The 42875-nt window shown below is 44.6% G+C and carries 45 protein-coding genes (1 of these 45 only partly in view); 25 read left to right on the top strand and 20 right to left on the bottom strand.

What is annotated here, in order from left to right; translation table 11 throughout:
* Window positions 1-36: 36 nt before the first annotated feature.
* Window positions 37-240, bottom strand: coding sequence for a hypothetical protein (locus J8M00_RS23605; protein ID WP_211012887.1), 204 nt, complete (start codon window positions 238-240; stop codon window positions 37-39).
* 250 nt (window positions 241-490) lie between these two features.
* Here J8M00_RS23605 and J8M00_RS23600 point away from each other — a divergent pair, with 250 nt between their 5' ends.
* From J8M00_RS23600 to J8M00_RS23555, 10 genes are all read left to right on the top strand, one after another.
* Window positions 491-1123: a glycoside hydrolase family 19 protein gene (locus J8M00_RS23600; protein ID WP_211012886.1), complete on the top strand. Its 633-nt coding sequence runs from the start codon at window positions 491-493 to the stop codon at window positions 1121-1123.
* A 10-nt stretch (window positions 1124-1133) separates the two neighbouring features.
* Window positions 1134-1958 carry a lamin tail domain-containing protein gene (locus J8M00_RS23595; protein WP_211012885.1) on the top strand — a complete coding sequence of 275 codons (825 nt, stop codon included), beginning with the start codon at window positions 1134-1136 and terminating at the stop codon, window positions 1956-1958.
* Between the two features lie 12 nt (window positions 1959-1970).
* Entirely contained in the window at window positions 1971-3092 is a 1122-nt protein-coding gene (locus J8M00_RS23590; RefSeq protein WP_211012884.1) for a hypothetical protein, read from the top strand.
* Between the two features lie 123 nt (window positions 3093-3215).
* Window positions 3216-4199, top strand: a complete 984-nt coding sequence (locus J8M00_RS23585) for a hypothetical protein (RefSeq protein WP_211012883.1) — start codon at window positions 3216-3218, stop codon at window positions 4197-4199.
* Between the two features lies 1 nt (window position 4200).
* Entirely contained in the window at window positions 4201-4641 is a 441-nt protein-coding gene (locus J8M00_RS23580) for a hypothetical protein (RefSeq protein ID WP_211012882.1), read from the top strand.
* Window positions 4642-4651: 10 nt separating this feature from the next.
* Window positions 4652-4966, top strand: a complete 315-nt coding sequence (locus tag J8M00_RS23575) for a hypothetical protein (protein ID WP_211012881.1) — start codon at window positions 4652-4654, stop codon at window positions 4964-4966.
* 134 nt (window positions 4967-5100) lie between these two features.
* Window positions 5101-6375 carry a hypothetical protein gene (locus tag J8M00_RS23570; RefSeq protein WP_211012880.1) on the top strand — a complete coding sequence of 425 codons (1275 nt, stop codon included), beginning with the start codon at window positions 5101-5103 and terminating at the stop codon, window positions 6373-6375.
* 71 nt (window positions 6376-6446) lie between these two features.
* Window positions 6447-7157, top strand: coding sequence for a hypothetical protein (locus J8M00_RS23565; RefSeq protein WP_211012879.1), 711 nt, complete (start codon window positions 6447-6449; stop codon window positions 7155-7157).
* Between the two features lie 80 nt (window positions 7158-7237).
* Window positions 7238-8428, top strand: coding sequence for a hypothetical protein (locus J8M00_RS23560; RefSeq protein WP_211012878.1), 1191 nt, complete (start codon window positions 7238-7240; stop codon window positions 8426-8428).
* Between the two features lie 131 nt (window positions 8429-8559).
* Complete coding sequence (locus tag J8M00_RS23555; protein WP_211012877.1) at window positions 8560-9123, top strand: GNAT family N-acetyltransferase; 564 nt, start codon at window positions 8560-8562, stop codon at window positions 9121-9123.
* A 10-nt stretch (window positions 9124-9133) separates the two neighbouring features.
* Here the strand turns inward: J8M00_RS23555 and J8M00_RS23550 are convergent, their stop codons facing one another.
* Together J8M00_RS23550 and J8M00_RS23545 are read right to left on the bottom strand one after the other, a co-directional pair.
* Window positions 9134-9787, bottom strand: a complete 654-nt coding sequence (locus J8M00_RS23550) for an XRE family transcriptional regulator (protein WP_211012876.1) — start codon at window positions 9785-9787, stop codon at window positions 9134-9136.
* 186 nt (window positions 9788-9973) lie between these two features.
* Window positions 9974-10120 carry a hypothetical protein gene (locus tag J8M00_RS23545; RefSeq protein ID WP_023401206.1) on the bottom strand — a complete coding sequence of 49 codons (147 nt, stop codon included), beginning with the start codon at window positions 10118-10120 and terminating at the stop codon, window positions 9974-9976.
* 248 nt (window positions 10121-10368) lie between these two features.
* On the opposite strand from J8M00_RS23545, the gene J8M00_RS23540 reads away from it, so the two are divergent.
* From J8M00_RS23540 to J8M00_RS23520, 5 genes are all read left to right on the top strand, one after another.
* Window positions 10369-11301, top strand: a complete 933-nt coding sequence (locus tag J8M00_RS23540) for a class I SAM-dependent methyltransferase (protein WP_247687532.1) — start codon at window positions 10369-10371, stop codon at window positions 11299-11301.
* Window positions 11302-11387: 86 nt separating this feature from the next.
* Window positions 11388-12179, top strand: a complete 792-nt coding sequence (locus tag J8M00_RS23535; RefSeq protein ID WP_211012875.1) for a substrate-binding periplasmic protein — start codon at window positions 11388-11390, stop codon at window positions 12177-12179.
* A 312-nt stretch (window positions 12180-12491) separates the two neighbouring features.
* Complete coding sequence (locus J8M00_RS23530; protein WP_211012874.1) at window positions 12492-12803, top strand: hypothetical protein; 312 nt, start codon at window positions 12492-12494, stop codon at window positions 12801-12803.
* Window positions 12804-12831: 28 nt separating this feature from the next.
* Entirely contained in the window at window positions 12832-13467 is a 636-nt protein-coding gene (locus J8M00_RS23525; RefSeq protein WP_211012873.1) for a hypothetical protein, read from the top strand.
* Window positions 13468-13614: 147 nt separating this feature from the next.
* Window positions 13615-15234 (top strand): glycosyl hydrolase family 18 protein, encoded by a 1620-nt coding sequence (locus J8M00_RS23520; protein WP_211012872.1) that lies wholly within the window; start codon window positions 13615-13617, stop codon window positions 15232-15234.
* Between the two features lie 66 nt (window positions 15235-15300).
* On the opposite strand, the gene J8M00_RS23515 is transcribed toward J8M00_RS23520, so the two are convergent.
* The gene (locus tag J8M00_RS23515) at window positions 15301-16617 is read right to left on the bottom strand and encodes a trypsin-like serine protease (RefSeq protein WP_211012871.1); all 1317 of its coding nucleotides are present in this window, start codon (window positions 16615-16617) and stop codon (window positions 15301-15303) included.
* Between the two features lie 424 nt (window positions 16618-17041).
* Between J8M00_RS23515 and J8M00_RS23510 the strand changes: the two genes are divergently transcribed.
* Window positions 17042-18007: a GlxA family transcriptional regulator gene (locus J8M00_RS23510; protein WP_211012870.1), complete on the top strand. Its 966-nt coding sequence runs from the start codon at window positions 17042-17044 to the stop codon at window positions 18005-18007.
* Window positions 18007-18978 carry a DJ-1/PfpI family protein gene (locus J8M00_RS23505; RefSeq protein ID WP_211012869.1) on the top strand — a complete coding sequence of 324 codons (972 nt, stop codon included), beginning with the start codon at window positions 18007-18009 and terminating at the stop codon, window positions 18976-18978. The genes J8M00_RS23510 and J8M00_RS23505 overlap by 1 nt, the downstream gene beginning before the upstream one ends.
* Here J8M00_RS23505 and J8M00_RS23500 read toward each other — a convergent pair.
* Window positions 18975-21353 carry a family 20 glycosylhydrolase gene (locus J8M00_RS23500; protein WP_211012868.1) on the bottom strand — a complete coding sequence of 793 codons (2379 nt, stop codon included), beginning with the start codon at window positions 21351-21353 and terminating at the stop codon, window positions 18975-18977. The genes J8M00_RS23505 and J8M00_RS23500 overlap by 4 nt on opposite strands.
* A gap of 211 nt (window positions 21354-21564) precedes the next feature.
* On the opposite strand from J8M00_RS23500, the gene J8M00_RS23495 reads away from it, so the two are divergent.
* Window positions 21565-22701 carry a hypothetical protein gene (locus tag J8M00_RS23495; protein ID WP_211012867.1) on the top strand — a complete coding sequence of 379 codons (1137 nt, stop codon included), beginning with the start codon at window positions 21565-21567 and terminating at the stop codon, window positions 22699-22701.
* 9 nt (window positions 22702-22710) lie between these two features.
* On the opposite strand, the gene J8M00_RS23490 is transcribed toward J8M00_RS23495, so the two are convergent.
* The gene (locus tag J8M00_RS23490; RefSeq protein WP_247687531.1) at window positions 22711-23550 is read right to left on the bottom strand and encodes an AraC family transcriptional regulator; all 840 of its coding nucleotides are present in this window, start codon (window positions 23548-23550) and stop codon (window positions 22711-22713) included.
* A gap of 41 nt (window positions 23551-23591) precedes the next feature.
* On the opposite strand from J8M00_RS23490, the gene J8M00_RS23485 reads away from it, so the two are divergent.
* Both J8M00_RS23485 and J8M00_RS23480 read left to right on the top strand, forming a co-directional pair.
* Window positions 23592-24770: an MFS transporter gene (locus J8M00_RS23485; protein WP_247687530.1), complete on the top strand. Its 1179-nt coding sequence runs from the start codon at window positions 23592-23594 to the stop codon at window positions 24768-24770.
* 87 nt (window positions 24771-24857) lie between these two features.
* A complete protein-coding gene (locus J8M00_RS23480; protein ID WP_211012866.1) occupies window positions 24858-25295 on the top strand; it encodes a hypothetical protein in 438 nt (145 codons plus the stop codon).
* Here the strand turns inward: J8M00_RS23480 and J8M00_RS23475 are convergent.
* The 12 genes from J8M00_RS23475 to J8M00_RS23420 form a co-directional block, all read right to left on the bottom strand.
* Window positions 25275-25547, bottom strand: a complete 273-nt coding sequence (locus J8M00_RS23475) for a RebB family R body protein (protein ID WP_023401220.1) — start codon at window positions 25545-25547, stop codon at window positions 25275-25277. The two genes, J8M00_RS23480 and J8M00_RS23475, sit on opposite strands and share 21 nt — an antisense overlap.
* Window positions 25548-25553: 6 nt before the next feature.
* Window positions 25554-25733, bottom strand: a complete 180-nt coding sequence (locus tag J8M00_RS23470; RefSeq protein WP_023401221.1) for a RebB family R body protein — start codon at window positions 25731-25733, stop codon at window positions 25554-25556.
* A 94-nt stretch (window positions 25734-25827) separates the two neighbouring features.
* Window positions 25828-26112 (bottom strand): RebB family R body protein, encoded by a 285-nt coding sequence (locus J8M00_RS23465; RefSeq protein ID WP_211012865.1) that lies wholly within the window; start codon window positions 26110-26112, stop codon window positions 25828-25830.
* A gap of 37 nt (window positions 26113-26149) precedes the next feature.
* Window positions 26150-26392, bottom strand: a complete 243-nt coding sequence (locus J8M00_RS23460; RefSeq protein ID WP_023401223.1) for a hypothetical protein — start codon at window positions 26390-26392, stop codon at window positions 26150-26152.
* 5 nt (window positions 26393-26397) lie between these two features.
* Entirely contained in the window at window positions 26398-26778 is a 381-nt protein-coding gene (locus J8M00_RS23455; protein WP_211012864.1) for a RebB family R body protein, read from the bottom strand.
* Window positions 26779-26932: 154 nt separating this feature from the next.
* A complete protein-coding gene (locus J8M00_RS23450; protein WP_023401225.1) occupies window positions 26933-27226 on the bottom strand; it encodes a hypothetical protein in 294 nt (97 codons plus the stop codon).
* A 103-nt stretch (window positions 27227-27329) separates the two neighbouring features.
* Entirely contained in the window at window positions 27330-27599 is a 270-nt protein-coding gene (locus J8M00_RS23445) for a RebB family R body protein (RefSeq protein ID WP_023401226.1), read from the bottom strand.
* A 53-nt stretch (window positions 27600-27652) separates the two neighbouring features.
* Window positions 27653-27919, bottom strand: a complete 267-nt coding sequence (locus tag J8M00_RS23440; RefSeq protein ID WP_023401227.1) for a RebB family R body protein — start codon at window positions 27917-27919, stop codon at window positions 27653-27655.
* A 38-nt stretch (window positions 27920-27957) separates the two neighbouring features.
* Complete coding sequence (locus J8M00_RS23435) at window positions 27958-28242, bottom strand: RebB family R body protein (protein ID WP_023401228.1); 285 nt, start codon at window positions 28240-28242, stop codon at window positions 27958-27960.
* A gap of 74 nt (window positions 28243-28316) precedes the next feature.
* The gene (locus J8M00_RS23430; RefSeq protein ID WP_023401229.1) at window positions 28317-28574 is read right to left on the bottom strand and encodes a RebB family R body protein; all 258 of its coding nucleotides are present in this window, start codon (window positions 28572-28574) and stop codon (window positions 28317-28319) included.
* Window positions 28575-28629: 55 nt separating this feature from the next.
* Window positions 28630-30117 carry an AraC family transcriptional regulator gene (locus J8M00_RS23425; RefSeq protein WP_211012863.1) on the bottom strand — a complete coding sequence of 496 codons (1488 nt, stop codon included), beginning with the start codon at window positions 30115-30117 and terminating at the stop codon, window positions 28630-28632.
* Window positions 30118-30434: 317 nt separating this feature from the next.
* On the bottom strand, window positions 30435-32495 hold the full coding sequence (locus tag J8M00_RS23420; protein ID WP_211012862.1) for a glycoside hydrolase family 97 protein: 2061 nt from the start codon (window positions 32493-32495) through the stop codon (window positions 30435-30437).
* A 162-nt stretch (window positions 32496-32657) separates the two neighbouring features.
* On the opposite strand from J8M00_RS23420, the gene J8M00_RS23415 reads away from it, so the two are divergent.
* Both J8M00_RS23415 and J8M00_RS23410 read left to right on the top strand, forming a co-directional pair.
* A complete protein-coding gene (locus J8M00_RS23415; RefSeq protein ID WP_247687529.1) occupies window positions 32658-33350 on the top strand; it encodes a methylamine utilization protein in 693 nt (230 codons plus the stop codon).
* The gene (locus J8M00_RS23410) at window positions 33343-34602 is read left to right on the top strand and encodes a hypothetical protein (protein ID WP_247687528.1); all 1260 of its coding nucleotides are present in this window, start codon (window positions 33343-33345) and stop codon (window positions 34600-34602) included. The genes J8M00_RS23415 and J8M00_RS23410 overlap by 8 nt, the downstream gene beginning before the upstream one ends.
* Window positions 34603-34639: 37 nt before the next feature.
* On the opposite strand, the gene sthA is transcribed toward J8M00_RS23410, so the two are convergent.
* Window positions 34640-36076, bottom strand: coding sequence for a Si-specific NAD(P)(+) transhydrogenase (sthA, locus tag J8M00_RS23405; RefSeq protein WP_211012860.1), 1437 nt, complete (start codon window positions 36074-36076; stop codon window positions 34640-34642).
* 45 nt (window positions 36077-36121) lie between these two features.
* On the bottom strand, window positions 36122-37255 hold the full coding sequence (locus J8M00_RS23400; protein ID WP_211012890.1) for an acyl-CoA desaturase: 1134 nt from the start codon (window positions 37253-37255) through the stop codon (window positions 36122-36124).
* A gap of 110 nt (window positions 37256-37365) precedes the next feature.
* On the opposite strand from J8M00_RS23400, the gene fabR reads away from it, so the two are divergent.
* The 3 genes from fabR to J8M00_RS23385 form a co-directional block, all read left to right on the top strand.
* Window positions 37366-37977 carry an HTH-type transcriptional repressor FabR gene (fabR, locus tag J8M00_RS23395; protein WP_211012859.1) on the top strand — a complete coding sequence of 204 codons (612 nt, stop codon included), beginning with the start codon at window positions 37366-37368 and terminating at the stop codon, window positions 37975-37977.
* Window positions 37978-38432: 455 nt separating this feature from the next.
* The gene (locus J8M00_RS23390) at window positions 38433-41759 is read left to right on the top strand and encodes a M4 family metallopeptidase (RefSeq protein WP_211012858.1); all 3327 of its coding nucleotides are present in this window, start codon (window positions 38433-38435) and stop codon (window positions 41757-41759) included.
* A gap of 85 nt (window positions 41760-41844) precedes the next feature.
* Window positions 41845-42875, top strand: the 5' portion of a protein-coding gene (locus tag J8M00_RS23385; protein ID WP_211012857.1) for a Hint domain-containing protein. It continues 994 nt past the right edge of the window; 1031 of the gene's 2025 nt are visible here — the first part of the coding sequence; the start codon lies at window positions 41845-41847; the stop codon falls past the right edge of the window.

The following is a 42875-nucleotide window of genomic DNA, read 5'->3' as shown; positions in this document are numbered from 1 at the left end:
TGTTTAAGTCCCTCAGCAGTGGTTAAAACGGCTCATTTAACCTTGCGCAAAAAGAGCGCTCTCACTTCGTTCGCTGTCGCTAGCCTTTTGCACGATAAGCGCAAGGTGAAGGGAGCAATCTTCACAGCTTTCACCCTTTACCCCTTTTAAATATAGTCCCTCATCAGCGGTCAAAACGGCTCGTTTCACCTTGCGCAAATTGAACGTACTCGCTTCGCTCACTGTCGTTACATTTTGCACGTTATTCACCTTGTGTGAAAAGAATGTCAGCGCTTCGCGCTGTGTAATTATCCTTTCGCACGATATTCACCTTGCGCAAAAGAACCGCACTTACTTTGTTCGCAGGCGGTAACCTTTTGCACCTTATCGCCTTCTTATCCTACAGGCACAAATATAACGATATTGCCTGTGTTAACCATAACTTTCACACAGTTGGTGGATAAGAGATTTGTCATGATATTGCTACTTCATATAACAAAGAGCAAAACACATGGCATTCTCAATTACCCATGATCAACTTGTCGGTATCGTACCTAACGCTAAGGCTGAGGATATTGAAAAATATATTGAGGCATTGAATGAAGTACTGCCGCAATTTGAAGTTAATACTCCTTTACGTGCAGCCCACTTTATTGCCCAAATAGCCCATGAAAGCGGTAGCTTTCGTTATGAAAGTGAAAACCTTAACTATAGCGATAAGGCGTTACAAGCAATATTTGGAAAGTATTTTCCCACCGAAGAAGAAGCGCAAGCCTATGCGCGTAAACCGGAAAAAATAGCTAATCGTGTTTATGCCAACCGCATGGGCAATGGTAATGAAGCATCAGGGGACGGCTGGAAGTATCGTGGTCGAGGACTGATCCAGCTTACAGGAAAGGACAATTATCATCGCTGTGGTGATGCACTTGCAATTGATTTGGTCAATGATCCTGAGCTCGTGGTTGCAGATCCATCGCTGACAGTGAAAACAGCTTGTTATTACTGGGATAGTCGAAAACTCAACCAATACGCTGATCAAGATGACTTACTGATCATTACTAAGCGCATCAATGGTGGGACCCATGGCCTTGACGACAGAGCTGCTTTTTTAAATCGCGCGAAACAGTTTTTAAATATTGCTTAAGGAAAAGAAAATGGACGCAATTAGTAAAATGTCACTTATAGAACTCAGTAGCCACTTTAGTGCTCTTAAAGGTGAGGAAGTATGTTGGCCACGTATTGAAAAGATGGTTAGTGACACAGCAAAGAGTTGGAAGCAAAGTGGTAAGGCGCCTAACGAATTATCTGTTATGCATATTTGGTGGCATACATGCTACGAGCTGCTGGCACCACATCAAATACAAATAAGTGCACTGAACTACCGCGATGAATATATAGAAATTAAAAATATTGGCCCCGCAATCATTGATTTAAGTGGGTGGAGCTTAAATGCGGGGGACAAAGGTCAGGATTTCACTTTCGCTAAAGACACCTTGATATATCCAAAAGAGATACTTCGCATTGAAACTCATCCAGGCAGTGCGCTCAGTTTTGAAAGCAAGGCACCTATTTGGAATAACCAAGGGGACAAAGCGGAATTAAAAGACAAAGATGGCGCGGTGATTTCTACCTGGCTATATGGCGATGCAGCGCATGAAGATGTGCAAATAAGCCAAGTCAATTTTGATGGCCTAGAGGCAAAAAAAGAAGGAGATGAGTTTGTAGAGGTTGCAAATAACGGCAGTGCAACTATCGATTTAACTGGGTGGCAGTTGGTCGGAGACAAGGGGCAGCTATTTGCTTTTCACGACGGTGCCCTACTCAAACCCGCAGGTATTATTCGCATATATACAAATCAATATCATCCAAGCACGGGCGGTCATAACTTTGAAAGTGCTAAAGCATTATGGTCTAACCGAGGTGGCCACGCTGCGATAAATGACTATCGTCAGCAGTGCGTCAGTGAATACCACTGGTGAAATAAAGGGGGCATGGCCCCCCAAATAATCATGCTAAATAAAAAACAAACGAACACGATTGAAGTTTCTTCGGACATTGCCCAAGTGATTCAAGATGGCCAGCAGCTGGTTGCATATATGGCCAAAGATGGCGAGGTCAGCCTAGATCCTGAATTAGCGCAAGTAATGATCGATGCAAAATACAAACTGCAAAAAAAGCAGTGGAATGCGCAAGATGAAGCTAACTTTTTGCACAGTTATGATCAGTTGGCCAAAGCAGTCGCTCCCGTATCAATGGAAAGCATTCGAGCTATCTCCCGCAGTGACAATGACAAACCGAGTCAGGCCGAAAAAGCGGTTGCTTGGTATCGTCGCTATACATTGGTGGCATTAATTTGCTTACTGTTAGTCCAAGTTTATTACCTATTCGGCCATGCCTTGGCACATGACTTAAAAGACTTGTACGAATCTCGAAATGAATGGCAGCTCAGGTTAGATAGCGAAGAGCCAGATAGTAAAGAGTTTAAGCAAATACAAAATAAATACGAAGAAATCGGGCAGCGACTAGATGCAAATTACAACTTATTGAAAGTATGGAACCGTATCTGGTTGATGGGATTTAGTTTTGATAGTGACATTCCGCCGTATAGTCAGGAAAAACTTAATGTAGAGCTGCGCAGATTGGAGCGAGCACAGGCCGATGCGAACGCACTAGACAATTTAAATCTGGCACAAACACGTCTAACAGCACGACTGCAGTTATTTGAAAATATGCTGTTTGCACAATCCGTTTTAGAAGTATTACAAGGGTATGTTTTACCTTTGTTATACGGGTTATTAGGTGCCTTTATTTTTGTCCTACGAGATTTGCTGCGGGAGATCCGTGCGATCACATTTACTTCCGATAGTGAGATCCGTTACCGCTTACGTCTTACCTTGGGAGCGCTAGGCGGAATGATTATTGGCTGGTTCTTAAACCCTCAAGAACTCTCTGGATTGGCCTCTTTATCGCCAATGGCAATGGCATTTTTGATGGGCTACAACGTTGACGTGCTATTTGCAATCATGGACCAAATTATCGACAAGTTACGCGGTGCAATGGCTGCCAATGACGGCTCAAAAGGTAAATCAACTCAGGGCAGTGGCAATGGCTAACTTCTCGAACATGGAAGAGTGTAAGAAAACTTCGTGCTTTCGTCACTGTTTGTCATGACTTAACCCGATTATCGCTGAGGTTCTTTGTGTACTGTTTGGTGGACTTAGATACAGGAGAAAAAAATGGAATCGGAGTTTCAAGAACATCCGCAAGTACAGGCGAGCAAGCATGGGTTTAGTACTGTGCTGTCACAGTGTCAGGCAATGGCAGAGTTTTCTTTTCACAAAGGTATTAAGGTACCTGAGTCCATTATGGTTAAGTTGGAGCAGATGCATGCCCAGGATGAAAGTAAGATAGAAGCCAAAGTGTTAACTCAGGTACATAATCGCCTTACTGACTTGGTTGCCCCCGCTAAACCGGAAACCATTTGGTTAATGTCTGAAGAAACAAAAAAAGGAAGCTGGTTGTTGTTTTTGGGCCGAGTGCCGCTGATCAGAAAAATGATGCTGGTAGCGATAATATCTTTGGTCGCTTTAATTGCGTTGAGTCTGTCTAGTTATATCAACAATGAAAATATGGTCGCGAGCATGTTTGATATGGAGGGCACTCGATTATTGTATGTGCAAGCCATCTTGTTGGCGTCAGCCGCGATAGGGGCGTCATTTGCTGCCTTATTTAAAGCGAATAGCTATGTAACGGCTGGGGTTTATGATCCCAAATATGAAAGTTCGTATTGGGTCAGGTTTGTGGTCGGGTTGATCGCTGGGATTATTTTAACTCAGTTGATCCCTGTCAATTTGGATGCGGTAGCAAGTGCGGCATCGAGTGAGACAGGCGGTGCGCCTGTTAGTCATGCGGCGCTTAGGATAACTATGGCCTTGGTTGGTGGGTTTTCTGCAAACTTAGTCTATAAAATTCTCGATCGCATTGTTGAAACCGTACAGTCTTTTATTTCTCCCACCGTGCCAGATGATCCTCAGGTACTTAAACAAAATTTAGAAAATCAATTTAGAAAGCAAGAATTGGAGCAGTTGGCGTTGTGGAGCCAAGGCATAGTAGCTATTCAAAGCCGGCTGGCATTGGAGCCAAATATGCCCAATAGCAAGGTGCAGCAAATGTTGGCTGATTACCTAAATGAAATTATGAATGCGCATGAGGAGAGGTGAGATGCTTAAAGCCACCATCAAGATAATTTGCGGGATTGCAATGATACTGGCCCTCAGCCTGGCTTCGGGCTGCTCGTTGAACTTGGTATCCGATTACGACCGCGCTTCTCAACAGCAAATGATGAAACTCATGCAAAAAATAGATGGGTTTTACTTACATATGCAACATGTTGACGTGCCAAAGAGGCAGTATTCACACTATGCAAGTAGCTATCTCAATATTGAAGTAGATGTGAATGCATTGCTTCAGCGTCAAAAGGTACGTTCGCTTAATGAACTTACCATAAAGCAAGTGGAAATCCTGCTGCAATTGTGGCAGCAAGCGCGCAAGGCGCATCAAGAACAAAACAGTATTTCAGATTTTATTATCAAGCGTCGTCGCTCTGAATACCAGCGGGTATTGCTGGCAATGATACGCGGCGAAAAAAGTAAAGCACCATAGGAGAATTTAAATGGGACTCAATATAGCATCAACGTTACAGAACGCAGTTAGTCAGGCAACTGGCGAGTTAGGAGAGTCAGGCGGCGCGATTGCTGATGGGCTTGCAAAAATTGTTGCGCAAAAGCAGGAGAGCCTGACACAGCTAAGCAATGCGTTATTGCAAGGGGAGATCAGTGAAACGGAGTTTGCCGAAGAAATTAAAAGGGAAAGCTTAGTGATTGAGGCTGAATTAGTCAGTATTGAAATAGCTGGCAAAGCTGCTATTCAAAAAGCGGTTAACGGCTTTGTAAATACACTTGTAGGTACCATCACCAAGGCTGTATAAACTTTTTCTTAAATTTGAGTGCAAGGATGCACCCTTGAACAATATGGTTGTTATGACTGAAAGAATACGAGAAGAGACCGATTAGCAACTGGCCAATACCTTTAAGCTCATACTATTTATAATGGAGATCGGTGATGAGTAAAGGTAAAAAACGCGTACGTTGGCGCCGTGTCCGAGTATTCAAGCCCTACAATTATTACTACCCCTTAACGGTAAAAGCACCACATACAGACCCCCGAGTGGTGCAAAAACAACGGTCGAATGAGATTGTGGAAGGAGAGGTTACTACAGCGGAACCTATAGCGCAGTTAGGTGCAGATCTAGATAAAGTGATTGGCGACTCTCACGAGCCACCTTCTATGCAAGTTGATGAACACAATAGCGACATATTAGATGAAGCGCCTTTGGCGCTATTTGAGCCAGGGCAAAACCCCTATATTTTTTACTTACAGCAAGTGCCTGTGATGCTGCAAGGCTTACCCGACGAGGTGGCGATAATGACCCCTGTTGAATCGGCACCAGAGTTGCTTGAAGAGCCTATACACGCTCAAGAGACACAAGTTTCGCACATACAGTGTGAGGAAAAATGTGAACCACGACAAGCGCCAGCTGCGCAAGATTCCACTGCTGAACTAGGTCAATCCAACGACATATATCGTGATGAAGGTTATTTTTTAAATCATCCACAACGCAATACATTTGATTCGGCCAATACACGTCAAGGAGTCAAAGCGCCACAATTGGCAGATTTACCAGCCCGCTTTGGTGGTCATCAAGCAAACCGTTCCACAATAAGGTCACACATAGCGACGTTGCTCTCTCGGCACTTGCAAGCACTAGGTTTAACGTTAAACGAGTTTGCCAGTTGGTATCAGAGCCCTGTAGCCCTAGCGCACTGGGTTGCAGGCATACCCTTGAATAGGTTGGCCCAGATTTGCAAACCTTACCAACAAATACCTGTTCAAAAGATCACCTTAGGACAATTCTTATCCAGTTGTGCGCAGTTGCAACATGGTGATATCAGCCTGGCAAAATTGACGAAGCGCCTTCTTCCCATATTGGCAGTTTATCATCATCAGTATCTAAGCGGATCTCTAGCGGACATTACCCAGATACATCGTGACCATGTGCAAAATTCAAATGCGCCTTTATGGCTACTGCAATTTCAAAATAATGCTGTCCACCTCTACGAATCGGCTCAGGGACACGGGCAGAGAGATCCATATCCAGTTTGCAAAGATGGCCATATTGACCGGCAACAACCAAGCAAAGTGGTGTTGTTTTCATTGCCCAATGCTTTTCAACACAAGTTGGAATTAGAATACTTGGCAGCTCAGCAGGTGTGGCAGCCCTTGTTAGAAGCCTCGTTATTGGAGTTCATACATTCGCAGCAGTGTTTACCTGATTAGCCCAATTCTTCGCTTGATGAGGTCAGTAGGATAGGCCTAACAACATAACCAAAACCATGGAGCAGAATGGTATGACCAACCTCGTATTTCGTTCGTGCGTTGCAAGTGATGGACGTAAAATTGCGCTGTTATCAGATCAACTTGATGTAGAAGAAAAATTCGATAATGGCTACAAAATTGCGTACAAAGATAAAGACGGTAAAGATACGCCAGAGTTATTAGCAAAATGGAAGGACGCATACACAGTGCACTCTAGAGCATTTAGTATGTTACCTGAAGGCGATGAGATCCCACCTTCAGTACAGCAAGGTTTCAACACCATGGTATCGAGCTTACTCAAAGGGGTTGATATTCTATTTTGCGATTACAACCTAGGTGTCGAAGGTGATTTACCCATGTGTAATGACGTCATGGATAAACATCGCTCAACAGACTTCGTGCTATTTTCATGTGATTCATTGGTCGGTGGAGACCCAAAAGTCCAACCGCACACAGTCGCATACAGTGCACCTCGATATGAACAGGGTGAGCAAATTGCCCAACAACACCGCATTTATTGCAAAACAGAGGCTTCAGCTTTTTGCCAAGCCATCAATGCCATTGTGACACAGCGCTCTAAAGACAACTTGATCGGTGGTCATATTCGGGATGACATTGATGCTTATATTGGTGAGCCAGCAATCGATCAAGAAGCTGCTGATCAGATACTCAACCGTTTTGTCGAGACATTACAGAGCCATGGCAATCAAACGCCTGCACTAACCCACCAAGATACTGAGTAATCGCTTATATAAATACGCACTTTTGGTCAAGCTTATTGGTTGATCGAAAGGGCGTTGTTTGATCACAGGAGTGCCTTTTTATGGACCCGACCTTTCACTATTACGGCACCTTTTTAGCTGCCTTGACTATGGGGTTACCTGCTCAGCAAGCGCAATCATTGGCATATTATACGCATGCGGCATCACGCCAGACACGGCAAGAGATACCTGCTCCTTTTTATTATCAAGGCTACCGATTCACTCCTGTTCTGACAGCTGATGATGAGAGTCGAATGGGAAGGCATTGTTGTAACTTAGCTTTTCAATCATTGCCAGCCTTGTTGGAAGCGAGTGACGATGCTGATGAAAGGGATACAGCTTCGCAATCTCAAGATCACAATACGGATTTAATGGTGCTGAAAAAGCCAAAATTGGTGTGCCAAAATGGCTTGATCACACGTTGTTATTACAACCCTCTGACCGATATTGATTGGCAGCAAGGTGGTGAGTTTAAAAGGCATTTTAGTCAGCGCTTGGCCAAAAAAGCCAATTCATATGCTCCCCGTGTTGCTGCACATCCAGATTCACTAGGGCAACAAGGCCAAGATACACCAAGTATGCAAAGCGATGACAACTGGCATGTGCCAACCAAGCTCAATTCGGCGGTAGACAGTGCGTTGGCTCGGAAAATGCTCAATGATGTGATTTATAAAAGCCATTACGACAGCCAAATAAAGGGGTTTTTACTGCCGCTGTTTGGTTGCCGACTACATGTCTATCAAAATACTTGGCAAGGTAGGCGTGATCGAAGCCTCGCCTATATTGCTGCCTTTCGTGCCAGTTGTTACGCAATACATTGTTGGCATAAACGTATTCCGCTTAAGCACATTGGTAATTGGCATGACAGCCACCTGCCTGTCTATGTCGTGCGGGCAATTCGTCAGGTCGCGATGCTTTTGCAAAAGCCCAAATTGCACTCAGGTAATATTGATATAGAGCAGAGCTGGGCTAAATTAGTCGCCCAGAATATTCCTGAGGACGAGCTGCACAGTGTGTTCTTACATGGAATTTCATTGCGTGAAACTCACCTTTTGGATCTGGCACTGGCTGGCGGGGCTGTTAGCGAGCGAGGCTGGATCAGTGATATCACCGGGTTTAAACAGTCTGAGTGGTTTAAGTTCAACAAGGCAGCGGCCTATCATTGCGATTGGTTATCGAGGCAGTTATGTCAGCATGAATTAAGTGCATTCAATACCGGCCAGTCTTTAGGTAATCATGATATGTGGCGCTAATACCAGAGATAATTTAGAGGGAAAAATACAATGCGTTTACTCGATTTGATCGTGATAGTGTGGTTGATTCTATTGACTCTATACGCTCTGTCTCCCAGCTTTCGCGCATTAGTTAATCTATGGATATAACAATGTCTCCGCTGGCATTGCATAGTGGTTCTGGTCTACATGAATCAGCCTGTGACGTTGAGTTACAACAGAGCTGGCCTTTTCTTTTGACCCCCATATACCGTGAGGATGCCGAGGCGGCTTTACGCAAGGTATCGGAACAAACTTGCCATAATTTAGGGATCGATGCATTAGGTGATATTCGCTGTGCTCGGCGTTTCGTGCAGGGTTGCGGCAGTCAGCACCAATGCCGTTATGCGATACGCCACACAGTCGCAGGGTTGATTGGTGGACTCGCTTATGGTCGACTCAGTTACATCGGGTCAGCTGATATTGCCGAGCTCAGTTACTGGCTAACAGAGTCTTTCCGAGGCAGAGGCGTGATGACTTGGGCGCTTAAGCAGTTATTCATGGAGATGGCGCAACAAGGGATCAATAAAGTCGTTGCCAATGTGTACGTAGAGAATGTGAAATCTCAAACGTTACTATGTCGCTTAGGTTTTCATCAGGCGCACAATGTCGATGTGGCGATACGTAGCTATCATCTCGCGCTCAATGAAAGATTAGGCAGCAAAGGTGCTGCCTAAGGGGTACTGCCTATAAGCTGCGTCCGCACCATACAATTCGGCCTGCAATACCGTGTTGTTCTGCATTTTGTGAATTTATTTGCCAGCTGGGATAGTCTTGGTTGTCACTGATCACAGCGATATGATCTGACTTTTGCTGTAATCTTTTTGCCATTAATCCGTCTTGAGTTTGAATAATATAGACGCCAGCTTTGCTGGGCTGCTGTTGGCTTAAATCAACCAGTACCATGTCGCCATGCTCTAAGGTCGGCTGCATACTGTCACCCCGCACAGACACAAAAGCCAAGCGCTCACTGTGAACACCTAATTGTGACTGGAGCCAACGCTTGTTGAGTGCAAATTGTTCGGTGATATCTTCTTGACCGTTAACAGCACCGAATCCTGCACTGGCCTCAACATCAAGTTTAGGCACTACAAGCAAGTCATCTTGACTATGTTGAGCAGGTGCATCAGCGGCTTGTACGCCTGTAAGTAACCAGTTTAAGTCTACTGAAAATAAGCTATACAGATGCTCAAGATACGTCATTGAAGGACGGCCAAGCCCTTGGCAAATTCGGTAAATATGGGATGGCGACTTGCCAGTTAGTTCGGCAAACTGGCGCTTGTTACCGCCTGCAAATTGCTCAACAAGGGTCACAAAGCGACGGGAAAATGCTGTACTCATGGACTTGCTCTCAGCTTCAAAAAATGATGAAAGCGCAAGGGTACGCGTGCCACCTCTCGGTGTACAGCAAAAATAAGTGGGAGAGTTGGTTTTTCAGCTTTTGGTGTGAAAAGACGAGCGTGGCGGTTTGGAAAGTATATACATTAACAAAAGGCGAATATTGTCGCCTTTTGTTCAGATAAGTCGTTACTCGAACTTATCTTGGCAAGGTTTAGAACCTGCACAGGTCCAAGTACCTAAATTTCCACCTGCAATATGTGGAGTTTGTTTTGCATCGATTGGACGTTGTACTGAAAGAGATTTAACAGACTTTTTCGATAGTTTAAGTTGCATGATTAAAATTCCTGTTTTTTATTTTTGATTCTCAATTTAGCTCAGTGAGTATTTTTAATTTTATAAACTAAATGAGGTGTTATTATTTCGTGCTTCATTGCACAAAGAGTAATCTATATTAACTTATCCATATTGTAAATAGATGTTAATTATGTGGTTTCTATTTTAGTGTGGGGTCATTTCTCATTGGCAATCGAGCTCAGTCGAGTACAATTACACTTTGTTGTTTTAATCTATCGATGTTGGCTATGCATTTTGATTTTTCACCTGTACAACAGGTTTTCTCACACTTAACTGTGCCGCCCAGTGAAGTTACTCGTCTTTTTCATGGCCGAGGACGTTGTTACCCATCACTAGAACAATTGACCATTGATTGGCTGTCAGGTCAGATCATGTGTACTGTATTTAAAGAGCACGATGAAGCATGGATGGCAGCATTGCGCGGTTGTCTGCACGCGTTTATGCAAACGTCATTGGCGCAACAGGCTGTGACATGCATTTTTATTCAACATAGGTATCGCACCGATAACTCAGTTGAAGTGCTATATGGCACGCTGACAGAGCAGCTGGAAGTGACAGAGAATGGACTGAAGTTTGAGCTGTCGCTTGGTAAAAAGCAAAATAGCGGTTTGTTTTTTGATATGTGCAATGGTCGGGCGTGGGTCAAGGCGCACAGCGACAACAAAAAAGTGTTGAATCTTTTTGCCTATACCTGTGGGTTTTCTGTCGCTGCGATTGCAGGTGGTGCTAAGCAAGTTGTCAATCTTGATATGGCCAAAGCTGCGTTAAAACAAGGCCGACGCAATCATCAGTTAAACGGCCATAACTTAGAGAATATCTCCTTTTTAGGCCATGATTTATTTAAGTCGTGGGGGAAACTTCGCAAAATGGGGCCTTATGATTTGGTTATCATAGATCCGCCAACGTTTCAAAAAGGCAGTTTTGCACTGACCAAAGATTATCAGCGTATTTTGCGCCGCTTACCTGAACTGCTGAGCTCAGGCGCGACTGTTTTAGCATGTGTGAATGACCCGGCTGTACAGAGCCAGTTTTTAATTGACGAAATGCATCGTGAAGCACCTAGCATGGCATTTGTAGAGCGCCTTGAAAACCCAATTGAGTTTAAAGATATTGATCCACAAGGTGGGTTGAAGTGTTTGGTGTTTAATAAACAAAGTTAAGTTGTTTTATTGCTCAGTTGCGAGAATAAGTAAGGTGTGAATTAGCGGCTACACTTAATACATGTTTATGTGGAATGCAGGTTGCTGTGCATATATTTGGTGTTGCTCTTTTTGGTATGTTGGTGAGCAGTGGGCAGGTGGTTGCTTCAAAACCTACTGCGCCCGTAACATCTTCATTGTGCTCGGCAAAGGCAAAAGTCGGTGTGGTTGCTGGGTGGCCACCATTGACCAGCGTTTCAGAGGCTGGAGTCGCCGAAGGGCTAGATATTGAAATAGCCAAAATGGTGTTCAAGCAAGCTGGGATCTGCATTGAATTTATTCGTCTTCCTTCCGCAGCACGCAGTTTTGCGCAGCTCACTAAAGGGGTTGTCGACGTGGTGTTGATGGTCAGCTACACCTTTAAGCGCAAACAGTGGGGACATTATACATTGCCGTATCGTACCGAGCGGATGCGACTGTTTTCTTTAAAACCTCCTGATTCTGTATACTCTTTGAGAGCTTTGCTCAGCTCTGAGACCACCATTGGCTTGAGTATCGGTTCTTATTATGGCGAAGAGATCAAGTCGCTCGCCAACAATGAACGCTTTGGCAATCAATTTATAGGTATTTCAACGATCCAAAGGCGTATAGAACTACTGGCCAAAGAGCGTGTAGATTTTATTATTGAAGACGAGATTGTCGGTAACTACCTCACTCAAAAATACAGTGATAAGCCCATTTATATTTGGGCTTATCCCGTGCATGATAACGAAGTACACTTTCTATTGCGCAAAGATAAATTTACGCTAGCTCAGCGAAGATACATTGATCAGGCCATTGTTGCTCTTCGACCTTCAATTCAAAGTCTTGTAGAACAATATAGGAAGCGACAACCCTAGATTGATTAAACGCGGCCGCAAAAGGCTCTTGTTTAACTTTGGTCGTCATCATTGTTTTTCTTATTCAATATCGAGCAGCCGTTTGTTGTTGCGTACTATATCGGCATGAGGCTGCTTATGCTTCCCCCAGTAGATTTCCCTGTGATATACGATAAATCTCCGGGTTTCACCTTGTCTGGTCCGAGTATAGGAACTTGGGAAAGTATACACTCAAATAGACACTTTATGCTGAACATGGTCAAAGTGGTTTGTTGTTTATCGCTGTGATTATAGAGGTTTCAGCAAGGAACTTGAATTAAGGAGAAACGAACCATGCGAAGCCGATTTTTATCTCTATTGTATGACTTTGCTCTTGAGTCATTGCATAACCACAAGCGTATTCGCAATGCTAAAGTGAACGCGAAAATAGCACACCTAGAAAAAGCCAAGTCAGTCTCTACGATAGATTGGTTACACGTCGTATTGCTGATCCCTTGTATTTTATTGTTTATCCCTTTTGCTGCTGATCACATCGTGCAAGGATTTGCAATGCTAACCCATCTGCCTCAGTGGTACCGATGGCTGATTGGTTTGATGGTACTTGCAAATTTTGGCTTAAAACTAGCTGAAAAATATCGTATTTGACTGAGTGAAAATAGATGAGGGAGCGGATATGCCTGAACAGCAAAAACCAATTTCGGATCGGCAGAACAATGATGAATATGAATCACAAATCTATCAACCGCTAACTGCCATAGAAGAGCTGGACGGTATTGATCGGGAAGATGAAGCGGGGCGGCAGCCACAAGATATTGTTATGGTGCTGGTGGGGAAATGGGCGATGCCCACAACAGTAGTATTGGTCCTGATCACCTGCTTATCGGGCTACTACTTGAACGTTGAGGCATTTACGCCGGTAGTGGGTATGATTGCGCCAGTGGTAATGGCGTTGATCATGGTGATAAAGGAAGCATCTATAGGTCAAGAGCAAGATGAATCCTATTTAGATAGAGAAAGAGAACGATCTGAGCGTCGACGTCAATCTGAGATTGAAAAAGAGCTTAAATTGGCACAACTGGCCTATGAGGAAAGGCATTTTCAACAAGAGTTGACGGAAAAAATGCGTCAATTTGATAAAAGTGCAGCAGCGACGCAAGATTTTGTGGCACTGGCAAAAGATATGAATAGTCAATTGGCGGAGTTAATGAAAAAAGAAACTGAATTGGTGGTGGGGGATACGCGAATAAAGCTAGCTGATGGCAATACGCAAGTTGCGCAAAAGCCAGATACCTGCCTGGAGGTCAAATAAACATTACAATCTTTCAAGTTTATAGAGCGATATGTTGTGGGTGATTTTTGTACAGTTTGTTAGTCTGGGTATTGGCGGGTTTACAATTGGATAACAGCCAGCCAAAGCTCGCCGTTATACGCTGGCTAACAACATGGAAATAAAGGTATGAAAACAACAAGATTAGCGGTCATGGCTGCACTGGGTATGCTCAGTGTACCGACTATGGCATTGGACTGTACGCAATTAAAAGACTGGCAACCAAATCAAGTATATACAGGAGGGATGGAAGTTCAGCATTTAACCGCAAAGTATACGGCAAAATGGTGGACACAAAATCAAGATCCAGCCCTGTACTCTGAGCCAGAAAATGTATGGCGAAAAGATGGGATCTGCGATCCAATTGGCACGCCTTTACCGATTGTAAAACTCGATGCTCCCCTCGATCAAAGCCGTCACGTTATTGCTTCGCCTGTGACAATCAAGGCAACAGCTTCTCACCCAATGAATGTCCCGATCAAATATGTTGATTTTCGAGTGGACGGCGCGGTGATAGCGACAGATGATGTTGCACCATTTGAAGTATCGTGGACTGCAAGTGGGCTTGGGGAGCACACGGTTTCAGCCGAAGTTGTCGATGAGGTTGGTGGGCGCGCAAGCTCCGGTCAACGTACCATCACAGTGGTGGCTGATGATGTGATTGTGCCGCCAAGTGGGTTTAAAATCGTGGGCTACTTCCCCAGCTGGCAAGGGCAAGTGGCTGACATTCAATTTGATAAACTCACCCATATCAATTATTCATTTTTATTACCCAATGCCGATGGTTCGTTACAGCCATTAGAAAACCTCGCAAAAATGCAGCAATTGGTGAGTGCAGCGCATGCGTCGGGCGTTAAAGTAGGTATCGCCGTTGGCGGCTGGAATGGTGGCGATGACAGTGCATTTGAAACCTTTGCGAGCACAGCTCAAGGCCGCGCGACATTTATTCGCAACCTGATGGCGTTTGTTGAACTCCATCAGCTAGACGGTGTGGACATGGACTGGGAATATCCTGATCCAGGCAGTTCAGCAACGAACTTTGCACTTTTGATGAAAGAACTAAACATTGAACTCAAGGCAAAAGGTAAGTTTTTGACTGCGGCTGTTGTTGCGCTTGGGTACACGGGCGGTGGGGTATTGGAGTCTGTCTTCCAAGACGTCGACTTTCTCAATTTGATGGCATATGACGCCAACAATGCAGATCATGCCAGCTTTCAATATGCGCTCGACTCAATTGCATATTGGCAAGGAAGAGGGCTAAGTAAAGAAAAAACCGTCTTGGGCGTACCCTTTTACTCTCGTCCAACTTGGCAGGCTTATCGTACTTTGATCGCGCAAGATCCTGCTAATGCCTGCCGTGATAGTGATGGTACGTCTTATTACAACGGCATTCCGACCATACGTGCAAAAACCCAGTTGGCGCTCGATCAGGCTGGTGGCATTATGAATTGGGAACTCTCCCACGACAGTCAAGGAGCCGCATCTTTATTGACGGCAAAGTGGGAAGTTGCCCAGGGCTTGGTGCCGAGTTATCAGTGTGATGGCACGGGTGGTCCAGACAAGCCAACACAGTGTGCTGATATTCAAGTTGATCCAAACCAATATGTTGCGCACCCCGACTGGCCCAATGGAGATCACGCTGCATCCGCTCAACGAGTTCGCTATCAACAATCTGTCTATCAGGCTAACTGGTGGACACGCTCGGTACCGGGCAGTGATGGAAGCTGGCAATTTGTTTGTCAGTTTTAGATTTAACTGACAGATAAAAGCCGTGTACCCAGGTGCACGGCTTTGATTGTCATGATGTTTAATTGATTACTTGACACATGTTGGATCGTTGCCGATCAACTTCCAAGGGCCATACAGACCTGATTCACTCGGAATATCACCACGAGTCCAATAACGAGCTTCATATTCAGAACCACGATAGGTTACGCGGTCGGGCCTGACATACACAGTACCTTTATCCCAAGTACCATTACACACATTTGAACCGTCGGTTGCCGTAGCAAAAACACGTGCAACATAAGTTGTTGTACTGCCATCTACTTTAAAAGTAAGTGTGGTCTGCGCAAGTCCTGGTGTGGTGGCACTGAATTCAACACTGACTTTACAGTTTTGATTTTGCGTCAGTGTACTTGCCGAGCAGCTATCTACCGTGGTGACCAAGTTGCTGGTCACACCGAGTGCTGCTACGTTGAGTTGATTAAAGGTGAAGGTTGGACTGCCAGTATTGGTAATCGTAAATGTATGGCGGACTGTATCACCGACAACAAAGTCAGCCAACGTAGTCTGATCTTGGTAGCCCACTTGAACTGGCGCAGTGCCCGACTTCACAGACTCGATCCACTGATCAAATACGGCTACATCTGCATACACTCCATAATTATCTGGTCGCGCACAGCCTACACCCCAGCTCACAATGCCAAGCTGAACAGTTTGACCGCCAGATTGAATGACGATGGGGCCGCCACTGTCACCGTTACATGAGTCCTTTTGGCCTTGCGGGTAACCAGCACAAAACTCAGTTGCACCGACATTACTATAGTGTCCACCTGTTTGACGACAAACAGCATCAGACACCAGTGGCACATCTACTTCATAGAGGTTGGTTGGACGAGTGCCTCCTTCTTGCAAACGGCCTAATCCCGCAACTGAGAGTAAATCGCCTTCACGCGCATAATAGTCGATTGATGATTGAGCGAGTGTGACACTGGCACCTTGTGTAGGCACTCGGGTGAGCTTTAAAACTGCAATATCATTATGCAAGGTTTGGTTATTGTAGTTTGGGTGCATATGGATTTGTTCAACGGCGATACGGTCACCGTCGTTGCCGCCCAGAATAAAGCCTGCAACTTTGACGTTTAACTCGCTTGCTGTGCGGTTGCGAACACAGTGGGCTGCAGTCAATACATAGCCGTCACCAATATAACTACCACCACAAAATGCAGTGGTGCCATTTGCTCTCAGAATTTGAGTATAAAATGGCCAGTCAGCCGTATTTGCAGGCATGCCACCGACAATATTCGGTGTGACATCGTTCAAAGCCAGTGCTGGTAAGCTGGCCACGACCGTTGTAGCAAGCAGGGTGTGTCGCACTGCACGTTTGATTGAGTGTGTTGTTCCTTTCATGTTGTACCTATGTTGTTCACTTGTTAGACAAAATTTAAGATACAACTAAATGTTGCAGAATGTATAAAAAATGTGATTGAAATGATTTCATTAAGTTGGCTGTTATTTTTATTAGTCTGTTGAAATATATTGGCTTTTATTAGCCTTTAGGTAAGTAGGATTAATCCGCATGTAAATTTTCGTTTACTTTTTTTGCGCTGTTCTCACGTTGAAATGTAACAAATAATCAGACAATTAGACCTATTTGGTAATCAACATCAACCGTTTTATTGGCTGCTAGAGTGCGTCGAAACACCAAGGTGATATAGATACTTGAAACCAAGCGATTGGATCCGAGTAAATATACGTTTGTCCTTTTTAGACATCTTAAAGTCCTTAAGGACACCTTGGCAATAGGATATGCTCATGGCTTAGGAGGTGTTTTATGTCACAAGTAGTTGGTTTTTTTATTTATGACGAATTTCAAACGGTAGATTTGGCTGGGCCACTGGATGCGTTTGCGACGGTGAATGAGCTGCTCGCACCCCGTGAAGCTTACAAGCTAATCACACTGTCCGCTGACGTCATACCTGTACGCTCTGAAAGTGGGTTGAAGACATTGGCTGATGACACGATAGCACGGTGTGATGTACTCGATATGTTGGTTATTATTGGCGGCCGAGGTTGTCAAAAAGTCATACATAACCAAAGTGTGATGGCGCACCTGCAACGAGTTGCAGCAAACAGTAAACGAGTTGTGAGTATCTGCACTGGGGCTTTTATTGTTGCTGCGCTGTTTCCCGAGCGTACATTGACCTTGTCTACACACTGGAACTTTACGGAACAATTGGCGACCCAGTTTCCGCATGTCACTGTAGAGTCAGAGAAGTTATTTGTGCAAAGTGAAGAAGTGTACTCTTCTGGAGGATTAACAGCAGGTATTGATTTATCACTTAGTATCATTGCGCAAGATCACGGCGCAGCGATGGCGCAACAAGTGGCACAATATATGGTGATGTATGTTAGACGCAGTGGCGATCAGCGTCAGTATTCCAGTTTACTCAGCGCACAACAAACCTTGTCTCAGCGTTTTCAAGGTGCCATCGACTTTATTCAAGACAACATAGATAAACCGCTTTCGGTAGAACTATTGGCGGAGCAAGCGTCCCTGAGCCCTCGGCATTTTCGCCGTATATTCACCGATAAAATGGGGCTTTCTCCAATGCGCTTTGTACAGCATGTTCGGCTGGAAAAAGCGAAAAATTTGTTGTGTACAACAAACTTATCGATTGCGCAGATCAGTGTCATGACGGGGTTTGGTTCACCCCCTTTATTGTCGCGAAAGTTTACCCAGGCATATAGCGTCAACCCGACGCAATTTAGAGAAAACTTTACCTTAGAGGCTAAATAATGAAAAAAAGAATAATGATGTGGTTGATGTGTTTGTGTTGTATGAAGGTAAATGCGCACTCTACGGATCCCGATGCGTTTCATGTCGGTATTTTATTGTTTGATGGGGCACAGGCCATCGACTTTGTAGGCCCCGTTGAAGTGTTTGGCCAGGCAGGTTTTCGCCTCACCACGGTAAGTAAGGATGGCGCCGAGATCACCACTGCTATGGGCTTAAAAGTGACGCCGGATCAGCGCCTCGAACCTACGATGAAGTTTGACGCTATTTTGATCCCAGGAGGCAGCATTAATGGCCGTTTAATCGAAGATCCCATCATTCAAAACTGGATTGTGGCGCAAAGTCACTCCGCGGATTATGTAATGTCAGTGTGTAATGGTGCGTTTATTCTCGCCAATACCGGCCTGCTCGATGGGTTGTATGCGACGACTATAGAAAAAGCGTTTGATAGTTTTGCAAGGCAATATCCTGCGGTGAAATTGGCGAGAGATAAAAAGTTTACTGACAATGGCAAGGTACTGACAACAGCGGGACTATCTTCTGGTATTGATGGCGCGCTATCCCTAGTTGCGAAAGTCAGTGGAATGCGCTCTGCGCGCACTGTGGCGGCAAAAATTGAATACGATTGGGTGCCTAGTGGTGGTTATATCAGAGGTAAAATGGCAGATCGCGTTCTCCCTGAATTCGGTGCGCTACCTGCTGGGGTGGCTTTATTGGACAAAACGTTTCACTATGGCGATGAGCAAAACTGGTTTCAAGGTCATGTTTTCGATATCGGTTCAAAGCAGTCATCTCGCTTATCAAGCTGGCTTGATCAACAAATGAAAAGCGCTGGTTGGCAAGCTGTGAGCAGTGATAATACGTTAGTTTGGTCAAAGCGGTTGGGTGAGCAGCAATGGCTGTTGCATGTCAGCGTATCTCATCTGCAAGGCACACAATTTTCCACTCAGCTCACTCTTAATCGCCAGATCTAACCCTCATTCTTACTCTGTTTTGGCTGCTCATACTGTGTGATGCAGCCATCCAAAATTGCTTCGGTTAAGTGGTTGACGGCTAAAATCAATTCTCCATGACGATGAGTGTGCAGCCAGATCTGTGATCTGAGTGTATGAAGGTCGACTATTAGCTTCGGGTCCATACAGTATTGAATGACTTGGATCCCGAGCTCAAGACTACTTTGATGCTTATTGAGCAAGGCATGTTGCTGGGCCAGTTTGTTTGATTGTGAAAAGGTACTTTTGAGCTTGGGAACGTCGTTTAACCAATGTTGATATTGGGCCATTAATTTTGAATAGAGCGCTGTTTTATCTTGCGATTTAAGGCGGATATACCATTGACGCAAGTAGCTGCTTTCAGCTGGCAAATAATCGACCAGCGCATCCAGCGAGGCATGTTGGTGATATTGTCCATTCTGATACTTGACATGATGTCGAGTGTAATACTGGGCTTGTTCGATCAACTGGCTAAAACGTTTGAGTGCGTCAATATCGCCTTGGCCACTAAGTGTGGCAAGCCCATGTAAGTGCTGAGATTGGTGTTTTAGTCCAAGGCGGTGAGTGGCAAATTTATCTAACTTTGCCAAACGCTGATACATACTGGTTTCGCTTTGCAGATTAACAGGGGACCATAGGCGCTCGGCGATGGCAAACAGTCTTGGCCAGAGCCGCAAATCGAGATTGTATGGCATGACGAGCTCGCTCCAAATGGTTGCTTCACCACCTAAAATGCGTGTTTTTGCGTTGTCCTTTGGCACACTGGCAAAGTAGGATGGAGCTAGCTTGGGTACTTGAGGCAAGAGGCGAATTTGGTGTGTATACGGGGTATTACCCACTAAGATTTGGCTCTGTGAAGGCTGGTTTTTTGTCAAGCTAATACGCAGTGGTCCGATCCAGGTGTCGATACTAAATCGTATCATCTGTTTAGACTCTTCAAGGTCTTCAATCTCAATGACTTTTCTGCCATCTATCGCAATGTAGCCGAGGTGTTTTGCACGTTTATCAGGTAATAAGACAAAATGTCCCGTGATAGGGCTGCCCTTTAGCCGAGTAATTGAAAACTGCCAAGCCTGCCCACTTTGCATTGAGCTTGTGTGCTCAAGTGTGATGCGCTTTTGAGGCTGCGGGTCGTTGCGATAATGGTAGCTGGTATACTGCGGTTGATCGACGTAAAAGCCTGCTGATAAAACGCCCATATGGCCGGCATTGGTGAGTTGGGTTAGTGAGTCGAATCCGCGCCAAGATTGGATCACCACAGACTTGTTGAGATCGGGTTGAAATATTTCATCCCACCCCATCAACACTTTATTGTGCACGCTGAGTAAGGATTGCACTTTAAGATTAAAATGATTGTGCAGCTGCGCCGGTGAGGCGAGTGAGTGCCGTTGCATATATTCCTGCACAGCTTGGCTGTCGTGCCAATGGTCCGGTTTTACTTCATCCCCACCAATGTGCACATAGGGATCGGGAAAGATGGCGGTCAGTTCAGCAATGATGTGTTTTATGAAGGTATATACCTCTGGGTTGCTCGGGTCGAGTAAAGGCTTAAAGACACCCCAACCCCTTTCCATTTTGTACGGGCCGGGGTGTGCCATCAATTCTGGGTAGGCAACCGCGAGTGCAGATGCATGACCGGGTAAGTCTATTTCGGGGACAACGCGGATCCCTCGTTGTGCTGCATATGCCACGATATCAGCCATGTCTGAGTGGGTATAATATTGACCATCAGCGGCATGTTGTTGCAATTTGGGATAGTGCTGACTGGCAAAACGCCAACCCTGATCGTCTGTTAGGTGCCAGTGTAAAACATTGAGTTTGGCGGACACCATACCATCCAATTGACGTTTAATCGCTTTGATAGGAATAAAGTGACGTGCGCTGTCAATCATCAGGCCCCGCCAATCAAATCGAGGTTGATCGTCTATGTGTAAGGAAGGGAGTTGGTTTGGATATTGATATGCCAGCTGCCTTAAAGTTTGTAGCCCATAATTCAGTCCCCAATAGTTTGCTGCTTGGACTCTGATCTGAGAGGGTGAGATGTTTAGTCGATAGCTTTCATCTTGATGAAGGCTGGGATGCATAGGTGTAGAGCCCGTGACATCAAAAATAATATTTGCCCGTAAAATAGATTTACTAAAGCGAACATTTTCAAACGTATTTCGTAGCTGTTGTTTGAGGTAGTGAGATTGCGATGGCGCAAGGTTTGGCAAATACACACGCAGCGGGATATTGGTATTAAAGGCACCGGAACCGAATTGAATGCTGTTTGGATAGGGCATGAGATTGACGTTAGGCAGAGCGGCCCAGACGGGTAAGAAGCATAATCCAATTAACAGCATTATTAAGCGTATCATGTCCATTCCTTGTTTACTTTGGTGTAGATGCGGCGAAATTTTATACGCCCACGTTATCAAAGTCCGTCATAAAAACATACACCTAGGTTTGATTCATCAATCTTGTATCCGGCGTTTACCATAGTATTGCGTTACTTTGGCTCAGTATCAGGTGACTGCCACTGTTAGTTTTATAACCACAAAATAGAGGCTAACAATATGGGTGATTAAAGTGACGATAGTAGGCAGCAAACTGGGGAGCGTGTTGGTTGTTTTTAGCATGGTTTGGCATACCGCTCATGCGCAGCAACGCCAAGTCGAATTCGAAGGCTCTGCGTTACTGAGTGAACAACTATTGCCTACTCAGAAATTTGTTTCTGAGGGCAGTGAAAACATTGACGTCGACAGTGAAACTCTGTACTCAATCGATTTGGAAACAACCATACACCAGGACCAACATAGTGTCTTTATTTGGTTGGAACACAATCGGAACCAACCTGCTGATGGCGTATCTGCATGGTTGGAGAATACCAATGAAGATGCGGGAACGACGTTGGATGGTGACGATACCAGTAGAACCCAATTGTCATCTTTATACTGGCGGTATCGCTTTGCTGAGCAGCAGAGTGAAGTGATGGTTGGGCTGGCCGAAGTAAGCATGTTGTTGGATACCAATGAGATAGCCAATGATGAGGTTGGTCAGTTTCTCGCAGCTGGATTTGTCAATAATCCCTCTATCGACTTTCCTGATTATGCTCCTGCGATACGTTATCAAGGCACTATCCCCAAGGGGGATTGGCAGTGGCGTGCCTTGCTGTCAAACGCTAAGGGGTTGGCTGACAATCAGGGTAATTATGCCGATACATTCGCTCAAATTGATGGCTCAGAGGGCGTATTTATAGCGTTAGAAGGGCAAAAAAAACTGGCCAATGACACCTTGCTAACCTTAGGCAGTTGGCACAATAGCGATACTAAACGATACGGTACCTATGGCGCTTGGTACACGCAGCGAGGTGCGTTTAAATTGCACGGACGTCTGAGCCAAAGTGTCAGTTACGAGCATACTGAAGACAACTTCGATAGCGACAAAAGCCACTTTGCCAGCGCGGTCGCGCAGTATCAATACCAAGATTTTGTTTTTGCATCCGGGCTGAGCTATCTATCAAACCAATCGCGAGACAACGACTCAACTATCACGCGTATGGCAGAGTGTTATGTTCAATATCATTGGTCGGAAAACTTACACACAACGCTTTCCCATCAATGGCATGATGGTGTTGTAAATACTGAATCTCCCCTTGAGGCAGCGCCGCAATTAGTGGCTAATTGGCAGGAAGTGGTAACACTGCGTATGGTGGTGCACTGGTAACCAAATTGGTTACGCTTTGGTGTATTGTTTGGGAGGGACCCCAAACACTTTTTTAAATGCAGTGTTAAACGCACTGCTCGATTCAAACCCTAATTGCTGGGCGATCATCTGTTGAGATTGTCCAGCATTAAGCATTTCTACGGCGCGCAAAGCCCGAAGTTTTTGTTTCCATTGACTAAAGTTCATGGCAAAGTTTTTATGAAACAAGCGGTTGAGCGTGCGGCTGGAAGCGCCGACGCGCTTTCCCCACTGCTCTAATGTGACAGGACTCCCTGGATTGGCATAAAGCTCAGCAACAATAGGGTGAAGGCGTGTATCTTGAGCTCGTGGAATAAAAAAGTCACTGGTGGGGGCTTGCTCCAAACGGTCGATAAAAACATCGATAAAACGCTGGGTTTTGTCATCTAGGGTATAGTCGTCTGGCCAAGTGCATATTTCCAAGATCAAGGCTTTTAATAAATCGCTGACCACCATTGATTTGGCCTGATCTCCAAGCAGAGTTTGGTATTTTTGGTCAATGTAAACACTGCGAAAGTGCCCCCCGTACCGACAATAGAGTTCATGGCCAACATTAGGGGGGATCCAAAGAGCTTGTTGAGGTGGGATCACAAAGCTGCCTTGAGGCGTAAAAATAGTCATGACGCCATCACTAATATACGTCAACTGTCCCCAGGGGTGACTATGTTCTTCAACATGTTCCCATTGTGGCATAGTTGTGGCGCGTGGAAATACGGGCTTGCCTAATTGGCTACGCTTGAAGCGAGATTTCACACTCACCCAAGAATTATTTGTCTGTTTAGATAAGTTTTCTGTCATATTTTTGGATTTAGGCCAGTAAAAATTGAGCATATACTAGCCAGGCGTTTCACTCAATGTGCTTAGGAAAGTAAATGGAAAAACAATCATTCTTGCGGTTTACACCTTCTCCGATGAGCTTTTTAGTCTTAGCAACCTGTGTAATGGCGATGACATTTGCCGGCTGGACTGCAATGCTGAATAATTTTGCTGTTGAGGCAGCAGATTTTACTGGCGCCAATATGGGGATGCTGCAATCACTGCGTGAGATCCCGGGCTTTTTAGCATTCACCGCGGTATTTATATTACTGGTATTAAAAGAGCAAACCTTTGCGGTTGTAAGCTTGTGTCTGTTGTCTATAGGTGTTGCCATTACAGGGTTTTTTCCAACAATTTATGGCTTGTACGCTACGACAGTTTTGATGTCGATAGGATTTCACTATTTCGAAACTTTAAACCAATCGCTCAGTTTGCAGTGGTTTAAAAAAGATGAAGCAGCAGAAAAATTAGGCAAATTGTTATCGATTAAGTCTATGGCTTCGCTGGCGACATTCGCAATTATCTGGGTGGGATTCAGCTGGCTGCAAACCGACTACATGTGGATGTATTTATTGATAGGTGGCATGGGGTTAATTGTGACGATATTTATGGCCTTGACCCATCCACAGTTTATTGCTGCGGCAGGGCAAAATAAAAAGCTGATTTTACGCAAGGAATACAGTTTGTATTATTTACTGGTGTTTTTCTCTGGCGCTCGTCGGCAAATCTTCATGGTATTTGCAGGCTTTTTAATGGTTGAAAAGTTTGGCTATGATGTCGCACAAATTACCGCGTTGTACATGCTCAATCACGTGATCAACATCTTCTTGGCGCCCAAGATAGGTAGCTGGATTGGACGTATTGGGGAGCAAAAAGCACTTACCGTTGAATACACAGGATTAATTGTGGTCTTTATCGGATATGCCTTGGTCGAGTCAGCACAGGTCGCCGCAGTACTGTATGTTGTTGACCATATTTTCTTTGCCATGGCGATAGCATTGAAAACGTATTTTCAGAAAATTGCACGGCCAGAAGACATTGCATCCACTGCGGGTGTAAGCTTTACCATCAATCATATTGCGGCTGTGGTGATCCCAGCAAGTTTTGGTGTGGTTTGGCTGTATGACCAGTCCCTGGTATTTTATTTTGGTGCAGCACTGGCGGCGTGTTCTTTATTGTTGAGCCAGTTTATTTCGCCACATTTGCGCAAACTAAACGCTTCGCAAAGCTCGTAAATTTGCTGCCAATTAGCGTTTAAGCTACCGAGCATTTAATACTGCATATTCATAGTCTAACAAGATAGTTAGCTATGAGTATGCGTTATGACATCAGAGCCTTTGACCTTTTCTGTTTATGCTTGTATCCGTCGCAGTCAAGCAACGGACCAATTGGGGTTGCCCGTTAGACACCCCTTATACCACCGCCACGCCAGTTTAGTGTTTAAGAACAATTGTGATCAGTCTAGCTATGCTTATGGGTTTGGTTTCAATGGGTTTAGTCGAGAACCCGTACCAAAGCCAGAGAAGTTACTTGCCAAAGAGTGGCTTTATCGCAAGCTGTCGCGCCAAGGAGTAGAGCGCCTATTTATAAAACTCAATGATATCGATGCGGCCAGTTACAACATTGCGACTTACAATTGCGTGGACCACCTCGTGGTTTGTTTGCAAGTGCTAGGAAGACAATCGCGATTATTCAATCGCTACCGATATCTCAATAGGCGCTGGTATGGAGGGTATACATTAAGGAGAAAAGTCCTTTAAAATTTTTGCGGCTTTGGTACCAACCTCAGAGAAGTTCTCAGTGCCTTTGGTCATGGCTTTTTGTGCCTCTTCAATGACTTTAACATATTTAGGATCACCGGTAGCAAGCAATTGCGACAATGCCACACCGATGGCTGTTGTCGTGATAGTGCTTAAGTTACGCAGGTTGTCTGTTGCATCCTGCACAGCCATCGAGGTTGATTGTGCAACCGCTTGTTGTGCCTTAACCAAAGCAGCTGGTTTGTCAGCCATGTCAGTTTATCCACCTTGCGCTAGGATGAGAGCGCAAGCAGATGAGACTGACGCTGAGGTGTAAGTTTGCGCACTTTGTTGTGCTGTGATTGCATTTTGCATCATTAACCCGACGGTATCTGCTAAAGCAGAGTCACTCAGCTGGGAAATGATTTCGTCAACACTGGGGCCATTTTTATCTGACATAATTTTCGACCTCTTAAAGTTAAGGCGAACAGCCTATTAAGTGGACTGTATTTTTGTCTGCAGAGGCAGTAAATGCCTCTGTGTCGAGGCTGTGTTACTGGTCACCATCTTTTTCTGTAATGGCGGCAGCGGCACGTCCGAGTACCGCACTACCTACGGCACCTAAGGCATTCACACCTTGAATTGTTGCAGCTTGAACTGTGATTGCTGCTTGCTGTTGTGCATTGGTTGCATTGTTTCCTGCGTTGGAAAGTGCGGCCCCCATTGAAGCATAGAGGTTACCCATTGCCATCGCAGGGTTATCGGCAAGCACCTTGGTATTGACTTGGGTGATTGAATCAGTGATTTGTTTATTGACTGTAGGGTCTTTAGTCGCCATTGCGGTTTCCTTCTTCGGTTTAGTAATGGATCAGGTATTAGCCAAGGAGCTGGCTATTTATTTCACTTAGTGCGTCGCTGATTTGCTCTTCGACGGCCTCTAATTGCTTGGATACTTCTTGATTGACTGAGTCGGCTTGGGCAAATGGCGCAAGCGCATCGAGGCGTTGGTCATTTTCGGCAAGCAGATCTGCCACTTCTTGCTCTTGTTTTTCTGAGAGTGCTTGGATTTGTGCCATATGCTCTTCATAAAGCGCACTGTATTTGGCAAGTGACGTCATGGTATTTACTCCGTCTCTGTTGAGTCATCGGTTTTTGGTGGGGGATCAGCCGCTTGTGTTTTTTTATTTTTCCCAAAACGGAAAAGGTTAAAACGGGGCTTTTTCTCTTTTTTACTCGGCTCTGCCTCTGATGGTTCGGCAACCATCACTTCATCACTTTCCTCATCAGTAGGTGCTTTGTTATTGCCGGAAGCAGGGGGCGTACCCGGTGTCTTGAGTAGCCTGGCACATGCGTTGGTAATGGACGCCGCAGTGGTCATTTGAGCATGCTGCTGACTGGTTACGGCGTTGTGCATGGATAGCCCGAGCGTTTCAGCTAACGTGGTTTCAGTCATGCTGGTCGCTTGTTGCGAAAAAGGCACACTGTCTTTGTCTTGCTCACTCATGATTATCTCCTCGTGAATTCAAACTGGTTATTCGCTCAACAACTGAGCAATTAATGCAACCTAGAATACGAGGTATGGCCGTTTTAAAATCGGGTAAAGTGAGATTTGATCCGGGCTTTTTTAGGATTTTGGGGGCATGCCCCCAAGGCTGCTGTTATTCTTGATTTTCATGTAGAACGGTGGCAATTTTTTCTCCAACTGCACTGAAGTTATCTGCTCCGCGACTGACGATTGACTGCGCATCTTCAATAATCTTGGAAAATTTTTCATCTCCAGTTTCAATATACTGAGACAGGGCTACACCGATTGCTGTGGTGCTCAATGTATTGAGGTTTCTAAGGTTGTCGGTCGCATCTGATAAGGCCAATGCAGTGGACTGTGCGATGGACTGCTGTGCGCTCTGCACAGCGGACTCCGCCGCGTCAGGTGCACTGTTGAGGTTTTCCATAGTTAGCTCCAAACAATAAAAAAGCTCTTAGCGCTGAATTCATCACTAAGAGCTTGGTTGGGATAGTGGATCAGTATCCTGTGTTCAAGTCGTCTGAATTCAATTAAGCGTCAGGCTCAATGATTTCTTCTGCACTGCGGCCGATCACTGAACTACCGATAGACATAAGTGAGTTGACACCTTGTACTGTTGCAGCTTGCATCGTGATAGCAGCTTGTTGCTGTGCTGCTGTAGCGTTGTGCGCCGCATTACCTAACGCTTGGCTGGTAGACATGAGTAGGTTGCCCATTGCCATAGCTGGTGTTTCACCAACCACTTTGGTATTTACCTGAGTAACCGAGTCGGTTACTTGTGCATTTACTGCATCTGCCATGATTGACTCCTGTTAATATTTTAAATTAGAAATAAAGGTTAAGATTAGGGTGATTAGCCTTTCTCGATGATACCTTCAGCGCTACGACCAACGACTGAGCTGCCGATAGACATTAATGAGTTAACGCCCTGCACAGTTGCTGCTTGCATTGTGATTTGTGCTTGTTGTTGTGCTGAAGTTGCGTTGTGAGCAGCATTGCTTAAAGCTTGGCTGGTGGACATTAACAGGTTGCCCATTGCCATTGCTGGCGTTTCACCAACTACTTTAGTATTTACTTGAGTTACTGAGTCTGTGATTGCTGCGTTTACTGTATCTGCCATGATTTTTTCCTCATTGGATAGTTAATTAATCGGCCGGATTAGCCTTTGCTAAGAATTTCTGCTGTGCCACGTCCCACAACTGCAGTACCCGTTGACATCAAAGAGTTGATGCCCTGTACTGTAGCTGCTTGCATCGTGATCCCTGCTTGCTGATTACCCGTCGTTGCGTTAAGCGCTGCGGTGCCCAATGCGTGACTTGTTGACAGAAGTAGGTTGCCTGTACCTGATGCAGGCGTAGAGCCTGTGACACTGGTGTTTACCTGAGTGACAGAATCTGTCACTTGGGCATTTACACCACCTGCTGCACTTGGTGCTGCTGCCATAGTGTTTTCCTTCTATTGGTTAGATATTCGCCTTATATAAGGCGGTGTGTTTTATCCAGATTTACTGGTAAAAACTATTTCGACGCTTTGGGACCCATGCTCAGCAGCATTTCACTGGCCAATGCCGTATTTGTCTTGATAATGGCATTGTGCTGGTGTTGTGCGAGCGTGGCATTGTGCGCGGCATTACCCAATGATTGAGCGGTTGCTTGCAATAACATATCCCTAGATATCCCAGGGGCTTGCTGTGCTACCAACTCATTCAATTGTTCTAGTGCTGCAATGTCTGCCATGGTGTTACCCGTCGTTTTCAATACAGCCAGTTTAGGCATTAACACGCCTGATTAATCGGCTCAAAAGATTGAAAATTAGGGGTAAATTGGGCTCTTATGGTTGATACTTTTTTTTGTATTCGCGCGGTGACATATTGGTATAGCGACGAAAGATTTTTTCAAAGTGGCTTAAATCACCAAAGCCCACTTCCATGCAAAGATCGGTGATCCTGAGATTGGGATTGTGTTCAATGAGTTCACATGCTTTTCGGATCCGCAGCTCTGCAAGGATTTGTTTAAAGCTGCGCTGAAGAGCACGTTTGAATAAATAAGACAAGTGAGAAGGGCTAACAAACGCGTTGGCAGATAACTCCTTTAGAGAAATATCACGTTGCCAGTTTTGCATGATAAAAGAGAGTGCTTTTTGCAAGCTGGGATGATATTTCTGAAAAGGAGTTAAATTACCCGCTAACAGATGGTCAACGCACTGTTTATTTGAAAGGCTATAGTCAGTGGTCGCAGCCAATTGAGGGTAAATCGAGGCCAATGTCTGCTCACCTATGTTGTTTTCTTGAGCCAAAGTAAACGCGCGCAATAAAACTTTTTCGAGCTCTGCAACATTGTTGGGCCAGCGATAATTTTTTAACATCAGCTTTGCTTGTTCTGTAAGGTGCTGCTCAGGGCTTAGTTGATAGAGCTCTGAAAGTTGTTCAACCATAACCTGAATATCTTCAGGTCGCTCGCGCAGCGGCGGGATATTGAGGTTAAAAAAATTGAGCTTATGCCACAAACTGGGTAAAAACTGATCGCTATCTACCATTGTTTGGATGTTTTGTTCGCTAGAGCTTATCACGCGCACGCGCTGCAAATCGATTTTGCTGGTATAGCTGGTGGCGTTATTACTCTGTGTGGTCAGTTGCTCTAACAAGTACTTTTGCTGGGAAATAGAGAGGGCATCAATGTGGCTGAAGAATATACAGCCTTGATTCATCGAAGTGTTGATGTGGTGCAGTTTTTTTGCAAAGTCTTCTTCATCACAGCTTGCACAGTCAATTTCGTAAAAAGGATGGTGCTTGGCGTAGCTGCTAAAGTGAATTGAGCAGGCAACGTCAATGACCTCAGAGCCAGACTCTGCTTGTATGAATACCGGGCATAATTTAGCAGCTATACGCTCAATAGTTTTTTCCAAATTCAAAATTTGATCACTGTAACCCTGCAACGAGGCACTTTTACCCAAATATTGATGTGACAAGGTTTGAATAGCATTGCGTTTTACGAGTATACCTATCTGGTCAGATAAATTCGTTAATTCGGAGGGTGATGTACCGGGGAGGTCTGCGTGCTTTAACAAATTTAATGCGCCGATGCGCTTTCTTTGATAAACAATCGGGTAGCTTCGTGCACTTGTTGGTCTATGGTGCTCTTGGTCGAAAAATATATGTGTTTTAACTTGTTGGGATGAGTCTTCCACTTCTAATGAAAGCTGTTTTAGCACACTTTCAGAGCATCGTGTATTTAAGTAGCGTGTCAGTGATTGGGTTAGTGGTAACTGTTTTTTAATCGCATCTGTGGGCGACATTATGGGTGTTGTTGATTCATTCATCGTTGACTCCAAAGCAATATAACTTTTGTCTAGCGAATATCCTTTCTAAGCGAAACAACCATATTTGGTGTTTTGCATATTGGAAATTTACAAACAAGGTGAATTAAGGCCGTGGATACAACTTAAGGAATTTTATTAGTTTTCAATCGGGGTATATTACGAACTATTAATTACATATTATTACGTGAAGGTTAATTCTAGGTGTAATTATGGTGTTATTTTTGACTTTAACGCAGCAAGTTAACTTAGTTATAGGTCGGATCTGGATACTTGTAAAGAAAGGCAAGAGAGCAGGCATCACCTACTCTCTTGATATGTTACAGGGCTTTAAATCGTATTGCTGTGCCTCCGCTAGTGGCCAGTTGCAATGACAGGGTATCTTCGGCTGTGACGATTTGTTTTTGGATGTCTAATGCATACGGGTTCTGCTGCCAGTTGGCATTTTTACCATCTCGGTATATGTGTGCTTCGTAGCGCTGATCGGCTGCTAAAAAGTCTAGTTTGACTTTGATATCTCGCGCATGTTCATCGGTGATAGCACCTAAATACCAGTCTTTACCAGTGTATTTTCCACGCGCGCGTTCTTGTCGTGCAAACACCACATAGTCGCCAACCTCACCTGCCAAGGCGATACTGTTTTCCCAATCGGTTGGGACGTCTTTGATAAACTGAAAGGCGTCAGGTCTTGCAAGGTAGTTTTCAGGTAGATCGGCTGCCATTTGTACCGGGCTATACAAGACTACATAAAGCGCAAGTTGCTTTGCTAGTGTCGTCTGTGGGCGGTTTGTTTTGTCACCTAGACCGTTAAAACTCATGTCAAATATGCCTGGAGTAAAATCCATAGGTCCAGATAGCATACGGGTGAATGCTAACATAGTGGTGTGCTCTGGGGGATTTGGAGGGGTACCCCAAGCATTAAACTCTTGGCCTCGAGCCCCCTCGCGGGTTAGCCAGTTGGGATATGTACGGCGGAGTCCTGTATCCTTAATCGGTTCATGAGTATTGATACTGAGTTTATATTTTGCTGCGAGCTTCACGTTATCGAGATATTCATTGACCATAAACTGACCATCGTGCCACTCAAATCGGGCGTGTCCACGCTCATCAATACGTTTGATATTGCCGCCATCTGCGACATATCCAGTTTTAATTTGACTGACACCATTTTGCGCATACAGTTTGAATGCGGCATCCATTTGGTTGCGGTAGTTGCTGACATTGCCGGATGTTTCATGATGGCCGATAAGGCGTGCACCCACCTTTTCGGCATGGGTTTTAATGGCATTAAAATCAAAGTCAGGGTAGGGCTCGGTAAAGCTAAATACATCGCCATTAAAGAACCAATCGCCATCCCAACCAGTATTCCAGCCTTCAACTAAGACACCATCAAAACCATGCTCAGCGGCAAAGCTCAAATACTCTTTGGTTCGCTCAGTGGTTGCGCCGTGTTTATCGCCGCTCCCCCACGTGTTTTTTCCTATGTGCATTCCCCACCAAATACCGGTGTATTTTCCGGGCTCTACCCAAGAAACATCACCCAGTTTATTTGGTTCATTGAGGTTCAAGATTAGGCGAGAGTTGAGTAAGTCGGTAGCATGCTCTCCCACTTGTATTGTTCGCCATGGAGACTTGAATCGGCCATTGGTTTTGACCGCTATTCCATCGGACCATGGGGTGAGATCACTGATAAATGTACCCGGCCTGCGTTGATTGAGGGTCATGCCTGCATAGTCAACCAGAGCGGCTTCATGGATACTTAGATGCACGCCGCGTTTATTCCTAAATGTAAATGGCGTGTGGACATGTGTAGCATCGTGCAGTGGTGTGGTGTTATAGGTATATTCATAACGATTCCAACCTCTCGCAGGGATCCACCAAGCTTGACTATCACCGCTGTCTGCGACACTAAATTCAGTGAGTTCCCGGGTGATATATCTCGCATCCGCTTTATCAACTTCGTAGCGAAAACCCAGTCCATCATTAAACGTGCGGATCCGAACTCGGTATTGTGTATTTTTTTTACGTTTATCAGCAAAAGTGACCAATAGCTCATTGTGGTGATCAACAATCGTACGGGCTTCACCCCAAGGCTGTTGCCAAGTGTTGTTATTTGATTGGCGCTTAACAGCACTGATATACAAGTTGTCTCTCATTGATGGTGCTCTGGCAAAGTCAAACCCAAGCGTTGACGGGTTGATCACCGTGTGTCCTTTGAAAGCGACTTGATACTTTGGCTGTGAACCATCATCACTGATGGTTACCGTGAGCTGCTGATCCGGTGAAGAGACTTTAAAACTGGCTGCGTGTACAGTGGATGTCAATGACAATAAGCTGGCAACGAAACCTATGGTAGAGCAAAGTGAATTTGAATAGCGCATGTTTTTTCCATATAGGCAACTGGTTATGGCTAGCTTACGGACAAATTTTGCCTCTCTGAATGGTTTGCATACGTATTCAAATTTAAAATGCGATGAATGCATTATTTGCGTCGTCCGGTCTATACTCAAATGAAAAATAAGGCCAGATAAGGATTGTGCTCAATGCAATTTCAGCAGCAAGTAAATAAAGCAATAACAAAGCGTGCTCGGTGGCAATACGGAGTGGCCCTAAGTGCTTGTTTGATGTCTTCAATGGGGGTGGCAAAACCATTGACACTTAACGTTACGGGCAAGGATGGGAAGCCAGTGAAAGAAGCTGTGGTGTGGTTTGAAAGTAAACAACTTACTTTGAAGCAAAACACGCTCAAGCAAAGTTATAAAATGGGGCAAAAAGATCGGGCATTCACACCGCATATCTTAGTTGTACCAAAAGGTGCGGAGGTCTCTTTTCCAAACTATGACTCGATTTTGCATCATGTCTATTCATTTTCAGCCGCACAACCGTTTGAATTTAAGTTGTACCGCGACAATCCACAATCCTTAACCTTTGGCAATACCGGTGTAGTCGAACTGGGGTGCAATATCCATGACTGGATGCTCGGCTACATTCTGGTGGTCGACTCGACCTATTTCGCGGTGACAGATGAACACGGTAAAGCTGTCATCGATATGCCAGAACAGTTGCAATCAGAATTGGTCATTAATGTGTGGCATGAAGGATTTGCCAATTTGGATCAGCCGGAGCGCAAGCAACTAAAATCGCTGCCAAATACATTTACCTTAACCTATCAGCTCAATCAGTCTTTGTTTGAGCTGAAAGAAGACTTTTCAGATGAGTTTGATGATTATGAATAACAGCACAAAAAATATCTTTGTCATTCCGTCTATGTGCGCACTGTTTGTTGGCTTTAGCAGTGTGTCCAGTCAAAGTTACGCTGGGCAGCATAAAGGGGTCGTGCAAGCAAATTGGCAATCGACGAGTGCCTACCCATCTTGGTACTCTCGAGGCGCATCGGTCAATCGTTTTGGTCAAGGTGAAGATGGGGTCAATATTAGCAGAGCGTTGGTGCAGTCTCGCTTTGAAATAGGCTCTAGTTGGTCGGCGCACAGTAGCTTGCAGTACGTGCCAGATCCTGATGATAAAGTGGGGTTTACAGAGCTTTTTGTCGAGTATAAACCCGTGACAAGGGGAGCTTATCAGCCACAATTACGCGTTGGTGGCTTTTATCCAAAGATGTCGTTGGAAAATCCTGATATTGGATGGTCGTCACCCTATAACTATAGCTATTCCGCGCTAAATGCTTGGCTTGGTGAAGAACTTAGAGCGTTTGGCTTAGAGGCCAGTGTGAAGCGTAGCGGTAAACGATTAGCCAAACAGAGTGCGCACAATTGGCAGTGGCTGGCGGGTGTTTATAAGGGCAATGATCCTTTAGGCGCAGTGTTGGCATGGCGTGGCTTTGCGCCCCACGATAGACAGTCCGTATTCAATGAAGCTTTGGCCTTAAGACCAACTGCAGGATTTAGAGCGCCCCAGCTACGTAAACAGGCATGGCAAATAGAGCCTTTTACCGAAATTGATGGGCGCTTTGGCTATTATGTTGGTGCGCATTGGAGCTATCAGAACCGTCATGATTTACGAGCCTATTGGTACGATAATAATGGTGATCCCGGGGTGGTCAATTACCACACAGGGCAATATGCTTGGGATACAAAATTTTGGAGCCTAGCCTATAAATATAAGATTACAAAACGCACCCATCTCATTGCGCAAGCCATGTCAGGCAATACGGCAATGGGTTTTTCTCGGGGTGTAGACAATGATTTTGACAGCCAATTCGTCCTATTGACACACCGTTGGCAAGAATATCGGGTGAGTGGCCGCATCGAGCAGTTTAAAGTCAAAGATATGGATCATTGGGCCTTTGACCCCAATGACAGTGATGGCGGTGCTATTACTGCAACGGTTAAATGGCGATTTTCAGAGAGCTGGCGATTTGGCGCTGAATTTCAGTATCTAGAAACCAAAGTGGCCAATCGTGCTGACGATAACTTGCCAACTCGCCAAATTGAACAATTGTGGCGAGTGAGTGGAGAGTATCGCTTTTAGTTTGCGGCTGATTGATTTCAGCCGCAACGACAGTCAGCTAGTCACATAGCCTGTTGAGACCGTTAAGTGCAGCAACTCGGTAGGCTTCTGCCATAGTAGGGTAGTTGAAGGTGGTATTGACGAAATACTCGACATTATTGCCTTCTCCTTTTTGTTCCATAATGGCTTGACCAATGTGTACAATTTCGGAAGCACGCTCACCAAAGCAATGAATACCCAATATTTCTTTGGTTTTTGTGTGAAACAATATTTTTAAACTGCCTACTTCTGTGCTGGCAATTTGTGCACGAGCAAGGTGTTTAAACTGAGCTCTACCAACTTCATAGGGTATTTTGGCAGCTGTGAGCTCTTGCTCTGTCTTGCCGACTGAGCTCATTTCTGGAATGGTATAAATCCCAGTTGGGATGTCGGTGATTAAGCGTTCGTCACACTGCCCATTGGCAATCGCATTGGCAGCAATTCGACCTTGATCAAATGCCGCACTGGCAAGACTTGGATAGCCGATCACGTCACCCACAGCGTAGATATTCTCAACCTGTGTTTGGTAGTATTCATTGACGCGTAATTGACCGCGCCCATCGGCTTTAAGACCTACAGCCTCGAGGTTTAAACTATCGGTATTACCTGTTCTACCATTGGCCCACAGGATACAATCAGCTTTCACTTTTTTACCCGATTGAAGATGTAGAATAACGCCTTTGTCACTGGTTTCTACTTTGGCAAACTCTTCATTATGACGGATCACAATACCGCTGTTCCAAAAGTGATAGCTCAGTGCATCTGATATTTCATCATCCATGAATGAAAGAAGTCGATCACGTGTATTGATCAAGTCTACTTTAGCACCTAAGCCTTTAAAGATTGAGGCATATTCACAGCCAATCACACCAGCGCCGTATACGATCACCCGTTGTGGGTTGTGCTCTAGGCGTAAAATTGTATCGCTGTCATACACCCTTGGGTGATCAAAGTTAATTTCAGGTGGGCGGTATGGTCTTGAGCCTGTGGCAATGACAATGGTTTTTGCTGTAAGCACATCTTGCGAGCCATCAAGGTGAGTCACTTTGACCGTATTAGCATCGATAAAGCTGGCTTCACCTTGGAAAAGGTGAATGCGATTTCTGTCGTAAAAGCTGGAGCGCAGTGAAGACTGTTTGCCAATCACGTCACTGGCATGATTTAAAATATCTTGAAAGGTTAACCGCTTAGGACGTTCAGTAAATCGATATAGGGGATTTGCTTTATATTCAATTAATCGGCTAACAGAATGCCTAAGCGCTTTTGAAGGAATAGTGCCCCAGTGAACACATCCACCACCAACCGCGGTTTGCTTCTCTATCACGGCAACTTTGCGTTGACTCTTTGATAAGTTCATCGCAGCCCCTTCGCCACCGGGCCCAGTTCCTATGATGATGGCGTCATACTGAAATGATTGCGGTGGTTGCTCACTGGGTTGTTGTTTGGATTTAGTCACGGCCTCGCCTTACTTGCTCAATTGGGAGGCCGTTTAGGTGCGCAGCTAGCTTGTTGCGCCTTTTAACAGCCTCGAGTTTAATGCCAACCATGCCTGCTTTTGTGTATGCCAAGCCTGCTCTAACTCTGAATATTGTTTGTGCAGTGCTGATTGTTCACACTGTTCTAAAACGGCATGTTTTTTAGCTTCGAGTAATTGCTTTTGGATTGCACAGAAATTCTGTAACTTTTTCAAAAGCAAATCATATTCTTGCTGTAACAATGTAAGCTTATCTTGTGCTAAAGGCAATTTTGCAAGCGTAACTTTCGTTTTATTCAACAAGGTTTCTGCTTTGGCTTTTTCAATGCGCTCTACTGGTGTACGTTTTAACTTACTGGCAAGGCCTAGGTAAGATAAAACACCAATCATCCACTTGGTTGGATCGTAGTGGTACCAGCGGATCCCATTACGGTAGTCACTGGCGAAAATATGATGGAAGTTATGATAGCCCTCACCATATGTGAGCAAGGCTAAGAAACCATTATCTCGGGCGGTATTTTTTTCGGTATAAGGGCGGCTGCCCCAAATGTGCGCCAGCGAGTTAATGAAAAAAGTGAAGTGCTGCGACAAAACTAAACGTAATACACCGGCAAGCAACAGCATGCCAACGATATCACCGAGTGCTAAGCCAAGTAATAGTGGAATACCAATGTTGGTGAGCAGAACCAATTTGAGGTAGTGCTTGTGTTGCCACATAACGATCTTATTGCGCTGTAGGTCTCGTGCATTGCTGTAGTCGCCATAATTGTCACCTTGGTAGTCACGCAGCATCCAACCTATATGGCTATACCAAAAGCCACGAGTTGCGGCATACGGGTCTTTCACAGGATCATCGACTTGACCGTGATGAACGCGATGATCACTACTCCAATGTAAGATGCTATTTTGCAGCGCAAATGCACCACCAAGTGCAAAAATAACCTGGATCACGGGATGTGTTTCATAGGCTTTATGTGCCCAAAGGCGGTGATAACCAGCGGTGATCGACATGCCAGCGTAAAACATACATGCGATAAATGCGACCCAATGGGTGAACGTATAACCGTACTCATAGCCGTACCAAGGTACCAGCGTGACGGCGGCTAAAAAAGACAGACTAAAAAATATCACATTAGTCCAAATAATAGGCGGTTTTTTCATTTTTAAAATCTCAGCGTACACTTGTACGCTAAAATAGTATTTCATTCTTGTGCCGTCAAGTATTAGACTGCCCAATTAGCGTATTGAGTGAAATAAAGTAGGGGGCATTGATGTCAGGTGTGCGTGCACAACAAAAACAAAAAACTCGACAAGCATTGATTGAGGCGGCATTCAATCAGCTCAGTGCTGAGCATAGCTTTTCTAACTTGAGCTTACGTGAAGTGGCACGAGAAGCGGGGATTGCGCCCACGTCTTTTTATCGTCATTTCAAGGACATGAATGAATTGGGGCTGACCCTAGTCGATGAAGCGGGACTTACACTAAGACAGCTAATGCGCCAAGCACGAAGGCGCATTGCCAGTGGTGGTAGTGTCATTGATACATCTGTGCAGACATTTATGGAGTTTATCGAAACGTCTAGTAACCAATTCCGGCTATTGCTGAGAGAGCGATCGGGCACCTCCCCCGCGTTTCGCGCTGCCGTAGCCAGAGAGATAAAGCATTTTATATTGGAGTTGGCTCATTATTTAGAGTCTGAAACTAAAGTCGATGCGCATCACGCTTATATGCAGGCAGAAGCAATGGTGACTTTGGTATTTAGCTCAGGCGCAGAGGCGCTTGATCAGGATCAGCAGCAACGGGCAGAGCTAACTGCCAGACTGATATGGCAGCTGCGTTATATTGCTAAAGGTGCGGCGGGTTATCAAAAGAACCACTCTTAATTTCGTTAAGTGGTGACTCGGCAGCCTCTAGGGTTGTGAAAAAACCTAGCAGGCTCATATGCATGCAAATGCTCATTTGCGATCACGGCATATTCAGTAAGAATACGGCTTCTCTGGATGACAGTGTAATTTTGAGTACAATCCCAGATAACTGCAGTACTTTCCCTTACTTGTCAATTTAATTAATAGCAATATTGTTATTTTCTGTCTTATTTAAATTTGTCCCTGTATCTAAAACTTGATTTTGTTGCCTTTTTTGCGTTTCTTTCGGTGGTTTTGTTTGTTTTTTGTTAATTTTGAGTTTATCAAAAATTAATTTAATGATGTTTTTTGCTCATTTTGATGTAATTACTCTATACATCCAAAGAGTGCTGTAGTATAAAATATGATCAAAACAACTTGAATAATGTTACATTGTTAACATTCTGCTCACTACAATTAAAAGGATAAATTGTATGAAACGTGTAGATGTTTTGCTTGGTCTATCTTTGAGTATACTCATTGTTTCTAATGCTTTTGCCTCAGTAGAATCAACACCTCTCTACAATAAGCAGTATCTATGGCATGAGATCGAGCGCGCCGTCGCAATAAAGCCACAATCCGAAGTTACGGCTAATAGATCTAACCTAGGTGACAACATCCAATATCGGTTGACGAAATCAGTTGGGACGACTTCAGTTTACCAACACTATCAAGCTTTTTATGGGGCATTTCCTATCTTAGACAGTAACTTGGTTATTGCGCGCAATGCAGATGGGTCAATCCGTCAAACAATGGGGAAATGGATAAAAGGCGTGGTTGCGAAGCTCCCAACTGAGTATCACAGCATGACAACCTCGGCTTTGCAGCAAGTGGTGCAGCAAATGGAGATTGTCCGAAATGCGCAAAGAGTTGAGACGCAAAAAGCGTACGTTTTGCAAGATAAACAGCTGTTACCTGTGATTCAAATAGAAGCTTGGTTTAAAGACCGTCATGAGACGCTAATACTGAGTGCAATTGATCTCAAAGTGATTTCTCAATATGACAATACGCAATATGCTTTCACTCCGAGCCCTTTATCTAACAGCGGCTATCAAGTTGGCGGTGGCATAGGGGGAAGCTTCAAATTAGGAGCGGTGTGTTATTCGCCTAGCCCCAATAGTATGCAAAATTGTACACGTTACCAATTTGACGATACGTCGCCGGTAGGTAAAGAGTTATTGTTTGAGGATTTAGATGCCGATGCCATTTTTGCAGAGTTTAATGGCTACCCCTATGTAATTAAAAAATCTCAACAACGCTGTATTCTTGAAAACCCTTATGTTACGACCTTTGATGCAAAAATCTCAGAAACTGAGCCTGTTTCATATCTATGCCAGAACAATAATGAAAACTACGATAAAGCTGAAATAGACTCTACCTACGGCACTTACTATAGCTACAGTGCAGCCAACGAAGCACATTTTAATGCGGGGTTGGTGATGCAGTTTTTCCATAAAAACCTGAGAAAGATTTTTCCCGCACAAGTGCAAGACTGCTCGGATACGGGTTACTGCATTAAACCGTTATTACAGAAAGTAAACAAACATACCATCTTAGGATCCAACTACGCATCGTGGGATGGCACTTATGCCAATTATGGTCCAGGTAACGGGGGCTATGAGTTTTATTCATTGACTGGACTAGGAATTGTTGCCCACGAGGCGGCGCACGCTATTACACAATGGAACTCATCATTGGGCAATGGCGATATCGACCGCGCAATTAATGAAGGTATGTCGGACATCGCGGCCATTGCTGCGCTCGATTATTATCAGCATGCATCGAGCGGTTCATATACGCAATCTCAACCATTTTTGGATTTATTTTTTGAACAACCCGGACAATATACTAACAATCGCAAGTGGTGGTATGGCTGGGATGTTATGGCCGCTGATCTACCTGCACGATATTTTGAATTACCGTCTTGGGATGGCAGGAGTATTGATCACTGGAAAGACTTTACCAGTACTAAAACGGGCCATGACAATGGGGGGGTCTTAAGAAAAGCATTCTACGAGCTTGTTAAAACCCATGGGTGGAGTATCCAAGATGCTTATAGCTTGTTCTTGCGGGCGAACGCGGCGCAATGCTTGTTTTCAGGTATATCAATCAATGAGTTTGGCTACTGCCTGTTAGACCAGACTGAGCACATGACCGTTGCAGATAAACCTGCTTCAGCCATCGCTGCAAACGTTTCAGACAGTTTAGCTGGGGTTGGGATTTCAACCGGAATTGGCTTATCAACGTTAGATGCCGATACTTGGTTAAACTACAATACCGTGAACTATGACTTAAGCCGACTAGATAGTAATACGATCTCGCAAATCGATATCTTTTGGGGTGATGGCCAAGTTGAAAAGTGGCGCCGCAGTGACAATACGGCAATCTACCCATTTTTAAAGCGGAAAAAAGTGGTCACTGAAGATAAATTAATGCGCTTTTCTATTGATGTTACGACTATAGATGGCACATCGCGCAGCGCTTTTAATCACTTTTTTAGCCGTAAAGCACAATCTTGCGCACCGTACACGAACAGCGACCTTCTGCACAGCACGTCACTCTCTTTTGGTGGTCATCAAATAAATGATTTACCTGCGGGATATACAGCACAATTTGCAGCACCGCGTGCGCTGGCAAAAAATCGTGACTACGTACTTAACTTTTCACAGGATTTAACAGGTAAGCTGGTATCCGTATTCTTCGACTATAACAAGAATGGTTTGATTGAAAGTGAAGACGAGGTCCTGCGCAACCAGAAAATTACTGGTGACTCTGTTTCATTCAAAGTTAGCCAAAAAGCCACATCAGGCATGGGGGTGTTACGTATCGCCATAACGACCAATGAATTTGACTACTATATTTGGGATGGTTGTGGTGTAGTTGATAATGGTCAAGTGTTGGATGTGATGTTAGATATTGATTCTAAAAACTTGCCAATTATTTCAGACTTTGAAATTCAACCTCTTGATAATAATCGCGTAAAATTTATCAATACCTCGCAGCTCAATGTCGATAAGTCAGCTCAGTATCTGTGGCGTTTCGGTTTTGATAATAAAACCAGCACGGAAAAAGACCCGAGTATTGTGAGCTATCCTTCAGCAGGTGGCACATTTAATGTGTCGCTAGAAGTACGGTATGCGGACAACAGTGAGTCGGATACCAAGTTTGACCAAATTACCTTGTCCAAAGTGGATGAGTGTCCAGCAAAAATCAGTAACAGTGCCAATGCTGGGGTATTTTTTATCGATGAAATTAAGTTGTTCAGATACTCTACTGAACTGGCGACATTGACCAACGCACAAGGGCATAACCCTCAAGGCTATAGCAAATTTATTGCGTCAAACTTTGAAGCGGAGCAACGGTCCAATTTAAGTGTAGAAATTGCCACTAACCTGATCCCCCGTTCAACAGCAGAGCGGCTACTTGAGAACGCTAACCGAGGTGTGAGGTTCACAATTTGGTTGGATAAAGATAGTGATGGCAAGTTTGTGGAGTCGGAGTCGAGCTTTGACAATGATCCAAACTATAGCTATTGGCTAGACAACAGTGAGTGTCGCTCTATTTCAGGTAGTGAGTATTGTCGGATCAAAGCCACAAAGTCCATTTCATTACCACGCGTATCTTGGCTCGAATGGTCAAAAGACTTTTATATACGTGCAAAACTAGAAGAGTACCCCGCGGAAAATACTTATAAAAAGGACTCATGTAGTTTGTTCGATTACGGCGAAATACATGATTTTCGTATCAAAGTTAAATACTAATCAATAAATAACCGCTCGCAGTCATGTAGGCAAAGGTTCCTTTGCCTACGAGCTACCTTGTATCACTAATCTAAAAGGAAACTTTATGAAACTTGTTAGCCTAGCAGTGATTGCTGCTTTGGGAGGAGCTTCGTTTGTCGCTGTAGCGAACCCCATCTCCGTCGAAAACCTAAATCTGCAGACAATTGTGCAACCGGATGCGTCGCTCAGTACGTATGAGCAGGTATCTCAGCGTTTGGCGCAACATGGCATCAATGAAAAAAACCGTCCGCATTTATTTCATGTGTTAAAGACCACGGACATAAACCAAGCGAGTCAATCAGAGATGGGCATTGCCAGCGTATCCGGCTTGGCAAATCCGGCAAACACGGAATGCGATAACGAGAAAGTCTGCTCTTTTTTTACTGACATGGGTTTTAGAACAGCCACTGATTCCAACGGCAATGACTACGTTATTATCTCTGCGATAAACAGTGAAACAGCCCCGACGACATATACGTTTTTAGACTTGTCGCTGGTTAATGAACATGGCGAGCCTATTACGATCCCGCGTTTTATTGAGTATTGGGGTGAAGGTGTCACTAAGAAGCGTATGGATATTACTTCTGTTGGTAGACTTAGAGATATTTTACCGAAGTTGATGGCCGCGGAACAAATCTTTGCCAATGCTTGGGTTACCGTTACGTATATCAATGCTAGCGGCGTTGAAGTGGCAGAAACGAAGCAGATGTCGATGGAGTATTCAAAAGATACATTGCTAGCAGATCTTGGCTACGTAAGAAACACTGCTGAAGGACAAGGCTTGGAAGTATTCGACCCAACGGCAGAGATGACAATCCAGCCTGCAAGCAGCTACACACAGATTGGTGCAAGCTTACTTGAGAAAGGGGTGACAGCGCCAGTTGACAGAAAAGAAATTGACAATGCTAACCCAACTAATAATCGCATCAAAGTTTGTTTAAACCGCCGTTACGATGACTGTGATATTGACGCATATTACGATCCCGGTACACCTAACGACCAAATTAAAGCAGTTGTACCATTTACTGGATATAGAGATGTCATGGGCCGTGTTACTAAGATCTATCGCCCTGATTGGTCGACAAAAAATGTCAC

This window comes from Pseudoalteromonas luteoviolacea (assembly GCF_018100925.1).
Classification (GTDB): Bacteria; Pseudomonadota; Gammaproteobacteria; order Enterobacterales; family Alteromonadaceae; genus Pseudoalteromonas; species Pseudoalteromonas obscura.
The sequence above is the reverse complement of the archived record's forward strand: the minus strand, read 5'-3'. Positions and strand labels throughout refer to the sequence as shown.

Bases quoted from the DNA above. Each gene is read 5' to 3' on its own strand.
- J8M00_RS23600 (WP_211012886.1), top strand. From the start codon at position 491: ATGGCATTCTCAATTACCCATGATCAACTTGTCGGTATCGTACCTAAC.
- J8M00_RS23595 (WP_211012885.1), top strand. From the start codon at position 1,134: ATGGACGCAATTAGTAAAATGTCACTTATAGAACTCAGTAGCCACTTT.
- J8M00_RS23590 (WP_211012884.1), top strand. From the start codon at position 1,971: ATGGCCCCCCAAATAATCATGCTAAATAAAAAACAAACGAACACGATT.
- J8M00_RS23585 (WP_211012883.1), top strand. From the start codon at position 3,216: ATGGAATCGGAGTTTCAAGAACATCCGCAAGTACAGGCGAGCAAGCAT.
- J8M00_RS23580 (WP_211012882.1), top strand. From the start codon at position 4,201: ATGCTTAAAGCCACCATCAAGATAATTTGCGGGATTGCAATGATACTG.
- J8M00_RS23575 (WP_211012881.1), top strand. From the start codon at position 4,652: ATGGGACTCAATATAGCATCAACGTTACAGAACGCAGTTAGTCAGGCA.
- J8M00_RS23570 (WP_211012880.1), top strand. From the start codon at position 5,101: ATGAGTAAAGGTAAAAAACGCGTACGTTGGCGCCGTGTCCGAGTATTC.
- J8M00_RS23565 (WP_211012879.1), top strand. From the start codon at position 6,447: ATGACCAACCTCGTATTTCGTTCGTGCGTTGCAAGTGATGGACGTAAA.
- J8M00_RS23560 (WP_211012878.1), top strand. From the start codon at position 7,238: ATGGACCCGACCTTTCACTATTACGGCACCTTTTTAGCTGCCTTGACT.
- J8M00_RS23555 (WP_211012877.1), top strand. From the start codon at position 8,560: ATGTCTCCGCTGGCATTGCATAGTGGTTCTGGTCTACATGAATCAGCC.
- J8M00_RS23550 (WP_211012876.1), bottom strand. From the start codon at position 9,787: ATGAGTACAGCATTTTCCCGTCGCTTTGTGACCCTTGTTGAGCAATTT.
- J8M00_RS23545 (WP_023401206.1), bottom strand. From the start codon at position 10,120: ATGCAACTTAAACTATCGAAAAAGTCTGTTAAATCTCTTTCAGTACAA.
- J8M00_RS23540 (WP_247687532.1), top strand. From the start codon at position 10,369: ATGCATTTTGATTTTTCACCTGTACAACAGGTTTTCTCACACTTAACT.
- J8M00_RS23530 (WP_211012874.1), top strand. From the start codon at position 12,492: ATGCGAAGCCGATTTTTATCTCTATTGTATGACTTTGCTCTTGAGTCA.
- J8M00_RS23525 (WP_211012873.1), top strand. From the start codon at position 12,832: ATGCCTGAACAGCAAAAACCAATTTCGGATCGGCAGAACAATGATGAA.
- J8M00_RS23520 (WP_211012872.1), top strand. From the start codon at position 13,615: ATGAAAACAACAAGATTAGCGGTCATGGCTGCACTGGGTATGCTCAGT.
- J8M00_RS23515 (WP_211012871.1), bottom strand. From the start codon at position 16,617: ATGAAAGGAACAACACACTCAATCAAACGTGCAGTGCGACACACCCTG.
- J8M00_RS23510 (WP_211012870.1), top strand. From the start codon at position 17,042: ATGTCACAAGTAGTTGGTTTTTTTATTTATGACGAATTTCAAACGGTA.
- J8M00_RS23505 (WP_211012869.1), top strand. From the start codon at position 18,007: ATGAAAAAAAGAATAATGATGTGGTTGATGTGTTTGTGTTGTATGAAG.
- J8M00_RS23500 (WP_211012868.1), bottom strand. From the start codon at position 21,353: ATGATACGCTTAATAATGCTGTTAATTGGATTATGCTTCTTACCCGTC.
- J8M00_RS23490 (WP_247687531.1), bottom strand. From the start codon at position 23,550: ATGCTCAATTTTTACTGGCCTAAATCCAAAAATATGACAGAAAACTTA.
- J8M00_RS23485 (WP_247687530.1), top strand. From the start codon at position 23,592: ATGGAAAAACAATCATTCTTGCGGTTTACACCTTCTCCGATGAGCTTT.
- J8M00_RS23480 (WP_211012866.1), top strand. From the start codon at position 24,858: ATGACATCAGAGCCTTTGACCTTTTCTGTTTATGCTTGTATCCGTCGC.
- J8M00_RS23475 (WP_023401220.1), bottom strand. From the start codon at position 25,547: ATGGCTGACAAACCAGCTGCTTTGGTTAAGGCACAACAAGCGGTTGCA.
- J8M00_RS23470 (WP_023401221.1), bottom strand. From the start codon at position 25,733: ATGTCAGATAAAAATGGCCCCAGTGTTGACGAAATCATTTCCCAGCTG.
- J8M00_RS23465 (WP_211012865.1), bottom strand. From the start codon at position 26,112: ATGGCGACTAAAGACCCTACAGTCAATAAACAAATCACTGATTCAATC.
- J8M00_RS23460 (WP_023401223.1), bottom strand. From the start codon at position 26,392: ATGACGTCACTTGCCAAATACAGTGCGCTTTATGAAGAGCATATGGCA.
- J8M00_RS23455 (WP_211012864.1), bottom strand. From the start codon at position 26,778: ATGAGTGAGCAAGACAAAGACAGTGTGCCTTTTTCGCAACAAGCGACC.
- J8M00_RS23450 (WP_023401225.1), bottom strand. From the start codon at position 27,226: ATGGAAAACCTCAACAGTGCACCTGACGCGGCGGAGTCCGCTGTGCAG.
- J8M00_RS23445 (WP_023401226.1), bottom strand. From the start codon at position 27,599: ATGGCAGATGCAGTAAATGCACAAGTAACCGACTCGGTTACTCAGGTA.
- J8M00_RS23440 (WP_023401227.1), bottom strand. From the start codon at position 27,919: ATGGCAGATACAGTAAACGCAGCAATCACAGACTCAGTAACTCAAGTA.
- J8M00_RS23435 (WP_023401228.1), bottom strand. From the start codon at position 28,242: ATGGCAGCAGCACCAAGTGCAGCAGGTGGTGTAAATGCCCAAGTGACA.
- J8M00_RS23430 (WP_023401229.1), bottom strand. From the start codon at position 28,574: ATGCCTAAACTGGCTGTATTGAAAACGACGGGTAACACCATGGCAGAC.
- J8M00_RS23425 (WP_211012863.1), bottom strand. From the start codon at position 30,117: ATGAATGAATCAACAACACCCATAATGTCGCCCACAGATGCGATTAAA.
- J8M00_RS23420 (WP_211012862.1), bottom strand. From the start codon at position 32,495: ATGCGCTATTCAAATTCACTTTGCTCTACCATAGGTTTCGTTGCCAGC.
- J8M00_RS23415 (WP_247687529.1), top strand. From the start codon at position 32,658: ATGCAATTTCAGCAGCAAGTAAATAAAGCAATAACAAAGCGTGCTCGG.
- J8M00_RS23410 (WP_247687528.1), top strand. From the start codon at position 33,343: ATGAATAACAGCACAAAAAATATCTTTGTCATTCCGTCTATGTGCGCA.
- J8M00_RS23400 (WP_211012890.1), bottom strand. From the start codon at position 37,255: ATGAAAAAACCGCCTATTATTTGGACTAATGTGATATTTTTTAGTCTG.
- fabR (WP_211012859.1), top strand. From the start codon at position 37,366: ATGTCAGGTGTGCGTGCACAACAAAAACAAAAAACTCGACAAGCATTG.
- J8M00_RS23390 (WP_211012858.1), top strand. From the start codon at position 38,433: ATGAAACGTGTAGATGTTTTGCTTGGTCTATCTTTGAGTATACTCATT.